Here is a 56811-nt window from a genome sequence, read left to right as displayed (position 1 = left end):
CGATCTGGAATCGGTGCGGGGCAAGTCGGTCGTCGTGGTCGGCTACGGCAGGTCCGCCTGCGACATCGCCACCGCCGTGAGCGAGGTCGCGGCGTCCACCTCGGTGGTGGCCCGGCGGCTGTTGTGGAAGATGCCGCGGAAGTTGGCCCGGGTGATCGACTACGAACGGCTGATGCTGACCCGCTTCGGCGAGGCGCACTTCCACTACCTGCGGCCGGGCTGGATGGACCGGTTCCTGGACGGGCCGGGCGAATCGGTGCGGATCAGCAACTTCGACCTGATCCAGGAACTGGCCACCAAGCGCCTGCGGCTGCGCGAACTCGGCCTGGTGCCCAGCGGCCGGTTCGAGGAGCTCGCCGAGAGCACCATCAGCCTCGCCAGCGAGGGTTTCTTCGAGCAGGTCGCGGGCGGTCGCATCGTGGTGCACCGCGACACGACGATCACCGAGCTGGGTGGCGGCCCCAAGGCCGCGCCCGCGGTGCGGCTGTCGACCGGTGAGGTGCTGCGAGCCGATGTCGTCGTGTGCGCCACCGGCTTCCATCAGCGCGTCCCGTTCCTCACGCCGTACGTGCAGCGCCGGTTGACCGACGAGCACGGCAACTTCCGCCTGCACCGGCAGATCCTGCCGCTGGAGGTCCCGAATCTCACCTTTGCCGGCTACAACTCGTCGGTTGTCAGCACGGTCGGCGCCGAAGTCGCGGCGCACTGGACCGCCGCGCTGCTCACCGGCAGGCTGAACCTGCCACCGGCCGAGACGATGAACGAGCAGATCGACGCCCGCCTGCGCTGGATGGAGGACCGCACGCACGGCCATCACGCGCACGGCACCTCGGTTGTCCCGTTCTCCATCCAGAACATCGATGAGATGCTCGCCGACCTGAGGTTCCGCCTGCCACTGCGCACCCGCGCCAGCCAGTGGCTGCGCCGGATCAAGCCGGAGTCCTACCGCGGATTGGCGACCCGGCGCAAGCCCGGCGCCGCGCCCACGATGCCTCCGGCAGCCCCGATCGCCGCGGAACCGCTTCCGCGCGAGGCCGACAGCGGCCGGGTCAGCCACCAGGCGACCGACCTCAGAGGTTAGGCGCGCGGCCCGCGGTGCCTGTCCGCCGGGTGCGGTGGAGCTGCCGCCGCGGCCAGCCGGGTGCCTCCCGCGTCGGAATGTCGTTCGGCGATGGTGATCTCGCGACCATTCGTGCATACAGTGCAGGAATGGTGTGACGTTTGCAGCCCGCAAGTCGCGCACGGCCGGTGTCCGGCCAACCAGACACCGACGACGGACATCGGGGGCGTCCTCGATGACCGGCGGTTGCCCCGCCGGGCAATGTCAGGGATCGGTCCTTGCCTTGGCGATAATCCAGGGGTGGAAGCGCTGGACATGAACCTGCTCGTCGCCCTCGACGCGCTGCTGGACACCAACAGCGTCACGCTCGCCGCACAGCGCCTACACACCTCGCCGCCCGCGATGAGCCGGACACTGGCCCGGCTGCGCGTCGTGCTCGATGATCCCTTGCTCGTGCGGTCGGGCCGCACGCTGGTGCCGACACCACGTGCGCTGGAATTGCGCTACGAAGTCAGCACTCTGGTCGAGCAGGGACGCGCGCTGCTCGCCCCGCGCGACGACCTCGATCCGGCGGCGCTGCGCCGGACCTTCGCGATACAGGCGGGCGATCTGGTGGTCACCGAACTCGCCGCGCCGCTGCTGGCCGCGGCGCGGGCACAGGCTCCGGGCGTGACGCTGCGCTTCGTGCCAGAAACTCTCGACGGCACCGCCGCACTGCGCGACGGACGCGTCGATCTCGAAGTCGGCGTCATCGACAACACCGACCCGGAGACCACGGTGCGCCGAGTGCTCGCCGACCGCGTGATCGGCGTGGCCGCCGCGGACCATCCCCTGGTCACCGATCGCGTCACCGTCGCCGCGTACGCGGCCGCGCGGCATCTGAGCATTTCGCGCGACGGACGCGCGCACGGCCCGATCGACGATCGGCTCGCCTTGCACGGCCGCACCCGGCGGGTCGTGGCTACCGTCCCTACGCTGACCAGCGCGCTGTTCGCGGTGCGCGGCAGCGATCTGGTCTGCTCGGCGCCCGCCTTGCTGAGCGCGGCCACCCTGCCCGCGATCGGATTGGGCGCGTTCGAGATTCCGCTGCCGCTGCCGGAGATCGCCATCGGGCTGGCCTGGCATCCGCGCAACACCCCCGACCGGGGGCACCGTTGGCTTCGCGATCTCGTCCAGGAAATCCTGCTGCGCTCGGCGGCCGCGGCGCATCCGCCGAAACGGCGCAGCCAGGTCGCTCAGGAGGTCGGAGGCGGACTGGAGAGCCGGTAGTCGCCGGTCCTGCGCTGCGCGTCGCCGCGCTACTGATATCCGTTCGTGGTCGGCTCGCCCGCCGGCGGACCGAAGATGTCGGAACGGCCGAGCGGAGCCGCCGCCGTGCGCTTGAGTTCGTCCAGCATGGCCTGGAGCTTGTCGACGTGGGTGTTCTCCACCGGCGTGCGGTCTTCCTCGGTGGCGTGGCGGGCGCCGGTGAGACCCGCGACGGGGGCATCGGGAGCCGTGCCGTTGCGGGAACCGCTGCGGTCCGCGCCCCGATCGGCGCTGGTGGAGGACGCGATAATGCTTTCGTACGCGGCGTTTTCCTGCTGCGAGTACGAGGCCGATGATCCGATGGGCCGCGCGCTCGGCGCGGTGAAGGAGGCGGGTTCACGCGTCGCCGGTGTGGTGAAGCGCGAGACGGGCTCCTGCGCAGGGGGAGCGGTGAAGGTCGACGGTTGCTCGCGCGGCGCGGGCGGGGTGAAGTGCTGCCCGGACGTGTCCTTCGGTTCCCGCGTGGTCATGGCGGGTTCACGGGGCGGGGTGAAACCCGACTGCGCGGAGGAGTACGGCTCCGGGGCGGCGTGCACCGGTTCTCGGGGTATCTCCAGTGGTCGCGCGCCGTTTCGGGAAGCGGCGGGTTCCGGGGAATCGCTCTTCCGCGCAGCGGGTGCGGGTTCCGCGGTCGCACGCTCCGGTTGGCCTGCGTTCGGCCGCGCCGCGCCTCGGGGTAACCGGGTCGAGCGGTCGGCCGCGCCCGGGGCGTTCGGTGCCGGGGACCCGCTGGACTCCAGGCGTTCCACCCGGGCGTCGATGCCGGAGATATCGCGTCCGGCCTGCGCAACCCATGCCTCCAGTTTGGCCAACCGAGCCTCGATGGTCTGCTCGCCGGGCACGGCCGAGGTGCCGTCGATCCGGGCGGCTACCGCGTCCAGCTTCTCGCTGACCTCGCGGAGAGTCGACGCGATACTCGACAACATCGCGCCGATCGACTCGCCGGTCTGCTGACCGTGCTCCATGCAGTACCCACTTCCCCGTATCGGCCCAGCTCGCACTCGGCCGGACGATTCTATCCGCCCAGTTGGACATCCGCGGCTCGCGAAGAATCGGCGCTAGGCCGATCCGTTGACCTGATCGAATCAGCGTAGGCCCACGGGTTTACGTCCACGCACGCGGAGTGCGCGCCGATCCGGTTTGTCCGGAAGCGCACCGACCGGCGCGAACGGACCTGCCGCGGATGGCGGCAACTATCAATCACCGATCCCGGAGTGGCCGAAGAGGCCGCGTGGCATGATGAAAGCCCTTGTGCCGCAGAGTCCGACGCCGATCCCATCCATGACCCCAGGTGTGGCGCACCCGAGCGCGGGGTACACGGGACTGGCAAGGTAGGCAAGTCTGACGCACTCTTGATCTATGGCGTGGGTCGCCAGGCCTGCGGTGGTTCGTGCAGGGGAGTGGTCGCGTGAGAACGAAGCAGCGGGCGGAGATCGCCTGCGGGCGCCGAGCGCTTCTCGCCGAGTTGGGTATCGGGGACGGCTCCGGCCGGGCGCGCGGGTCGTCGAAGGGCTACGCCTGCGAGTGTCCGGACTGCGCCGCCGCGCAATGGGATATGCAGCGGTTGAAGTACTGGCTGCGCGGCAGGCTGCTGGACTACGGGGCCGACGAGGCGGAAGTGGATCGGCGCATCGGAACACTGCCCGTGGACGTCTATTGGCGTAAGGGCGATCGGGTGTACGCGATCGAGGTCCGCAGCGGGCCGTTGGAGCGCGGACTCGCTCAGGAGCACACCGCACGGTTGCGCGCCGCGGGCTGCACGGACGTGCTCTGGCTGTGCCCGCCCGGTTACTGGGTGCCGTATCTGCACGCGCTGGGCATCGCGGATTTCGCGCCCCCCACCTGCGATTACCGCGCCGTCACCGGTGTGCTGGACACCGAGCACGCGATGGCGGCGCCCCGGCGTGAGCCGGTGGAGCTGCGCGAGTTCATCGCGGGCTGGGTGCGCGGCGAGTTCGTCTGGGGCTATCGGGACGAGAGGACAGGAGGCTGGGCCACCGTGACCGATTGGGAACACCACACGAGGACGCAGGCAACGGTGATCGCCCGGCAGCGCCAAGAGCTGGTCAATCAGCGCACCACGCTGGCCATGGCCCGGAAGACGTTGCGGGACAAGCAGAAGCACGTGGTGAAGCTGACCACGCGACTGGAACGCGCGGAGCTGGCGGTGCAGGAGCAGGCCGACGCGTTGGCCTCCGCCCAGCGCACGATCGCCGACCATGACCGGCTGGACAAGGCGCTGCGCGGCACCATCGCCAACCTGGAGCAGTCCATCGAGCGCTGGCAGTTGATCACGGTCTGCGCGATGCTGCTGATCGTCACGTTCCTGGCGGCGGCGATGGTGGTGCGCTGAGCCGGAAGGGCGCTCGGTCCCACCGCCATTCGTTGCGCAGCACCAGCGCGAGGAAGTCCACCAGGTCGAGGCCGGTCTTCGCGCGCACATCGCGCAGCCCGGCCCAGTGCACCGGTCCGCGCTCGACCAGCTCGCGCAACATCCGTTCGCTCGCTGCCGCGACCGGCCGGGCACGCAGGTCGGGGACGCCGATGCGGCTGCCCGTCCAGACCAGCCAGCCCCAGCCGTTGGCGTGCGCGTACGCGCGGCTCGCGGCCGCCTTCACCCGGTTGACGTGGAATCCGAGGTGGCCGAGCGGCTCGACGTCGATGAGGATCATCCGGCCGTCGGTCAGCCGGGCGACGATGCTCGGGTGGTGCGACCGCTCGGCGCCGTCGAGCTCGTAGGTGACCGCCGCCGGATGCTCCTGGAACGTCTCGACCAGGTCGCTGGCGTTGAGGATCCACAGCAACCTGGCCTCCAGGCCGGAGTCGAACGGCACGTCGCGGCCGACCTTGTCCAAGTAGAAGCGCCCGCGGCCGTCGTCGTCGCTGTCCACTGTGCGCGCGGAGGCGGTAGGAAGCGCGGCCGCGGCGCCCGGACCGGGCCATTCGACCTGATCCAACCAGGGATTCAGTTGACTGATCCCCCGTGGCTGCGCGTCCTGCAGCTTGGCCAAGCGCCGGTTGGTCTTCTTCTGCCAGGCCGCGATGCGCTGGGTGACGAATCCGGCGATCCGCTTCGCGTCCTCGGCCGCGTGCCCGGCCAGCCGCAGTTTCACGTACGACAGTTCGGTGGCGGCGATGTCGGTGTCGGTCGCGTACGTCTCCACCAGCAGCGCGCGCACCAGCTGCCGGTCGCGCGCGCCGAGTGGATATCGCGCGCCGAGCACCGCCGCGGCGCGGTGCCCGGATTGCTGGGCCATCCGGATCAGCTGGCCCACCGCCTTGGTGTGCAGTTGTCGCACGCGGTCGCGGGACAGGTCGTAGCGGGCGCCGATCCGCGCCAGCGTTTCGGGCCGTTCGCCGCTGATCCCCAACCGAGCCGTGAGCAGTTCGCCGTCCTTGGCCTTGCGATCGGCCCGCATCGCGATCAGCTCGGCGAGCACCTCGTTGACCTCTTCGAGCTCGAAGGAGATGTCGTCGCGCAGGTCGAGCAGCTCGGGGTCAGCGTCGTCATCCGGCGCGGCCTCCACGCTGATCGTCACGCGACAACCCCCTGACTCGGCTCCGGCACTGTGCGCCACAGCGTATCCCCACCCACCGACAGCCGACCTTCCCCGCGGCCGGGACTCGATGTACGTCCGGTACATCGTCAGGGTGAAGCCGGAGCAGGCGCAGCCCGCTCCGGCGAGTCGGGCGGGCGCTGGATCGCGACGGGCACGTCAGGGATGCGGGAACAAGAAAGCCCCGGTGGAAACCGGGGCTGACCTGCTATTTCGATGGTGCGCGATACTGGGATTGAACCAGTGACCTCTTCCGTGTCAGGGAAGCGCTCTCCCGCTGAGCTAATCGCGCGAGGTGGAGACGGGAATCGAACCCGTGTGCACGGCTTTGCAGGCCGTTGCCTCACCACTCGGCCACTCCACCGCGCAAAGGCGGGAAGGCGTAATGCTGCCTGGCCCTACCTCTCGAGCGGATGACGGGATTCGAACCCGCGACCCTCACCTTGGCAAGGTGATGCGCTACCAGCTGCGCTACATCCGCATTTTCGCATCTCGGCGGCTCGTTTCCGGCCTCCGTGGTGCGAGACAGAACATTAGCGGACGCCAGGTGAAAGGTACAAATCCGCTGGTAGAACGCGGGAAATCGAGAACCTTGCGCACTGTGACGCCGGTGGCCGGTGTGGTTGGTGGGGGAAGGGGTGCTTCTGTGTCGGGTCGTCGGTCCGGTTTGGTGCCCCTTGCCTCCGGCGCGGGACTGCCTTCGGTGGGGCTGGGGCGTCTTGCGACTGCTGGCCCCGCGCGCACGAGCCGCCTCTGTCCCGGTGGCGATTTGGTGAACCGCCGGTGGCGCGTGCTAATGTTTCGTCTCGTCCGGAGGGCATCCCCGCACCACCGGGCGCAGGTCAGGTCTCATAGCTCAGCGGGAGAGCGTCCGCCTCACACGCGGAAGGTCGCTGGTTCGATCCCAGCTGGGACCACTCGATTGGCGAGACCGGTGCAGTGTATGCCCGGTCTTCTCTTTTCTCTGGGCCTCCAGACGGCGCGAACGCCGAGGCCGAGTAGTAGGCAGTTGTCGTCCCCGAGCCCAGCTTCCAGTGTGACCTGGATCACATTTTGGTAGCGGTTGCGATCAGTTCGACCCGAAACCTTTCCAGGTGCTTTGCGAAGTCTTTACTATCAATGCGAGCTCTGCGTCACGGGTCGCGCCTCCTGGACCGAGGAACGTCCCGGCTTCGCCCGCTGCTCGATTTCGATGCCAAGAACATGTTTGACCGATGAACCGGGTGTGGACCCGGCGAAGGAGAAAATATGTCCACCGACACCGATCCCGCACCACGGACGTCGCCGCACGCAGGCACGGTCGATCGACCGGTTGCAAACGGCTGTGTCGATCCATCCGTTTTCGTCGCGATTCCTCGTGTGGCCCCGCCTGTTTCGCTCGTCCCTGTCGGTGCCACGCGTCGCCGTCGTGGTCCGCATGGCCGCCGAACTGCTCGATGGCTACGTCATCCAGGTCGGCGCAGCACGTCGTTCGAGCGCTACCGTGGTCGCCGCCGAGAGGCGCGCCTCGCTTCTCCTGAGCCGCAACCTGTTTCACTGTCCGCGCGCAGGACGCCTCCACCGTGCGCAAGGCCGTCGGCAGCGGCAGGTCACGAAATCCGTTCCTCCTCAGCGGCAGTCGGTGGCTGTCGCCGAATCGTGGGCAGCGGATCGGGTGGGCATGGTCGGCGCCGAGTGCCGCTGGAGACATCGCGGGCGCATCCGGCCGTGGGTCGGGGAATTCGGCAGGACGCGGGCCGTCGATCTCCCGGCGGCACGCGTGATCGGCGACATCGTCGCCGGAATCGCCCAGGCCACAGTGGTTGTTCGGCCATGAGCCATGTCACGTGCTGTGCGGTGGATCACGGTCATGACAACCAGCGGGCAGTGGGGAACAACACACAATCTGCCCACTTTCTCAGCCTTTGCTAAGTCTTTACTAATACACTTGTCGGCGTTTACATCTCGACTCATCGCTGTGTCGGGACTGCTTCACCGCGAGATGCCGGTTCGCGGTCTTGTGCCCTGCTGGACATGTTGATCGTCAACCGACCTCGGCGAAACAGCCGAGTCGGCGAAGGAGAGTCATGGCTATCGACCAGGATTTGGCCCCGCCACTGTCACCGCCCGCAGTTACGGGCCCGGACCCCAAGTCCGGACTGTTACCCGACCGCGTCACGGACATCCTCCGCCACGATGTGCCCGCCTCCATCGTGGTCTTCCTTGTCGCGCTACCGCTTTCGCTCGGCATCGCGGTGGCCTCCGGAGCGCCGGTCGCCGCCGGACTGATCGCCGCCGTGATCGGCGGCATCGTCGCCGGGACGCTCGGTGGCTCGGTACTGCAGGTGAGCGGCCCCGCCGCGGGCCTCACCGTGGTGGTAGCCGAGACGATCAACCAATTCGGCTGGCGAACAACCTGTTTCATCGTCTGCGCCGCCGGTGTGCTGCAGATCCTGTTCGGGCTCAGTCGCGTTGCCAGGGCCGCACTGGCAGTGGCGCCGGTGGTGGTGCACGCGATGCTCGCCGGTATCGGCATCACCATCGCGCTCCAGCAGATCCATGTGCTGCTCGGTGGTTCCTCGCACAGCTCCGCCTGGCGCAACATCGTCGAGCTGCCCGGGCAGCTGACCTCGCTGCACGGCGGCGGCGCGTTCATCGGCGCGGTCGTGATCGCGATCATGGTCGGCTGGAAGTACGTGCCCGCCAAAGTCCGCTTGGTCCCGGGTCCACTGGTCGCGGTCCTCGCGGGCACCGTGCTCTCGCTGGCACTGCCGACCGGCGCCGAGCGCCTCGTGCTGAACGGCTCGCTGTTCGACGCGATCGGCCTGCCCGCGCTGCCCAGTGGTGACTGGTCGGCCCTGGCGCTGGCGATCCTCACCATCGCGCTGATCGCCAGCGTGGAGAGCCTGTTGTCCGCGGTGGCCGTGGACAAGATGCACACGCGCAAGCGCACGAACTTCGACCGCGAGCTGATCGGTCAGGGCTCGGCCAACGTGCTCTCCGGCCTGCTCGGCGGCCTGCCGGTCACCGGCGTGATCGTGCGCAGCTCGGCGAACGTGGCTGCGGGTGCGCACAGCCGGGCGTCCGCGGTGCTGCACGGCGTCTGGGTTCTGGTGTTCTCGGTGGCGCTGGTCTCCGTGGTGGAGCAGGTTCCGAAGGCCGCGCTGGCCGGTCTGCTCATCGTGATCGGCACCCAGCTGGTCAAGCTGGCCCATATCAAGCTGGCCCGGCGCACCGGTGACCTGCTGGTGTACGCGGTGACCGTGCTCGGCGTGGTGTTCCTGAACCTGCTCGAGGGCGTGCTGATCGGCCTCGGACTGGCGTTCGGCCTGCTGCTGTGGCGGGTGGTCCGGGTGGCGATCAAGGCCGAGCCGGTCCCCGGCACGGGACGCTGGCTGGTCACCATCGACGGCTCGGCCACCTTCCTCGCGCTGCCGAAGTTGTCGGCGCAGTTCGCGAAGATCCCCGCGGGAGCCGACGTCACGGTGGAGATGACGGTCGATTTCCTCGATCACGCCGCTTTCGAAGCCATCGAGGAGTTCGCACGCCACCAGGAGAACCAGGGCGGCAGCGTGGAGTTCGTGGAGATCGGCGGCGCCAGGATGGCGCATGCCACGGCGAAGCCACCCGCGCGGAGCTTCGCCCGATCGGTCTGGGATGAGGTCCTCGGTCCATGGCGCCACGGCAAGGAGCACGAGAACCCGGTCGCGGCGGGCGTCGCGGCCTACCACCGCAGTCACGCGCATGTCGTCCGGCCGCACCTGGACGAGCTGCGCGATAAGCAGGACCCGGATTCGTTCTTCCTGACCTGCGCGGACTCGCGGATCGTGCCGAACATCATCACCAACAGCGGGCCCGGCGACCTCTTCACCGTCCGCAACGTGGGCAACCTGGTGCCCGTCGAGGGTGACGCGTCGGTCGAGGCCGCGCTCGTGTTCGCGCTGGAGAATCTGAACGTCCGATCGGTCGTGGTGTGCGGGCACTCGTCGTGTGGAGCCATGGCGGCGCTGCACTCCGGGGCCGAGGTCCCCGGTGTGGACGCCTGGCTCACGCACGCCCGGCCGAGCCTGGAGCGGTTCCGCGCGGGCCATCCGGTGGCGGTCGCGGCGCGGGAGGCCGGGTTCGGCGAGGTCGACCAGCTCGCCATGGTGAATGTCGCGGTGCAGTTGGAGACGCTGCGGCGGCACCCCGCGGTCCGCAAGGCGATCGACGAGCGCGGCCTCACGGTGTCGGGCCTGTTCTTCGACATCGCCAGCGCGCGGGTCGTCGAGGTGACGGTGAACGGGATCGCGCACATCGATGACGCGGGACGCCAGCCCGCGGCCGAACTCGTGTGATCGACCGGACGAGTGATCCCGCCCGGGGCCGCCGCCCGGGCGGGATCGTCGTATCCGGTCAGGTGGGAGCGGAATTCCGGGCGCCGATTGCTCGTACCCTGGGGACGTGACCGCAGATCTGGAAACGAGCTCGACCGATCGGCCGACCGGCTGGCGTGCCTTCCGTGCCGGGCTCGCGCGACGACCTACGCTGTATCTCGCCTACCGGATCGGGGTCGCGGTGGTCGGTGTCGCCGTGCTCGCGGTCGGCATCCTCGCGATTCCGTATCCCGGACCCGGCTGGGCGATCGTGTTCGCCGGGCTCGGCATCCTCGCCACCGAATTCGCTTGGGCGCGTAGAGCATTGGGGTGGTTGCGGGACCGGTACCGGCAGGGCATGGCGTGGTATTCCGCCCGGGGTCCGGCCATGCGGGTGTTCGCCGCGGCCGCCACCGTCGCGCTGGTCGTCGCGACGCTGTGGGTATTGGGAACGTTCGGGATCGTGGGTAGTTGGATCGGAGTCGAATGGGAATGGCTGCGCAGCCCCCTGCAATGGTGACCACCGTCCCGGGACGGACGCTCACCCAGCCGGAGTGGCTGGCCGCGCGTATCGCGGAAATGGGTCACTCGTGGGGCACCACGTCGCCGCGCATCGCGGGCACGCTGTGGTGGTGCATGGTCGCCTCCGCGTTGGTGGAGCAGATCGCGCGGGCGTACGCGCACGACGAACCGGCCCCGGAGGCCGCACTCGACCGGCTGGATTGTGCGGTGCGCCCGGACGGCGGCATCGAACGGGTGCGCATCCGCGCGGACGACGGCGTGCCGGTCGGCTGCGCGGCGGCCCTGCGCGACACGTTCACCGCCGTGATCCCGCCGGTCGCCGCGGTGTCCGGGGCGGGAATCCCCGCACTATGGGCGATCGCCGCCGACGCGATCGGCAACCGCGCGCTGGACGCCGGTTCGCCGGACGCGGGCGCACGGCTGGCCGCCGAGATCGGCGGCAGACTTCCGGCGCCGCGATTCGTCGAGATCGGCGGACGCACGTTCGTCCGGCGCATCTCCTGCTGCCTGGTCTTCGAGGTCCCGGGCTGCCAGATGTGCACCAGCTGCCCGAAACGACCAGCCGCCGAACGAAACGCACTTCTCGCGGACCTCGCCGCCGGGAGCTGAAGGCGGTGGAGCAGCGCGCAGCCGTGGGCCAGTAGCATGGTCGCGCCGGAGCGAACACGCGATCGGCCACCATTCCGCGGGGAGCCGCCCGCACACGAGAACGCCAAGGAGAGCGCAGCCGTGACCACTTCAGCGCCCATCAGCCCAGTCGCCCTCGTCCGGGTGCCGGCCGGGACGACGGCGGGCGCCGCGGTGCGCGAAGCGGGTCTGCCGACCAAGGGACCGGACACCATCGTCGTCGTCCGCGTGGACGGCGAGTTGAAGGACCTGTCCTGGACCCCGGACGCCGATGTCGAGGTGGAGCCGGTGGCCGCGAACACCGACGACGGCCGCAACGTCATCCGGCACTCCACCGCGCACGTCTTGGCCCAGGCCGTGCAGCAGGAGTTTCCCGAGGCCAAGCTGGGCATCGGCCCCTACATCAAGGACGGCTTCTACTACGACTTCCGGGTCGACCGGCCGTTCACCCCGGAGGATCTGGCCAAGCTGGAATCCCGGATGAAGAAGATCGTCAAAGGCGCGCAGCGGTTCTCGCGCCGGGTGGTCGAGGTGGAGGACGCCAGGGCCGAGCTGGCCGCGGAGCCGTTCAAACTGGAGCTGATCGGCGACAAATCCGGCATCGATGACCCGGAGGTCATGGAGGTCGGCGGCAAAGAGCTGACCATCTACGACAACCTCGACCCGCGCACCGGCGAGAAGATCTGGGGGGATCTGTGCCGCGGCCCGCACATCCCGACCACCAAGTTCATCCCGGCCTTCAAGCTGACCCGCAGCTCCGCGGCGTACTGGCGCGGCGATCAGAACCGCGAGGATCTGCAGCGCATCTACGGCACCGCGTGGGAGTCCCAGGAGGCGCTCGACGAGCACCTGCACCTGCTCGCCGAGGCCGAGCGCCGTGACCACCGCAAACTCGGCCTGGAACTGGACCTGTTCAGCTTCCCCGACGAGCTCGGTTCCGGCCTTCCGGTGTTCCACCCCAAGGGCGGCATCATCCGCAAGGAGCTGGAGGACTACTCGCGCCGGCGGCACGTGGACGCGGGCTACGAGTTCGTCAACACCCCGCACATCACCAAGGGCCACCTGTTCGAGGTCTCCAAGCACCTGGACTGGTACGCCGACGGCATGTTCCCGCCCATGCACCTGGACGCGGAGTACAACGAGGACGGCAGCGTCCGCAAACCCGGCCAGGACTACTACGTCAAGCCGATGAACTGCCCGATGCACAACCTGATCTTCCGGTCCCGCGGCCGGTCGTACCGGGAACTGCCGCTGCGGCTGTTCGAATTCGGCTCGGTCTACCGGTATGAGAAGTCCGGCGTGGTGCACGGCCTGACCCGGGTGCGCGGCATGACCCAGGACGACGCGCACATCTACTGCACCCAGGAGCAGGTGACCGAGGAGCTCACCAGCATCCTCCAATTCGTGTTGAACCTGCTGAAGGATTACGGCCTGGACGACTTCTACCTCGAGCTGTCCACCAAGGACCCGAAGAAGTACGTCGGCTCGGACGAGGTCTGGGAGGAGGCCACCGCGACCCTGGCGCGGGTCGCCGAGGCCTCCGGTTTGCAGCTGGTGCCGGATCCGGGCGGGGCCGCCTTCTACGGTCCGAAGATCTCGGTGCAGGCCAAGGACGCGCTGGGCCGCAACTGGCAAATGTCCACCATTCAGCTCGACTTCTTCGAGCCGGAGCTGTTCGAGCTGGAGTACACCGCCTCCGACGGCACCAAGAAGCGGCCGGTGATGATCCACCGGGCACTGTTCGGTTCGATCGAGCGCTTCTTCGGCGTGCTCACCGAGCACTACGCGGGCGCCTTCCCGGCATGGCTCTCGCCGGTCCAGGTCGTCGGCATCCCGGTGGCGGATACTTTTGTGCCGCATCTGGATCGGGTGATCGAGCGACTGCGCGACGAGGGCGTCCGCGCGCAGGTGGATCGCAGCGACGACCGGATGCAGAAGAAGATCTTCAACAACACCGCGCAGAAGGTGCCGTTCATGCTGCTCGCCGGTGAGCGCGACGTGAACGCGAACGCCGTCAGCTTCCGGTTCCGCGACGGCACCCAGGTCAACGGGGTGCCGGTGGAGGACGCGGTGGCCACCATCGTCGCGTGGATCGCCCGCCGAGAGAACGCGTCGCCGACGGCCGAGGGTTTCGAGATCCGGTCCGCGAACAAGGGTGGGGCATGAACGGTCAGGCCCGGAGGAGACAGCGGAGCGTCACCACGCAGGGCCCCGCTCATGCCCGGAAGGACAGGGCATGACCGAGCGTACGGTGCCGGACGGGCTCGCGGATCTGGACCAGACCGCGACCTCGGCCGAAGAGGGCGCCATCGTGGACGCCGGCGCGGGGGAACCGGATCGGCTGTTGCGCCTGTGGACGCCCTACCGCATGTCCTACATCGCGGAGGCGGCCACGGGGCCCAAGGATTCGACGGGACATCCGTTCACCGATATTCCCAAGATGTCCGACGAGGACGGATTGGTGATCGCCCGGGGTGAGCTGGTGTACGCGGTGCTCAACCTGTACCCGTACAACCCCGGGCACATGATGGTGGTGCCGTACCGCAAGGTGGCCAACCTGGAGGACCTCACCGAGGCCGAGAGCGCCGAACTGATGGCCTTCACCCAGCAGGCGATCCGGGTGATGAAGAAGGTGTCCCGGCCGCACGGCTTCAACGTCGGGTTGAATCTCGGCGGGGTGGCCGGCGGCTCGCTGGCCGACCACCTGCACCAGCACATCGTGCCGCGCTGGGGCGGTGACGCGAACTTCATCACCGTGATCGGCGGGGTGAAGGTGATGCCGCAATTGCTGCGGGAGACCAGGGCGCTGCTCGCGGCGGCCTGGAAGGAGGCGTAGATGAGCGACCGGGCGGATCGGCCGTGCTGAGTTTCTTCGGCCGGGAGGCGTTCGCCAAGGCGACGGCGCCGCTGGGCCGGGCGCTGGTCGGCACCGGCCTCACCCCCGATGCCATGACGCTGATCGGCACCACCGCTTCCATCGCCGCCGCGGTCACGCTGTTCCCGACCGGACACCTGTTCTGGGGAACCATGGTGATCTGGTTGTTCGTCATGTTCGACATGCTCGACGGGGCGATGGCCAGGGCGCGCGGCGGCGGCACGAAATACGGCGCCGTGCTGGACGCCACCTGTGACCGTCTCGCCGACGGCGCTATCTTCGGTGGCCTCGCGTGGTGGGCGGTGTACCACGAGCAGCACAAACCGCTGTTCGTCGCGACGCTCGTCGTCCTGGTGACCTCGCAGGTGATCTCCTACGCCAAGGCGCGCGCCGAAGCCAGCGGGCTGTCCGCGGACGGCGGCCTCATCGAACGGCCGGACCGCCTGATCATCGTGCTGGTCGGCGCCGGTTTCACGGGCATCGGCGGGTACTGGGACATCGAATGGCTCACCTACGCCGTCCACGTGGCCATGTGGATTCTCGCGGTGCTCAGCATCGTCACCGTCGTCCAGCGGGTGCTGGCCGTGCGGAATTCGCCGGGGGCGCGCACTGTGATACCGGCCGCGCCGCTGCGGAATTCGGGCACCGGAACCGCCGACGCCACGGGGCTCCCGTCGTGACCTCACCTGGTGCCGGGCGCCGACCTGTCGACGGTGGCGTCCGGACATTTGTGCCGATGGATTGCGTGACCATGGCGGGCTCCGCTCCCGCGCGAGAGGACACAGCATGAGCGTCGGGGAGCAGCTCAGTGCCGCCGGATACGCGGCGGGCTGGCGGCTGGTGCGTGCGCTGCCGGAGTCGACTGCCCGGCGTTTGTTCGACTGGGGCGGCGACCGGGTGGCCCGGCGCGCCAATCAGGAGTTCCACGCGGGCGGTGCGCCGAATCAATTGCGCCGCAACCTGGCCCGCGTGCTGGGGGTGCTTCCCGCGGACGTGCCGGACGAGCTGATTCGCGCCAGCATGCGGTCCTACGCCCGGTACTGGCGCGAGGCGTTCCGGCTCCCGGCGATGGACCATTCCGCGATCGACTATTTCGTCGACGGTCTGCCGTTCGTCGACGCCGCGCTCGCCGAGGGGCGCGGCGTGATCTTCGTGCTGCCGCACTCCGGCAACTGGGACATGGCCGGTGTCTGGCTGGTACAGCACTACGGCAATCTCACCACCGTGGCCGAGCGGCTGAAGCCGGAATCGCTGTTCGAGCGGTTCGTCGCCTACCGCGAGAGCCTCGGCTTCGAAGTGTTCCCGCTGACCGGCGGCGAGCAGCCGCCGTTTCGGCAGCTGGCGGCCCGCCTGCGACAGAACAGGATCGTGTGCCTGATGGGCGAACGCGACCTCACCGGCAAAGGCGTTCCGGTTCAGTTCTTCGGTGAACGCACCTGGATGCCCGCGGGCGCGGCGAAGCTGGCCATCGAGACCGGCGCGGCGCTGCTGCCGGTGCACGCGTGGTTCGAGGTCGACGCCGAAGGGCGTGAGGGCTGGGGCCTGAAAACCGAGGCGCCGCTGGACGTTTCCGGTGGCGTCGCCGCGGCTACCCAGCGACTGGCGGACCGTTTCGCGGCGAATATCGCCGAGCATCCCGCGGATTGGCACATGCTGCAACCGTTGTGGGAGAGCGACCTGTCGCCGCAGCGGCGCGCCATGATCGCCGCCGCGCAGGCGAGCATCCGGGCCGAGCAGGGGGACGTAGCGACATGAAGATCGGCATGGTCTGCCCCTATTCGTTCGACGTCCCGGGTGGAGTGCAGGCGCATGTCGTCGAGTTGGCGCGGGTGTTCATCGAACGCGGGCACAAGGTGAGCGTGCTGGCGCCCGCATCGGACGGCACGCCGCTGCCGGAGTTCGTGGTATCGGCGGGACGCGCGGTCGCCATCCCCTACAACGGGTCGGTGGCGCGATTGTCGTTCGGGCCGATGGCCTACACCAGGATTCGCCGATGGATCGACGGCAACGATTTCGACGTGCTGCACATCCACGAGCCCAACGCGCCGAGTCTGTCGATGCTGGCGCTGAAGATCGCCGAGGGGCCGATCGTCGCGACCTTCCACACCTCGACGACGAAATCGTTGGTGCTGAGCACTTTTCAGGGCGTGTTGCGGCCGTATCACGAGAAGATCGCCGGCCGCATCGCGGTATCCGAGCTGGCGCGGCGCTGGCAGGTGGAGGCGTTGGGCTCGGACGCGGTGGAGATCCCCAACGGCGTCGATGTGCCCGCGTTCGCCAGGGCGCCGATGCTGCCGGGCTATCCCCGCGCCGGGGGGACGGTGCTGTTCCTGGGCCGTTACGACGAGCCGCGCAAGGGGATGGAGGTCTTGCTCGGCGCGCTGCCCGATCTGGTGCGCGGCCACCCCGACGTCGAGATCCTCATCGTGGGCCGCGGGGACGAAGACCGGCTGCGCCGTGAGGCGGGTGCGCTGTCCGGGCACCTGCGCTTCCTCGGTCAGGTGTCCGACGAGGACAAGGCTTCGGCGATGCGCAGCGCGGACGTCTACGTCGCGCCCAACCTGGGCGGTGAGAGCTTCGGCATCATCCTGATCGAGGCGATGGCCGCGGGCACCCCCGTGGTGGCGAGTGAACTGGACGCGTTCCGCCGGGTCCTGCGCGACGGCACGGCGGGCATGCTCGTCCCGGTCGGTGATTCGGCGGCTCTGGCCGCCGCCCTGCACACCGTGCTCACCGACGAGGTGCGCAGGGAGGCGCTGGTGCACACCGCGACGCAGGTGGTGGGCGAGTACGACTGGCCGGTGGTGGCCGAACAGATCCTGCGCGTGTACGAGACGGTGACCGTGGGCGACACCAGGGTGCGGGCCGCCGGATGATCACCTTCTCCGCGACGACCGTCCTGGTCCTCGCGCTGATCGCCGCGGTGGTCATCGCGATCGGGCTGTGGGCGTACTCGACCGCCAATCGCCTCGACCGGCTGCACGTGCGCTCCGATTTGTCCTGGCAGGCCCTCGACTCGGCGTTGGCGCGACGGGCGGTGGTGGCCAGGTCGGTCGCCATGGCCATCGCGGGCCCGGTGTCGGATCCGAAGCTGGCCGAGCAGGCCCGGCGGCTGTCGGCGCTGGCGGACCGCGCCGAGCGGGCCGGTCGCGCCGACCGGGAGACGGTGGAGAACCAGTTGTCCTCGGCGCTGTCGGCGGTCGACATCGACATGCTCCGTCCGCAACTGGTCGCCGAGCTGGCCGATGCCGAGGCCAGGGTGCTCATCGCGCGCCGCTTCCACAACGACGCCGTGCGCGACACACTCGCGCTGCGCACCCGCCGCCCGGTCCGCATCCTGCACCTGGGCGGCACCGCCCCGCTGCCGACCTATTTCGAGATCACCGAGCGCGCCACGCCCGCCGCGTCCACCGGCCTCGCGGTCGACACCATCCGCACCACCGCCCGCGTCGTGCTGTTCGACGAGCACGACCGGACCCTGCTGATGCGCGGCAACGACCCCAAGACGCCGGAGGTGTCGTTCTGGTTCACCGTGGGCGGCGGGGTGGAGCCGGGGGAGAGCCTGCGCGACGCGGCGGTGCGGGAGCTCTACGAGGAAACCGGATACCGCGCCGACCCGGCCGCCCTGCGCGGCCCGATCTGGCGGCGGGTGGCGGTATTCCCCTTCAACGGTGAGCTGATCCGGTCGGAAGAGTTGTTCTTCGCCCTGCGAGCGCACGGTTTCGAACCGCACGCCGCGAACCGGACCGTGATCGAACGCCGCTCCATCACCGGCCACAAATGGTGCACGGCCGCCGACATCGTCGCGCTGGACCGCGGCGGTGAAACCGTGTACCCGTATCACCTCGACGAGCTGCTCGCCGAAGCCGCAGAGGCCGCGTCGGGCACGATCGACCCCGAGGTCCGCTCCATCCGCTGAGGCGGATGTGTCATGTTTCACGATCGTGCTACCGTCGCGATGAATCAGGGCGCCGGAGGGTAGTGCTGTCCTCGGACGCGGAGGAATCCGGCGTCGTGGTCCCGGCAAGCGGGGCCGTTCCTGCTCGGTTGTGGAGGTAGTTGGTTCATGTCGTACCTGCTGTTCGATTTCCTGTTGCCGCTGCTCGGCCCCGCCGCCGCGCAGTACTGGGCGCAGTTGCTGGTGGTCGGCCCGCTGTGAGAAACGCCGCGCCGGGACGGCACGCTCGCCGAGCCCTCCCGGCGTAGGGCGCCGTCTGGCTGGGTCACACCAGTCCAGTGCACTCCGACTGGCTATCAAGTGGCCTTTTGTGGCCGCCTAGAATCGTGGCGTTCGAATCCGAGCAACCAATTGGCTCACCTGCCTGGAGGAGTTTGCCGTGACCACGCCCGAGACCACCCAGACCGTCGGCACCGCCCGCGTCAAGCGCGGCATGGCCGAGATGCTCAAGGGCGGGGTGATCATGGATGTCGTCACGCCCGAGCAGGCCAAGATCGCCGAAGACGCCGGCGCCGTCGCGGTGATGGCGCTGGAGCGCGTTCCGGCCGACATCCGTGCGCAGGGCGGCGTGTCCCGGATGAGCGATCCGGACATGATCGAGGGCATCATCTCCGCCGTCTCCATCCCGGTCATGGCGAAGGCCCGCATCGGTCACTTCGTGGAGGCGCAGATCCTGCAGAGCCTCGGCGTCGACTACATCGACGAGTCCGAGGTGCTCACCCCGGCCGACTACGCCAACCACATCGACAAGTGGAACTTCACCGTGCCGTTCGTCTGCGGCGCGACGAATCTGGGTGAGGCGCTGCGCCGAATCACCGAGGGCGCGGCCATGATTCGCTCGAAGGGCGAGGCGGGCACCGGCGACGTGTCCAACGCGACCACGCATATGCGCAAGATCCGTCAGGAGATCCGCAAGCTGTCGTCGCTGCCCGAGGACGAGCTGTTCGTCGCGGCCAAGGAACTGCAGGCGCCGTACGAGCTGGTGCGCGAGATCGCCGAAACCGGCAAGCTGCCGGTCGTGCTGTTCACCGCGGGCGGCATCGCGACCCCGGCCGACGCCGCGATGATGATGCAGCTCGGTGCCGAGGGCGTGTTCGTGGGATCGGGCATCTTCAAGTCCGGCAACCCGGCCCAGCGCGCCGCCGCGATCGTCAAGGCCACCACGTTCTACGACGACCCGGACGTGCTGGCGAAGGTGTCGCGCGGTCTGGGCGAGGCCATGGTCGGCATCAACGTCGAGGAGATCGCGCAGCCGCACCGGTTGGCCGAGCGCGGGTGGTGAGCGCGGGCCGGTAGCGTCTGCCGCGTGGAATTGCGGCAGCTGCGTTACTTCGTGGTGCTGGCGGAGGAGTTGCATTTCCGTCGGGCCGCGGAGCGATTGTTCATTTCGACGCCCACACTCAGTCAGCAGATCAAGGTGCTCGAGCGGGAGCTCGGCGGCCCGCTGCTGGTCCGGGAACCGCGGGTCGCGCTGACGCCCGCCGGTGCGGTGTTGCTGCGCACCGGCACGACCGTGTTGCGCGCGATGGACGAGGCGGTCGGGGAGACCAGGCGCGCGGCTGCCGCCGGTGCGCCGGTGTTCCGGCTCGGGCTGCTGAACGGCGTCCCACCGGGGCTGCCCGCGCGCATCGATACCCTGCTCGCCGCCCAGCTGCCGGGTGTCCGCATGGTGCTCACCGGCGGAACCACCGCCGATCAGGTTCGCCTGCTCGACGACGGCGAGGTCGATCTTGCGCTGGTTCGCACGCCGGTGGAGTTGCCCGACCGTTTCGCGCAGCGTGCGGTCGCCCGCGAGGAACTGGGCGTCCTCATGTCGGCGCGGCATCCGCTCGCGCGCGTGCCGCTGCTCGCCCCAGCCGACCTCGACGGCCAGGAGCTGATCTTGTTCGCGCGCGAATCCGCTGCGGGGCTGCATGATTCGCTGCTGCGCACGCTGGCCGACCAGGGCGCCCGAGTACGGCTCAGCGACAGCGCGATGGGACATGCGCAGATGCTGGCGGTACTGCCGTTCCGGCCCGACGTGATCGGGCTCGGTTCGGCGCGGGCGGCCGAGCTGCCCGGCCTGGTCTGGCGCCCGTTGCGTGGCTCGCCGCTCGTGGTGACCTACGCGGTGGCCTGGCGCGTGGCCGCGCGCCATCCCGCGGTCCCCGGCCTGGTCTCCGCGCTGGCGTCGGACCTGTCTCCGGCGTAGCGCGACCCGCGTGTCGGCGCCGCCGTCCAACTCTCACGGCGGCCAGAAAGTAGTCTCAGGGTTCCCACAAACACGCTCAGTAGCTTCGCCATTCGATTGCCCATGGCCGTTTCGTGTCCTCGCACCGCCGGGGATCCTCCGAACGCAAAGGACGAACAGTTGAAGCTTCGCAAGACCGGACGCATCGCCGTCGCGGGCCTGGCCATAGCGGCCGCCCTCAGCGTGGCCGCCTGCGGCGACGACGAAAAAAGCGACTCGACGCCGACCCGCACCACGACCGGTGCCGCGGCGACCGCCACCACACCCGCCCCGCCCACCGTCGACGAACTCAATGCCCAACTGCAGCGCGCGCTGGATCCCGCGATCCCGAACGAGCAAAAACTCGACTCCGTCCAGGGCATCGAGGCCGACCCCGGACTGCCGAACCGCTTGGCGGAGGCGTTCCGGCAGTCCAACGCCGCGGTGGTGGTCACCGGAGTCACCGCCTTCGGCGACAGCGTCACCGCACAGGCCAAGTTCACCATCAACGGCCAAGAGAACCTGGTCGACGTGCCCTTCGTGTTGGACGGCGGCAAATGGAAGGTCCAAAAGGCATGGGCCTGCCAGGCGCTGGCCAACCTGAACCAGCAGTCCCCGGCCTGCACCGCCTGATCGTTCTCGGCACCGGTGCGCAGTGCGCTGCGCTCGACCGTTTCGGCCCGGCAACCCTCCGCGATCGCCGGGCCGAAACGTTGTGCGGCCTGCGGTGTTAGCCCCGAGCTAAGGCGTGTTCGGCAGCGCGACATGGACACTCGGCGCGACTGCTGGTCGGCTGGAACCATGACAGCAGACAACACGGCACCCGAACGCGTCGTCATCGTGGGCGGCAGCTCCGGCATGGGACTCGCGCTGGCCTCCGCGCTGGTCGCCGAGGGCACGCAGGTCACCATCGCGGGCCGCGACGCCGAACGCCTCGCCGCGGCCGAACGGTCCCTGCCGGACGGGCCGGGTACGGTGCGCGCGGTCGTCGCCGACATCACCCGCGAAGCCGACATCCAGCGCCTGTTCCGCGAACTCGGCCCGGTCGATCACGTCGTCACCACCGCGGTCGACGTCACCGGCATCTATCAGCCGCTCGCCGATCTCGACGTCGCGGCAGCCGGCAACGTCATCGCCACCAAGCTGCTCGGCCCAGCCTTGCTCGCCAAGCACGCGCGGATCGTCCCCGGCGGTTCGCTCACCTTCACCTCCGGGATCGCCGCCTACCGCCCGGCACCGGGTTCGGCCATCGTGGCGGCCGTCAACGGCGCCCTCGCCTCGCTCGCCTACGCGCTGGCCGTCGAACTCGGTCCGGTCCGCGTGAACGCGGTCTCCCCGGGCTGGGTCGACACGCCGGTCTGGGACGCCATCGCCGGCGCCGCGAAGACCGAACGCCATCAGCAGCTCGCCGCGCGGTTGCCCGTCGGGCGCATCGGCCGCCCCTCCGACATCGCCCAGGCCATGGTCGGTCTCATGCGCAATCCCTTCATCACCGGCACCGTGCTGCACGTGGACGGCGGTCATCGCCTGGTCTGACGTGGTAGGGCGGTGCGGCCCTCGATGACATGTCGATACGTAGTCATGCGCATCCAACCATCGGTTGGTCCGTGGCGAGAACAGCCGACGATGAGCGAGAGCTGGCACGGACGGGAAAGAATCTACGTCGCGTTGCCGTCGTCGACTCGGAGCGCGGGGCGATCGGGGTGATCCCATCGAACGAAGAGCGTTGGCGGCTCAGGGTTTTCGGCATCGTGGCGCAGCAATGCCGGAATGGTCCACTGCGCGTCCGCCGGAGTGGTGCGGCGGAGGGCGGCCTCGGACAGGTCCAGGCGTACCGTCACGTCGGCGTCGAGGCCGCGGCCGGAGAGCATCGGTCCCGCGACGACGATCGTGGTCGCCGGTGGCGCCGTGCGGATCGCCGCCCGCGCCGAGCGGTCGGCGGCTTCGTCCCAGAGGGCGGGCAGCCACCGGCCGTGGTCGCGCAGGGCGCCGACCACCTCGCGGCGCACTGCCGCGTAGTCGAACCACGCTGTGCGATAGGACATCTCGTCGGTGCGGCCGAACTCCATGCGCAGCGAAGCCGGACGCACGTAGTCGTGCAGCGAGACCACGTCGGCGCCGCGGCCCGCGTCGCGCAACGCGGCGGCGATCCGCGCGGCGAACGCGACGGGCTGCGCGGCGTCCGCGCCGTCCACGGCGATCACCGTGTGCGAGCGTGCGGTCAGGACCGGGCGGATCACCAGCTCGACGAGGCTGTCGACGGTGATCGGCAGGAAACGGGGCACCCGTCCATCTCAGCAAACCGTCCCGTGCCGCGGGTCGGCGAGCCGCTGCTGTTGCCGGGCGTTCACCGATGGCCGCGGCGCGCGCCGGTCGGCGGCCGGGTTAGTCTCACCGCATGGCGACAATCGAAGAGGCGCTGGAGATAGAGCGGCTCGAGCGGGACATCTTCCGTGGCGCGTCCACCAAGACCCAGCTCCCGCGCACGTTCGGCGGACAGGTTGCCGGCCAGGCGCTGGTCTCCGCGGTCCGGACGGTGGAACCGCGATTCCAGGTGCACTCGCTGCACGGATACTTCCTGCGCCCGGGCAATCCGGAGGAACCCACCGTCTATCAGGTCGAGCGCATCCGGGACGGCCGCTCGTTCTGCACCCGCCGGGTGACCGGCATCCAGGACGGCGCGGCCATCTTCACCATGTCGGCCTCCTTCCACGTCGGCGATCAGGGGCCCGAGCACCAGGACGTGATGCCGGAGGTGCAAGCGCCGGAAGAGCTGCCCGACGCGAAGACCGCCATGGACCCCGAACGACTGTGGGCGATGCGCGAGTGGGAGCACTGGGATATTCGCATGGTGCCGCAGGAGAACGTGTCCCGTCGCGACGGTGTGGTCTCCCAGCAGCAGGTGTGGTTCCGCTACCGGCACCCACTGCCCGACGATCCGCTGGTGCACGTGTGCACCCTGGCCTACATGAGCGATATGACGCTGCTGGGTTCCTCGAAGGTCACCCACCCCGACGAGCCGACCCAGAACGCCTCGCTCGATCACGCCATGTGGTTTCTGCGCCCCTTCCGCGCCGACGAGTGGCTGCTGTACGACCAGTCCTCACCGTCAGCCGGTTTCGGCCGGGCCTTGACCGGCGGCAAGATCTTCACCCGCGACGGCACGCTGGTCGCCGCCGTGGTTCAGGAAGGGCTCATCCGCACCCTGCGCGAGAGCTGAATGCCGCGCGTCTCGCCGGATGCCGCGCCGACCGTCGGTTCGCGCGTGTAGCCCGCGTCGCCGGAGCCGGGACGGCAACCGTGAGCGGGCCCACATCGGCACGGCTCGTAAACTTTCCGGCGTGAACGCTACCTCGGTCGCCGCACCCGCCGCCGACACCGGACCGGCGCGGTCCGTTCCCACCATCGGTGTGCTCGCGTTGCAGGGCGACGTCCGGGAACACGTCGCGGCTCTGGAACGGTGCGGTGCGCGGCCCGTGCTGGTCCGTCGCGAATCCGAACTCGCCGCGGTGGACGCCCTGGTACTGCCCGGCGGCGAGTCCACCGCGATCAGCAAGCTGCTGGAGGCTTTCGAACTGCTGGAGCCGCTGCGCGCGCGGCTGCGCCACGGGATGCCCGCCTTCGGCTCCTGCGCGGGCATGATCCTGCTCGCTTCGGAGGTGCTCGACACCCGTCCGGACGCGAAGCACCTGTCCGGGATCGATATGACGGTGCGCCGCAACGCGTTCGGACGCCAGGTCGACTCGTTCGAGACCGATCTGCCCTTCGCCGGACTGACCGGCGGTCCGGTGCGGGCGGTGTTCATCCGCGCACCGTGGGTCGAGCGGGTGGGCGAGGGCGTCGACGTGCTCGCCACCGTGCCGGCCGGTCCGGCGGCGGGGCGGATTGTGGCGGTGCGGCAGGGCAATGTCCTGGCGACGTCGTTCCATCCCGAGGTGACCGGCGACCTGCGGGTGCACCGGATGTTCGTCGACCTGGTCCGGGCCGCCTGAGCGGAGGCCGCTTTGCGCGGTCGTAGCGGACGCCCGAGTAGGCTGGGGAAGTTGTCCGCCCGGCCGTGCCGGTACGGTACACACCACCAGACGTGCCATCGACCTGAAGGAAGTAGGGAATGAGCGGCCACTCCAAATGGGCCACCACCAAGCACAAGAAGGCTGCGATCGACGCGAAGCGCGGCAAGCTGTTCGCGAAGCTGATCAAGAACATCGAGGTGGCGGCCCGGACCGGTGGTGGTGACCCGGATGGCAACCCGACGCTGTACGACGCCATCCAGAAGGCGAAGAAGTCGTCGGTCCCCAACGACAACATCGAGCGCGCCCGCAAGCGCGGCGGCGGCGAGGAGGCCGGCGGCGCCGACTGGCAGACGATCATGTACGAGGGCTACGGCCCCAACGGTGTCGCCGTGCTGATCGAGTGCCTCACCGACAACCGCAACCGTGCCGCGGGCGAGGTCCGGGTCGCGATGACCCGCAACGGCGGCAACATGGCCGACCCGGGCTCGGTGGCCTACCTGTTCCACCGCAAGGGCATCGTCACCTTGGAGAAGAACGGCCTGTCCGAGGACGACGTGCTGCTGGCGGTGCTCGACGCGGGTGCGGAAGAGGTCAACGACCTCGGCGAGTCGTTCGAGATCATCAGCGAGCCCGGCGATCTGATCGCCGTGCGCACCGCGTTGCAGAGCGCCGGGATCGACTACGACTCCGCCGAGTCCGGTTTCCAGCCCTCGGTGTCGGTCGCGGTGGACGCCGACGGCGCCCGCAAGGTGATCAAACTGGTCGACGCCCTCGAAGACAGCGATGACGTGCAGAACGTCTACACCAACGTCGACATCCCGGACGAGGTGCTCGCCGAGCTCGACGACTAGTCGACCAGCCGCGCGCAGTACTCCGCATGGCGGGGTGGTGCGCGTCGAAGGCGGGGCGGTCGGTCTGCGCACGGACCGCCCCGAGCACGCGTCCCGGCCGCCGGAGCGACGCTCGCGCCTGGTCCGGTAGACCTCGCCCCGCATGCGACCAGCGCTTCACCGCCGGTCGGCGCGGCACGCCGCCGGCGGGGAAGGGTCATGGTCTACTCCGCGATCTCGGTGCGCTCCCACCACTCGTAGACGGGCAGTTCCCCTTCGGGCGTGGCCAGGTGCCGCGGGGTGACCTTGAAATGTTCGTATCCGCCCCGGTACGGGACCTTCAGCTCGACCCCCGGTGGGGTGATCGGCACGATGCGCTGGGGCAAGCCTTCCGGCCCACCCTCGAGGAAAGCCTTGACCGCATTGCTCATCCTCGGATGGTAGAAGCGCGACGGCCCGGATCGTGGCAGATTCACGGCACGGTGAGTACCAATTTGCCCACGGTCCGCCCCGTATCGCCCAAAGCGTGCGCCTTGGCCGCCTCCGTCAGCGGAAACGTTCCGGCGATCGTCGGGCGGAGGGCTCCGGACTCGACGAGTCCGGCGAGCGCGAGCATGCCCGCGTGATCGTGTTCCACCAGCATCCGGACCGCGCGGACGCCGAGCGCGTCCGCCTCGGACGCGAGGTCGCGCGGGCCCATGGCGCGCAACGTCACCAGCAGCCCGCCGGGACGCAGGGTCCGCAGCGAGCGGACGCTGTTGTCGTCATCGATCGCGTCCAGCACGACGTCGACAGCACTGACCGCCTCGGCGATGTCGGTGCTGCGGTAGTCGATGACTTCGTCGGCGCCGATGCCGCGCAGGAACGCGTGGTTGGGCGCGCTGGCGGTGCCGATGACGTACGCGCCGCGCGCCTTGGCGATCTGCACCGCGAAGTGGCCGACGCCGCCCGCGGCCGCGTGGATCAGCACGCGCTGCCCCGCGCTCAGCGCGGCGGTGTCGACCAACGCCTGCCATGCGGTGAGCGCGGCGAGCGGGATGGCCGCGGCCTGAACGTGATCGAGCACGGCCGGTTTGGGTGCGAAAGCGCGGGCTGGGCCGACCGTGTACTCAGCGCAGGCGCCGTGGCCGCCCGGGTAGGGGAGCATGCCGAAGACCTCGTCGCCGGGGCGGAACAGGGTGACGCCGATGCCGACGGCGGCGACCTCGCCGGAGACGTCCCAGCCGAGGACGAACGGCGGCTGCGGCAGGAACAGGCCCGCGGTGGCCCGGTGGCGCCAATCGGTCGGATTGAGTCCGGCCGCGCGCACCCGGACCAGGATCTGGCCCGGACCTGGGACCGGTTGCGGCAGTTGTACTTCGGTGAGCACCTCGGGGCCGCCGAGGACGTGCTGGCTGATCGCGCGCATGGTCGCGGTGCTGTCGATATCGGTCATGGCTGCCAGCCTGCCGGGCGTGATCGGCGAAGAAAATGGCACGATTGCCATTATTCGATATGATCGTGCCATGACGGCGGACGAAGCCGCGCCACATCGCGTGGCGGTGCTGGCATTGGACGGGGTGTATCCCTTCGAGCTCGGCATCCCGAATCGGGTATTCGGCAGTGCCGCAGGCAGATACGAGGTGACCACCTGCTCACTCGACGGAGGCTCGGTGCGCAGTGCCGCGGATTTCGCGATCGCCGTGGCGCACGACAGCCGCGCGCTGGAGGCCGCCGAGACGGTCGTGCTGCCCGCCTGCGATATCTCGATGAGCTTGTCCGGCACGCTGCCGCAGCCGGTGCTCGACGCGTTCGCGCGGATCCGACCCGGCACGAGAGTCGTCGCGATCTGCACCGGCGCTTTCATCGCCGCCGCCGCGGGGCTGCTCGACGGCCGCCCGGCCACCACGCATTGGAATCAGGCGCAACTATTCCGCCGCACCTTCCCCAGGGTTCGCCTCGACCCCGACGTGCTGTACGTCGACGACGGTGACGTCCTCACCTCGGCGGGCGCCGCGGCGGGGCTCGACGTGTGTTTGCACCTGGTGCGCCGCGATCACGGCAGCGCCGTCGCGAACGCGGTCGCGCGCCGCTGCGTCGTGCCGCCGTGGCGCGACGGCGGCCAGGCGCAGTACATCGAGCAGCCGGTTCCGCCCGCGACGTCGGCCGGGACCGCGGCGGCCAGGCAGTGGGCACTGGAGAACCTGCGCTCCCCGCTGACCGTCGAGGAGCTGGCCGTCCGGGCCCGGATGAGCAAGCGAACCTTCGCCCGGCGCTTCCGCGACGAGGTCGGTATGAGCCCGGGACGCTGGCTGATCCAGCAGCGCGTCTTCCGCGCCAGGCATCTGCTGGAGACGACCGATCTGACCGTCGATCGCATCGCGGGCGAGGTCGGCTTCGCCACCGGGACCTCGCTGCGACAGCATCTGGTCGAGGCGATCGGCGTCTCACCGCAGGCTTATCGGCGCACGTTCCGTACGGGAGCCGCGGTGGTGGCGAGCTGAGTATCGGCACATCCGGCTGGCGTGGGCGCGAGCACGGCGACCGCGGCGAGACTGTTGCCGAGCTCAGCCGGGTCCGGCAGGCAAGCCGACGCGACCGGCGATCCACGGTAAGGACGCGGTGAACGCGGCCGACGCGAACTGCCAGGTGTGGCCGCCCTCGGTGGTGCGCCGCGGCGGCCGCGATTATCGGAGGCCAACCCTTCGTCGGCCACGTACCACTCGGCGGCCAGCGCCGCCGCGCCGCCGACCGCCACGCAGACCGGCAGCTGGATCAGCCACCAGCGTCTGGTTCGCCGGGCGACGGCGATGACCAGCACTGCCGCGGCGAGCAGTTCGATGGTCGTCGGCAGCCAGCCGTGCAGCAGGGAGATCCCGTGGTGGAACAGGTGCTGCTGGTTCGGCTCCGGGCTCGCCGGAGGCATCCGCGGTGGCGCAGGAGCGGGATCGGCGAGTACTGGCACGTTCGGCATTGTCGAGGGCATTTCTCGAGGCAGGCTGTGAATCGGCTTCAGCCCTCCTGGGTGCTCGGCCGTCGGCTACCCGTCGGCGTCGCCGCGCCGTCGACCGCGCGCGAGGCAGAATGCGAGCATGGTGGAACTGGTGCTGGTGCGCGGCGACATCACCGAACAGGAGGTCGACGCGGTGGTCAACGCGGCGAACTCGTCGCTGCTCGGCGGCGGCGGAGTCGACGGGGCGATCCATCGGCGCGGCGGCCCGGAGATCCTGGTGGAGTGCCGCCGGTTGCGCGCGTCCCGGTACGGTGCGGGACTGCCGACCGGGGCGGCCGTGGCCACCACGGCGGGTCGCCTGCCTGCGCGGTGGGTGATCCACACCGTCGGGCCGGTGTGGTCGGCCGCCGAGGACCGCTCCGCGCTGCTGGCTTCCTGTTATCGCGAATCCTTGCGGGTGGCGGACGAATTGGGAGCGCGAACGGTCGCGTTCCCGGTGATTTCCACCGGCATTTACGGCTGGCCCATGGACGACGGCGCGCGGATCGCCGTCGACACGGTTCGGACGAGCGAGACCGCCGTGGCGGAGGCCCGGTTCGTCCTGTTCGACGAACACGCTCATGCCGCGTTCGCGCGGCAGGTCGCCGGAAACGCCGAATCCTGAAGGTCGGTCAGGCGTGGCGAGCGGGCCGCGCCACCGGCGGATCGAATCTCCGCTCTGGGCACCGCGATAACCGGCGTGGTCGGCAGCCGCGTATGCGTGCGCCGGTGCGGCGAACTTGTCGGTGCCCGCTGGCATAGTCGGGCCCGTGTCGTTCAGTACCCGTATCGAAGTCCGCGTGACCGATCTGGATCCGCAATTGCACGTCACCGGCGCGGCCTACCATCAGTTCGCCGACCATGCGCGTTTCGCGTGTGTTCAGGCGGCGGGCGTCTCGGTCGACGAGCTGATCGCGGCGGGGCTCGGGCCGGTCAACCTGGAGACCGTGCTTCGGTTCCAGCGCGAATTACGCGGCGGCGACGCCGTGGACGTGTCCTGTACCTGGCAGTGGGGCGAGGGCAAGACCTACCGGGTCGAGCACGTTCTCACGCGCGGCGACGGGGTTGTCGCCGCGACGGTGACCAACGTCAGCGGCCTGCTCGACTTGACCGCGCGGCGCCTGGTCACCGATCCCGCGCGGCAGTGGGCGACACGGGCGAGCCGTCCCGAATTGCTCGGGTTGCCGAGCGCGCCGCGGGAGGCCGCGGCGCTCGGCGGGTAGCAGGTCGTGTCGCTGGTCGGCGAAAGATCAAGCCTGGGCTAGACTCTCGAACAATTGTTCGTGTCGGTGAGAGGGGTTGTCGTGCGGGTGATGGGCGTCGACCCCGGCCTCACCCGGTGCGGCCTCAGCATTGTCGAGGGTGGGTCGGGGCGGCAGGTCACCGCCCTGGATGTGGGTGTGGTCCGCACCCCCGGCGACATGGATCTGGCTCAGCGCCTGCTCGCGGTCGCCGATGCCGCCGAACGCTGGATGGACGTCCACGAGCCAGGGGCCGTGGCGATCGAACGTGTCTTCGCCCAGCACAATGTCCGTACCGCCATGGGCACCGCACAGGCGGGGGGAGTGATCGCGCTGGCCGCGGCGCGACGCGGGATCCCGGTCGCGTTCCACACCCCGAGTGAGGTGAAGGCGGCGGTCACCGGTAACGGCACCGCCGACAAGAAGCAGGTGACCGCCATGGTCACCCGCATTCTCGGCTTGCCGGCCGCCCCCACGCCGGCGGACGCGGCGGATGCGCTCGCGCTGGCCATCTGCCATTGTTGGCGGGCGCCGCTGCTGGAGCGGATGGCGCAGGCCGAGGCGAAGGCGGCCGAGGCGCAGCGACGATACCGGGAACGGCTGGCCGAACAACGAAAGGCGGTGCGCAGGTGATCGCGTCGGTTCGCGGTGAGGTGCTCGAGATCGCCCTCGACCACGTGGTGATCGAGGCGGCGGGGGTCGGCTACCGGCTCAACGCCACCCCGGCCACGCTGGCCGGGCTCACCCGTGGCGCCGAAACCAGGCTGTACACCGCGATGATCGTGCGCGAGGACTCGATGACGCTCTACGGTTTCGCCGACACCGAGGCCCGCGACCTGTTCGGCTTGCTGCAAACGGTCTCCGGCGTCGGCCCGCGTCTCGCGATGGCGGTGTTGGCGGTGCTCGAGCCCGAGGCGCTGCGCAAGGCGCTCGCCGAGGGCAACGTGGCGGCGCTGACCCGGGTGCCCGGCATCGGCAAGCGCGGCGCCGAGCGCATGGTGGTCGAACTGCGCGACAAGGTGAATCTCGTTCCGGTGCCGTCCGGTGCGCCCGGATCGGCACCGGCCGCGGTGCTCACGCCGGTGCGCGATCAGGTCGTGGAGGCGCTCGTCGGCCTCGGCTTCGCCGCCAAGCAGGCCGAGCAGGCGGTCGACGCGGTGCTGGCCGACCAGCCCGCCGCCGATACTTCCGCCGCCCTGCGGGCCGCGCTCGGTCTGCTGGGCAAGAACCGATAAGGCGTCATGGACTATCCAGAGGAACCCACCGAATCCCAGGTCAGCGCGCGCTATCTGACGTCCGACGGGGAGATCGAGGCGAGCCTGCGCCCGAAGTCGCTGGACGACTTCATCGGCCAGCCCCGGGTTCGCGAACAGCTCACGCTGGTGTTGCGTGGCGCCAAACAGCGCGGCGGCACGCCGGACCACGTCCTGCTGTCCGGCCCTCCGGGACTCGGTAAGACCAGCATGGCGATGATCATCGCCGCGGAACTCGGCACCGCTCTGCGGATCACCTCGGGGCCGGCGCTGGAACGGGCCGGCGACCTCGCGGCCATGCTGAGCAACCTCGTCGAAGGCGACGTGTTGTTCATCGACGAGATCCACCGCATGGCCCGGCCCGCCGAAGAGATGCTGTATCTGGCGATGGAGGACTTCCGGGTGGACGTGGTCGTCGGCAAAGGTCCGGGCGCGACCTCGATTCCCTTGGACATCGCGCCGTTCACCCTGGTCGGCGCCACCACACGGTCAGGAGCGCTCACCGGCCCGCTGCGCGACCGCTTCGGTTTCACCGGCCACATGGATTTCTACGAGCCCGGCGAGCTGCTGCGCATCCTGCAGCGTTCGGCGCACATCCTCGGCGTCGGCATCGAGGAGGACGCGGCCGCCGAGATCGCGGGCCGCTCGCGCGGGACGCCACGCATCGCCAACCGCCTGCTGCGCCGGGTGCGCGACTATGCGGAGGTCCGCGCCGACGGCCGGATCACCCGTCCCATCGCGCAGGCAGCACTGGAGGTCTACGACGTGGACGTACTCGGCTTGGACCGACTCGACCGCGCGGTGCTCGGCGCGCTGGTCCGCAGTTTCGGCGGCGGTCCCGTGGGCGTGTCCACCCTGGCGGTCGCGGTCGGCGAGGAGGCCGCCACCGTCGAGGAAGTATGCGAACCTTTCCTGGTGCGCGCGGGCATGATCGCGCGCACCCCGCGCGGCCGCGTCGCCACAGCCTCGGCCTGGGAGCACCTCGGCCTGGTTCCTCCCCCCGACCTGGTTTTCGGCTCGATCGAAGTGCGCGGCCGCGAGCCGCACCCCACCCTCGACCTCTTCGAATGACTCCGGGCCGCGCTGTCGGCCGTCCGACGCGCGTGGTCAGCGGCGGTTGCGGAGGGCGGCGGCGACCAGATCGAGGAACGCGTCGACTTCGTCGCGCTGGTAACCGCGGGTGCCGAGGCGGGCCTCGGTGAAGCGGACGGCGCGGACGTCATCGATGGTGAGGCTGCCCGGCCCGCCGTGCGCGAGAGTCGCGGCGACCAAGTCGAGGAACGCGCCGACCTCTTCCTCGTTGTAGCCGCGCCGGCCGACGGGGGCGTGGCTGAATCGCATCCGGTGTACGTCGTCGGGGGTGAGCAGACTGTGTCCGTTGCCCATGGCCGCAGGCACCGGCCGGACGCCGCGCTGCCGGAACTCGAGCTCGACCCGGACCTGGTCGAGGTACTCGTCCACCTGGTCGGCGCGGTAGCCGCGTTCGCCGAGCCGCGGCGCGTCGAAGCTGATGTGCCGCAGGTCGTCCGCGGTGAGTGCGCCACGTCCGGCCAGGGTCGCGGCGAGCAGTTCGAGGAAGGCGTCCACCTCGGTCGCGCGGTAGCCGCGATGCCCGGGTGGCGGGGTCGCGAAACGGGTTCGGCGCACATCCGCGGGGGTCACGGGCGACATTCTGTCAGGCGGGGTGCGCTGCGCCGCTGGAAAGCGAAACTTCGGACTCGCCTGGCCTTTTGCGAACAAGGGCCGTACCTCTGGTGGAACGTCGGATCAGTGCGCCCCACCCTAGCGCCAGTGGCCCGGTCAGGGGGATTGGCACGCTGTTCAATCCTTGCGGACGCCGTCGACGAGTAGGCGGCGAATCGCTTCGTTCAGCCGGGCGATCGATGCTTCGTCGGGTTCGCGCAGCGAGTAGACGATGCCGGCGATCAGCATGCCGGTGACCGCTCGTGCGGTATTGACGGTGTCCAGGTCCGCACGCAGGTAGCCGAGTTCCACGCCGTGGTCGAGATACCCCGCCGTCAGCGCGTCGGCGGTGTCCAGCAGGCCGTACAAGCGCTGGGTGAGCTCGTCGTCGATGCCGGTGGCATGGAACAGCAGCAGCTGGGCCACCCGGCGATCGGCGAGCAGGATCTCGGTGAGGGCGACCCCGATCCGGTCGATCTGGGCGCGGTATTCGTCCAGCGTGCTGGCCGCGTCCGGGGCGTTCTCGGTGCCGAGGGCGGCGATGATGCGCGCGGACAGATCGTCGATGACGTGGTCGATGATGTCGCGCTTATTGCTGAAGTAGCGATAGAAGGTGCCGTGCCCGATGCCCAGCTGGCCTGCGATGTCGGCGATGCCGGTGGCGTGATAGCCCTTCTCCGCGAAACAGACGAAGGCCGTGTCGATGATCTCCTGGCGCAGTTCGGCCTTGCGTCGCTCGGCACGCGTGGGTGGCTTCGTCACCAGGCCGATGATACAGTGTTCCGAAACGGAATGATATGTCATTCCGTGATAAGCGGTTCAGTAAGCAGGAGGTTCGGCGTGGCGCCTCAATACGACGCGGTCGTGGTCGGTGCGGGGTTCGGGGGAATGGGGGCGGGCATTCAGCTCGACCGGCTCGGTTTGAGCAATTACGTCATCCTCGAACGCGAGGACGATCTCGGCGGCACCTGGCACGTCAACCACTACCCCGGTCTCGCGGTCGACATCGCCTCGGTCACCTACTCCTACTCCTTCGAGCCGAATCCGCATTGGTCGCGGCTGTTCGCACCCGGCGCCGAGCTGAAGAAATACGCCGAGCACGTCGCCGACAAGTACGGTCTGCGCCGCCGGATGCGCTTCCGCACCGTCGTCGACGGCGCGCGCTGGGACGACGAACACGAGCAGTGGGTGGTCTCGATCGCGGGCGGGGAAACCGTCACCGGCCGATACCTGCTCACCGCGACCGGGTTCCTCTCCCAGCCCTACACACCGCCGTTCCCCGGCATCGACTCGTTCTCGGGCAAGATCATCCACACCACCGCGTGGGAGGACGACTTCGACCTCACCGGCCGCAAGGCCGCGATCATCGGCACCGGCGCCACCGCCGTGCAGCTGGTGCCCGAGGTGGCCAAGAAGGCCGAGGAGCTCAATGTCTTCCAGCGCACCCCGATCTGGGTGGTCCCGAAGATCGACACCGCGATCCCCGCGCCGGTGCGGAAGCTGTTCGAGCGGGTGCCCGCGACGCAGAAGGCCGCGCGACTGATCAACACCAGCCTGCTCGAGGCGCTGATGGTGGTGGGCGTGCTGCACTTCAAGCAGGCGAAACTGATGAACAAGGGCGCTGGAGTGCTGGCCAAAGCGCATCTGCGGGCGTCGGTGCGGGACAAGGAGACGCGCAGGCGGCTCATGCCGGACTACGACTTCGGATGCAAGCGGCCCACCTTCTCCAACCACTACTTCACCACGTTCAATCAGCCGCACGTGCGGCTGGAGACGAACTCCATCGACCACATCGAGCCCGACGGCATCGTCACCGCCGACGGGCACAAGACCGAGATCGACACGCTGATCCTGGCCACCGGCTTCAACCTGTGGGATGTGAACTTCCCGGCCATCGAGATCATCGGCCGCGACGGGGTGAACCTCGGAAAGTTCTGGCGGGACAACCGTTTCCAGGCCTACGAGGGCATCACGGTGCCGAAGTTCCCCAACTTCCTCAGCCTCAACAGCCCGTACTCCTACAGCGGCCTGTCCTACTTCACCACCATCGAGGCGCAGATGAAGCACATGGGCAGGCTGTTCGGCGAGCTGCGCCGCCGCGGCGAGACCACCTTCGAGGTCACCGAGCGGGCCAACGCCGAATTCCTGGACCGGGTCACCGCCAAGCTCGGTTCCTCGGTGTTCTACGGCGGCGACTGCGCCACCGCGCGCAGCTACTACTTCAACCCGCACGGCGAGGCCGCCCTGCTGCGTCCGACCAGCACGCTCAACGCGCACCGCGAGGCGGTGAGCTTCCCGCTGGACGATTACGTCTACGGCAAGACCGCCTGAGCCGGGTCCCGTGCTGTTGTAGCTGCCCAGCGGGTGTGCGGGTGTGGCACCCGCGCAGCGAACTGGCAGACTGTGTGGGTACCTGTCCATCCCACCCACGACACTAGGGACTGACTTCGACGATGGAACTGCTGTTTCCGCTGCTACTGGTAGCCCTGCTCGTGCCGATGTTCCTCGGTGTCCGCCGTCAGAAGCGGGAAGCCGAGAAGGTCGCGAGCATGCAGGACAACCTGAAGATCGGCGATCAGGTCGTCACCACGTCGGGTCTGTACGGGACCGTGGTCGAACTCGACGACACCACGGTCGACCTCGAGATCGCCGAGGACGTGGTCACCACGTGGCTGCGCCAGGCCATCCGTGAGGTGCGCGCCGACGACACGGTGAGCACCGAGGAGACCGGCTCGGACGCCACCGGCTCCGAGGGCTCGGACACGGCCGACGCCATCGAGGAATCCACCGAGCAGACCGAGACCCGGCTGACCAAGGACTGATTCTTCCGGTCCTGCCGCACCTCGCCGGATGTCGCCGCGGCTCGCCGTCCGCGCACCCGGCGTCGCTGGGGCATGCCCGCTTGTTCCATCCTCGACTTCCTGCCTAGGAGATGACCTACTGTGCCACCTTCCCAGGGATCGGCGCACCCGCTCCGGCTGCTCGGCGCCTATGCCGCGCTGCTGGCCGTGGTTTATGCGCTGGTGTTCTTCACCGGTGACAAGTCCCCGACACCGAAGCTCGGCATCGACCTGCAGGGTGGTACCCGGGTCACGCTGTCCGCGCGCACGCCGGACGGCAGCAAACCGAGCCAGGACAGCCTGAAGAAGGCGCAGGACATCATCGAGAACCGGGTCAACGGGCTCGGCGTCTCCGGGTCCGAGGTCGTCATCGACGGCGACAACATCGTCATCACCGTGCCCGGCGACGACGGACAGCAGGCGCGCGCGCTGGCGACGACGGCCAAGCTGTACATCCGTCCGGTGCTGCAGGCCGTACCCGCGGCGGGACGCGGCGCGACACCGCAGACCGCGCCCGGTACCCAAGCGCCGCCCGCGGCCCAGCCCACCACGCCGGAGGCGCCGGCCGCGCAGGAGACCACCCCGGTTCCGCAGCAGCGGGTATTCCCCGCGCAAGCGCCGACCCAGCCGCCGGCCGATCCGAACCTGACGCCCACCGAAGCGGCCACCAAGGAGATCCAGGCGGCGAAGGCGCTGCGGCAGAGCACCGACCCGTCCGTGCAGCAGGCCGCGCTGGCCGCGCTGGACTGCTCGAAGGCCGATCCGCTCGCGGGCAACGACGACCCGGCGCTTCCGCTGGTGACCTGCGCGACCGATGGCACCGAGGTCTTCCTGCTGGACAAGAGCCGCATCGATGGCCAGGAGATCAAGGACGCCACGTCGGGGCTCAACCAGCAGCAGGCCAGGCACGAGGTCTACCTGGACTTCAAGTCCGGCGGCAGCGACGCGTGGGCCGCGCTCACCGGCGAGTACGTCTACAAGCGGGTCGCTTTCGTGCTCGACTCCAAGGTGGTCAGCGCGCCGGTCGTGCAGCAGGGACCGCAGCAGGGCGGCCGCACCCAGATCTCGGGCAACTTCACCGCGACGACGGCCAAGGAGCTGGCCAACACGCTGAAGTACGGCTCGCTGCCGCTGTCGTTCCAGACCTCCGAGGCCGAGACGGTGTCGGCGACACTCGGCTTGTCGTCGCTGAAGGCGGGCCTGCTCGCCGGTGCGATCGGCTTGGCGGTGGTCTTGCTCTACTGCCTCGCCTACTACCGCATGCTGGGGCTGCTCACCGGCCTGTCGCTGATGGCGTCCGGTTTCGCCGTCTACGGCATCATGGTGCTGCTCGGCCGCTGGATCGGCTTCACACTCGACCTCGCCGGTATCGCCGGTCTGATCATCGGCATCGGCATGACCGCCGACTCCTTCGTGGTGTTCTTCGAGCGCATCAAGGACGAGATGCGTGAGGGCCGCAGCTTCCGTTCCGCCGCGCCGCGCGGCTGGCAGCGCGCCCGCCGGACCATCCTGTCCGGCAACGCGGTCAGCTTCCTCGCCGCGGCCGTGCTCTACGTCCTGGCCGTCGGACAGGTGAAGGGCTTCGCGTTCACCCTCGGCCTCACCACCATCCTCGACGTGGTGGTGGTGTTCCTGATGACCTCGCCGCTGGTGCTGCTCGCCTCGCGGACGGCGTTCTGGTCCAAACCGTCGGTGAACGGCCTCGGCGCGATCCAGCAGATCGCCCGCGAGCGGAAGGCGGCCGAGGCCGCCCTCGGGAAGGCGTGAGGACGCGATGACCAACAGTCACACCACCCGGTCGCTCGACAAGGCGAACGCGGCCGAGACCACCGACGTCTTCGAGGCGGTCACCGAGCCGCGGCCGCCCGAGCACGGCTTCTTCAACCGCCTCTACACCGGCACCGGCGCCATCGACGTCATCGGCAAGCGGCGGAAGTGGTACCTCATCACCGCCGTCATCGTGCTGATCTCGCTGGGCAGCATCATCTTTCGCGGCTTCAACTTCGGCATCGACTTCGAGGGCGGTTCGCGCATCCAGTTCCCGGCGGGGAACGCGAGCACCAGCGAGGTCGAGGACGTCTACCGCGGCGCGATCGGCACCGACCCGGTGTCGGTGCAGACCGTGGGCACCGGCGGCTCGGCCACCATGCTGATCCGTTCCGAGGCGTTGAACCAGCAGCAAGTGGAGGCGCTGAACAACGCGCTGTTCACCAAATTCCAGCCGAAGGACTCCAGCGGCAAGCCGAGCCTGGCCGCGATCAGCACCTCCGACGTCAGCGAAACCTGGGGCAGCCAGATCACCCGGAAGGCGCTCATCGCGCTGGCGGTGTTCCTCGTGCTCGTCGCGGTCTACATCGCGGTCCGCTTCGAACCGCACATGGCCATCGCCGCGCTGGCCGCGCTGGCCTTCGACGTCAGCGTCACCGCGGGCGTGTACTCGCTCGTCGGACTCGAGGTCAGCCCGGCGACGGTGATCGGCATCCTGACCATTCTCGGCTTCTCGCTCTACGACTCGGTGGTCGTGTTCGACAAAGTCGAGGAGAACACGCGCGGCATCCTGCACCTGACCAGGCGCACCTACGGCGAGCAAGCCAATCTCGCGGTGAATCAGACGCTGATGCGCTCGATCAACACCGCGCTGATCGGTATTCTGCCGATCGTCGGCCTGATGGTGATCGCGGTCTGGATGCTCGGCGTCGGTACGCTCAAGGACTTGGCGCTGGTGCAGCTGGTCGGCCTGCTGGTCGGCACGTACTCCTCGATCTTCTTCGCCACACCGCTGCTGGTGTCGATCAAGGAGCGCCGTGGACCGGTCTCGGCGCACACGAAGAAGGTCTTGGCCAAGCGCGCCGGAGCGGCCAGCGCCCGCGCGGGCGCCGCGGCCGAGCGCAGGGCGAGCATGGCGGCGGGCCGGAATTTCGAGGACACGCCGCGCAGACAGCGTCCGGCCGGGCAGACGCCGCGGCCGGGTGCGCGACCGAGCGGAAAACGGCACAAGAGGCGGCACTGACCACCACGAGGCAGGGGGTTTCATGCGACAGCCACGCACGGCGGTACGACTGATCGGGGCACTCGCCGCGGGCACGCTGGCCGCCGGGCTGGCGGCGGGCTGCTCCAGCACGAGCCAGGTGCCGTCGATCGGCTACGCCACCGACGCCACCATCGCCAGCTACAACGGCGGCAGCACCCTCGGCGCGAGTTCCGGCTCCACCGCGGTGTTCTCGCGGGTGCTCACCGGGTTCTTCTACACCGGTCCGGACGGTCAGCAGGTCGCCGATACCGACCTGGGCACCGCCAAGGAGGTGCCCGGCGAGTCGCAGACCATCCAGTACCGCCTGAACCCCGACGGGGTGTACTCCGACGGCGTGCCGACCTCGTGCGACGACTTGGTGCTGGCCTGGGCCGCTCGCAGCGGGCGGTTCACCAAACCCGGTGACCGAGGGCCGGTTCCGCTCTTCGACGCCGCGAGCACCACCGGTTACGACGCCATCGAGCGGGTCGAGTGCCAGCCCGGCTCGCGCGATGCCACCGTGGTCTTCCGGCCCGGCAAGCATTACCTGCCGTGGCGCACGCTGTTCGCGGCGGGCGAGTTGATGCCCGCGCACGTCGCGGCCAAGGCGGCGAATGTGCCGAACGTGGTGTCGGCGTTGCAGACCGGTGATCCGAACGCCGTCGGCAGGATCGCGGAGTTCTGGAACACCGGCTGGACCATCCCGGCCGACGGCCGGCTCGATCCGGCCCGATTCCCGTCGTCGGGGCCCTACCGCATCGCATCCTTCAGCAGGGATGAGGGTTTGGTGCTGGTCGCCAACGAGCGCTGGTGGGGCAACAAGCCGGCGACCGGACGTATCGTGGTGTGGCCGAAGAACGTCGACCTGAAGCAGAAGATCGGCCAGAACGCCGTCGGCGTGGTCGACATCGGCACCGGTTCGGTCAAAGACCTGAACCTGGGCGGCTTCTCGGTGCACACGGTGCCCGGGCGCGGCGCCGAGCAGTTGGTGCTGTCGACCGGTGGCGTGTTCTCCTCGGTGCAGGCGCGCCGGGCGTTCGCGCTGTGCCTGCCGCGGCAGGCTCTGTTCGACAAACTCGGCAAGGTCCCGGACGCACCGAAGTCGGGGCTCGGCTCCGGCCCGCTGAACGCGCATATCGTCCAGCAGGATTCGCTGTTGTACCCGGCGGTCATCGGTGCGGCGGACAAGTACTCCGGCGGCGACGTGGCGAACGCGACCAAGGCGGTCGCCGCATCCGGTGCGCCGAACCCGACCGTCCGCATCGGCTACCTGGGTCCGGACGACCGCCGCGCGCAGACCGTCACGATGATCGCCGACGCCTGCAAACCGGCGGGCATCACCGTGGTGGACGCCGGTGCGCCCGATTTCACCCCGTCGCGGCTCACCGAGGGCAAGGTCGACGCGGTCCTCGGCGGCACCGCCGCGGTGCCCGGTCCGGCCGGCTCGCTGGAAGGAAAGGCCGCGACCAGCGCGTTGCGCACCGGTAGCGGGCTCAATGTCGGACGGTTCGGCAACGGCCGTTACGATGCGATCACCGAGCAGCTTGCGGCCGACCCCAACTCGGCCGCACAGCTGAATCTGCTCACCGAGGCCGAGAACCTGCTGTGGGCGGAGGTGCCGAGCATCCCGTTGTTCGCCACCCCGCGCACGATCGCCTTCGGCAAGGGGCTGCGCAACGGAATCGCCGCCCCCACCCAGGCCGGATCGGGCTGGAACATGGACCGGTGGGTGCTCGAGCGGTGACAGACGGTGTGTGGGTGATGTGAGTATGGAGAGGTGTCGATGAGCAAGCACGCGGCGATCGAGTCCGAAGACGTAGCCGCCGAACGGATCACCAAAGCCGCCGGGGTGGTCGAGCGTTTGACCCGCTGGCACGACGACTTCCCCACGGCCGGTGTGCGTTTCGCGGATCTGACGCCGGTGTTCGCCGACGCCGAGGGCTTCCGCGCTGTGATCGACTGCCTGGCCGCGTGCGCACCCGACGCCGATCTCGTGGCCGGTGTCGACGCCCGCGGTTTCCTGCTGGGAGCCGGTGTCGCGGCGAGTCTCGGCACCGGGGTGCTCGCGGTCCGCAAGGCGGGCAAGTTGCCGCCGCCGGTGATCAGCCGGGAATTCACCCTCGAATACGGCACGGCCGCGTTGGAGATCCCCGCGAACGGCGTCGACCTGCGGGGCCGCCGCGTTCTACTGCTCGACGACGTTCTCGCCACCGGTGGCACCCTCGCCGCGGCGGCCGAGCTGTTCAAGCAGGCGGGGGCCGAGGTCGTCGCCGCGGCGGTGGTACTGGAACTCACCTTCCTCGGCGGCCGCGAACGGCAGGGCGACTACTCGCTGACCTCCATCGTGCAGGTCTAGCGCGCGCATCGGTCGGACAGCCAGTGTGATCGGAAAATCACTGGCGCGTCCGCCGACACTGTGTTTAACCTAGGCAGGTCCTGTTCCCGTTGATCGGAGTCATGCCCTTGCTCATCTGAGGTAGCCACTCGGGCGGTCCGCATTCGCGCACCGCGTATCCGTCGCAACCTCTGGGAGTTGGCATGGCCAATCTGTCGTTTTCCGATCTCACGTTCTCCTGGCCCGACGGCACCCCCGTCTTCGACGGGCTGGACGCCGTCCTCGGTCCCGGCCACATCGGCCTGGTCGGCGGAAACGGTGCGGGCAAGTCCACTCTGCTGCGGTTGATCGCCGGTCAGCTGAAGCCCGCGCGTGGGTCCGTCACGGTGACCGGGCATCTCGGGTATCTGCGCCAAGACCTCGGACTGGCCGCCGGGCAGCGAGTGGACACCGTGCTCGGCATCGCGGAGATTCGGCAAGCGTTGCACCGCATCGAATCCGGCGTCGGCAGCGAAACCGACTTCGACGTGGTCGGCAATCTCTGGGACGTGGAGGAACGGGCGCTGGCCCTCCTGGCCAGGCTCGGCCTGCACTACGTCGCCGAGTCGGCGCAGCAGCTCGATCGCACGCTCGACACCCTGTCCGGTGGCGAGACCGTGCTGCTCGGGCTGGTCGCCGAGCTGCTCGCCGAGCCCGACGTCCTGCTGCTGGACGAACCGACGAACAACCTCGACCAGGTGGCCCGCGCACGGCTCTACGAGGTGGTCGGGCAGTTCTCCGGGACGGTGCTCACCGTCAGCCACGATCGTGAACTGCTGGAACGGATGTCGGCCATCGCCGAGCTGCGCGACGGCGAATTGCGGTTGTTCGGCGGCAATTTCAGCGAGTACGAGCGCATCATCGCCGCGGAGCAGGAAGCCGCCCGCGCGGCGATCCGGGACGCGCGCAGCGACGTGCGCAAGCAGGCGCGAGAGCTGGTGGAGGCGCGCATCAAACTCGATCGCAGGCTGCGCTACGGGCAGAAGATGTGGGACCAGAAGCGGGAGCCGAAAATCGTGATGAACGAACGCAAACGGCAGGCGCAGGTGTCGGCGGGCAAGTTGCGCAACAACCACCTCGACAAGCTGGATACCGCCAAGGAGCAGCTCGAGCAGGCCAAGGAGTTGTTGCGGGACGACCGGGAGATCCGGGTCGACCTGCCGGACACGCGCCTGTATCCGGGCCAGGAGGTGATCGAACTGGATCGGGTGGAGCTGGCCTGCGGTCCGACGGTGTCGTTGCGGGTGTCCGGTCCGGAACGGATCGCGCTGACCGGCCGCAATGGGGTCGGCAAGACCACGCTGCTGCGCCGCATCGCGCAGCAGGGCCCGAAAGTCCCGTGGCGCATGCTGCCGCAGCGGCTGGACGTGTTCGACGAGCGGCGATCGGTGTTCGAGAACGTCGCGTCGACGGCGCCGCACGCGTCCGCGGAACGGATCCGGGCCCAGCTGGCCCGCTTCCTGTTCCGCGGCGCGGACGCGGATGTCGCCGCCGCGGCGCTGTCCGGCGGTGAACGGTTGCGCGCCGCGCTGGCCATGCTGCTGCTGGCCGACCCGGCGCCGAAACTGCTGCTGCTGGACGAGCCGACCAACAACCTCGACCTGCCCAGTCTGGAGCACCTCACCCAGGCGCTGGCGGGCTTCGAGGGCGCGCTGATCGTGGTCAGTCACGATCCGCGCTTCCTCGACGACATCGGGGTGACCCGGCGGCTGGAGCTCACCGCCGACGGCCTGACCGAGACGCTCGTGACCTAGGGCGGCGCCGGATGCACCGGATGATCGAGCCCGGGTCGCCGTGGCGGTCTTCGAAGTCGCTGGTGGGGGCCTACGCGGCGCGGGAGGCCCGCCGCAAGATTCCGGGATGCCTGAACAAGCCGGGCGCCAGGCGCACCGCGAGGTAGGTGAGCGTGAGCCACGGCCGCAGGTGCGGCTGCATGGTGCGGATGCGACCCTCGTCGTCCAAGCCGAGCACCAGCGCCTCGGTCAACCGGAACGGTCCGATCGCGGCGCTGGCCAGCAGGACCCGGCGTGCGCCTTCGCCGATCTGCTCGGTCCAGCGCAAGCCGGTGAGACTGCCGTAGGCGGCCGACAGCAGGACCCGCAGGTCCTCCCTGCCGCGGAACACCAATCGGCCCGACAGCGGCGAAACCAGTTCGGCATCGGGCGCCAATAGCCGCATGAGCGTGTCGATATCGCCGGTCTCCGTCGCCGTGCGGAACTCGGCAATCGCGTCGGACATGTCCGTCATCCCTTCGTTCGTCGACTGGGTTCGAACCTAGGGCAAGTCACTTGCAAAAAGCAACGGACTATCCTGATCGAGTGCCCAAGGCTGCTTTCTCCGACATCGTCTGTTCCATCGCGCGCACGGTCGACGCGATCGGCGAGCGCTGGACGCCGCTGATCCTGCGTGACCTGTTCGTCGGGCTGACCCGCTTCGAGGACATCCGCCGCGACCTCGGCATCGCCTCCAACGTGCTCGCCGCCCGGCTGGATGCGCTCCAGGCACACGGAATCGTGGAACGACATGCCTACCAAGACAATCCGGTGCGCTACGAGTACCGGCTCACCGAACGCGGCCGCGATCTGTATCCGGTGCTCACCATGCTGATCACCTGGGGTGACAAATGGCTCGCGGGCGCCGAAGGACCGCCTGCCGTCGTGGTCCACCGCGACTGCGGCCGCCGGACCTGCGGAGTGGTGGTGTGCCAGGAGTGCGGAGAGCCGCTGACCGCGGACAATGTGCGGTGGCTGTCCGGTCCGGGTGGACATCGGGGACCCGGGACGATGCTCATCGGCGAGCGGCTCGAAGACGAGAGCGCGTCCTGAACGCCCCTCGCGACGCCGCGGCGAGGAGCCAGCTGCGCGGCTCACACTGGTCGCGACATGCGCGCGGAACGAGATCGACCGAGAACTTGGTGTCGACGCATCGACTCCATACCGAGTCACCGCACGCACGCGAGAGGGACTCGCCGCCGGTGCATCCGCGCGGGCACGCTTCTGGCGAATCGCGAGCGGGGTCCGGGTGGTGTGCGGGTCGTCGGGCAGGATGGGTCGGCGTGGAGCAATCCGTGGTGTCGGTGGATGTCGTGGCGGTGCGGTTCTGGGACGAGGACGGCGCGGTGCGGATCGGGATCGCGCCTCGTCCGATGGAGCCGTACGCGGGGGAGTTGGCGTTGCCGGGCGTGCTGCTCGCCCGAGGGGAGCGGCTGGCGGCCGCGGCGCGGCGGGCGGTGTGCGTGAAGCTGGGCGTCCCGGAGGCCGCGATCGGTGCGGTCGGGCAGTTGGTCACCTTCGACGAGCCGAACCGCGACCCGCGCGGGCCGACGCTCTCGATCGCGATGTGGGCGGTGGTCGGTCCGCACGAGGGACCGGCGCGGTGGGTCGAGTTCGACGAGGTACCGGAATTGGCGTTCGACCACAACCGCATCGTCGAGGTGGCCCGCCGTCAACTGACCCGGTTGCTGTGGAAAGACCTGACCTTCACCCGGGCACTGCTCGGCGACAAGTTCCCCGCGACCAGGGCGGTCGAGGCCGCCACGGCACTGTCGGGCGCGCGGCCCGACGCCGCCAACCTCAACCGCACCCTGGCGGCGATCACGGGTCTGGCGCGCACCGCTGAACGGCGTCGCGTCAAAGCGACCGGGCGCCCGGCCGCGGTCTGGGCATTCGGCGCGGAGGAGCGAACAGCTGGGCCGCCATCCCCACCGTCGGCCTGCCGACGGGGCAGCGACGCGGTCAGCGGCGAGGACGGACCAGCCCTGCCACATCACCCAGGCGTCACCGATCTCGGCCAGCGCGGCGAGGGCGAGCAACAGCAGTGAGGTGAGCGGGCGACTGCCGTGGCGGGTGCGGTACCTACCCGGCGCCCGTTGGACGGGGCGCGCCGGGGGCGGCGTGGTAGACGGCGTAGGTCCGGCCGAGCACCGGGTAGGAGACGTTGCGGACCGGCACACCGCCGGGAGTGCGGCCGAATTCCGTTCCGCCGTGGGCATGCCCGTGCACCGCGAGCAGTGCTCCGCCCGCGTCGACGGCCTCGGCCAGGGCGTGGCAGCCCAATCCGGGGTAGATCTTGGGCGGCTCACCGACCAGGGTGTCGACGACCGGCGCGAAATGGGTGAGAGCGATTCGGATTTCGCAGTCGAGCGCGTCCAAGGCCTGGCGCAGGCGAAGCGCGTCGAGTGGGCCGCGGCGCATGCGGGCGCGGTGCTCGGCGGTGCCCTCCTCGGGGTTGCCCGGATGGTCCGGGAAACCGCCGCTGCCACCCATCACTCCGGCGATGCCGAGCCGTATGCCGTTGAGCTCCAGCGTGATCGCGCTGCCGTCGAGCACGTGGACGCCCAGCGCGGTCAGTTCGGCGGCGATCAGATAGCCGAGCCTGCGATCGTGGTCGTGGTTGCCGAGCACCGCCACCACCGGCACCGGAAGCGCGTCGAGCTCGGCGCGGAGCAGGTCGGCCTCCTGGCGGGTGCCGCCATCGGTGAGATCGCCTGCCAGCAGCAGGACGTCGGCATGTGCGGCGAGGCGCAGGAAATCCGGGCGGAAACGTCCGGCGACGGCCGGGCGCATGTGCAGGTCGGCGACGGCGGCGACGCGAACGCCTGGCCCCGGATGCGCTGCGGTCATGGCGATAGCCAGCCATATGGCTCCGGGGGTGTCAAGGCAAAACCTGCCGTCGGGAGGCTCTCACGGGTTCGGTAGCCGAGCCGGTCGCGTGTCGGAAATCCGGCATTCACGGGTGCGACACTCGGCAGCTCGGCCAGCGCGTCCGCGCGCCATACTGCGCCCACGACGCGTCTCGGCACCAACAGCGCGTCCCCGGCGCTGGCCGCCCTCGACGCCCGGACCGGGACATGCGCGGCGACTGCTGACCTACCGGGGTTCACAACGTCGAAACGTCCGGTTCGTGCAGTGGAGCGGGTGGCTGACCAGCCGGGTACACAGTGCGCACGCCGGGAGGGAGGCCCGGGCGTGTCCCGTTACGTGACGGCTGCGGATGCGGCCGGACCTGCACAGAGACCGTGTCCGCCGCCGGTCCCGAGGCCGCCACGGGCACCCCCCGTCAGCTGTGCGGCACGTTCGCGCTTCCGCCGGACTAAAGTTGGTGGTCCGGGAGGTTGCACCGGTCGGATAGGGTGTTCCGATCGAGGCGCGGAGAGGTGGTGGCATGACTCAGCATCTGGGCGAGGCGAAGGTCGAGCAATCGGCATCGGGCCCGCAGTCGAACGGTGCAACGGCCGCCTCCGACGCCGCGCAGCCCGCGAAGCAACCGGCGGCCGCGACCGCGTCGCCCCCGCGTCAGCCCGGAACCACCGCCGCCGTCCCGAGCTCGGCTTCGCGCCGGGTACGTGCGCGCCTGGCCCGCCGGATGACCGGTCAGCGCGGTATCGCGGCGGTCAAACCGGTGCTGGAACCGCTGGCCACCGTGCACCGCGAGCTCTACCCGAAGGCCAACCTCACGCTGCTGCAGCGCGCGTTCGACGTGGCCGACGAGCGGCACAAGCATCAGTTCCGCAAATCCGGCGACCCCTACATCACCCACCCGCTCGCGGTGGCCAACATCCTGGCCGAGCTCGGCATGGACACCACCACGCTGGTGGCCGCGCTGCTGCACGACACCGTGGAGGACACCGGCTACAGCCTGGAGCAGCTCACCCAGGATTTCGGCTCCGAGGTCGCACACCTGGTCGACGGCGTCACCAAACTGGACAAGGTCAACCTGGGCGCGGCCGCCGAGGCGGAGACCATCCGCAAGATGATCATCGCGATGGCGCGCGACCCGCGCGTGCTGGTGATCAAGGTGGCCGACCGCCTGCACAACATGCGCACCATGCGTTTCCTGCCGCCGGAGAAGCAGGCGAAGAAGGCCAAGGAGACCCTGGAGGTCATCGCGCCACTCGCCCACCGCCTCGGCATGGCGACGGTGAAGTGGGAGCTGGAGGACCTCGCCTTCGCGATCCTGCATCCGAAGAAGTACGACGAGATCGTCCGGCTGGTCGCCGACCGCGCGCCCTCGCGCGACACCTACCTGGCGAAAGTGCGCGCCGAGATCGTCAACACGCTGGCCGCCTCCCGGATCAACGCGATCGTCGAGGGCCGCCCGAAGCACTACTGGTCGATCTACCAGAAGATGATCGTCAAGGGGAAGGACTTCGACGACATCCACGACCTGGTCGGCATCCGCATCCTCTGCGACGAGGTGCGCGATTGCTACGCGGCCGTCGGCGTCGTGCACTCGCTGTGGCAGCCGATGGCGGGCCGGTTCAAGGATTACATCGCCCAGCCGCGCTACGGCGTCTACCAGTCCCTGCACACCACGGTGGTCGGGCCGGACGGCAAGCCGCTGGAAGTGCAGATTCGCACCCAGGACATGCACCGCACCGCGGAGTTCGGCATCGCCGCGCACTGGCGCTACAAGGAGACCCGCGGCAAACACTCCAATGACACCGCCGAGGTCGACGACATGGCCTGGATGCGTCAGTTGCTGGACTGGCAGCGGGAGGCCGCCGACCCGGCCGAGTTCCTGGAGTCGCTGCGCTTCGACCTGAAGTCGCCGGAGATCTTCGTCTTCACCCCGAAGGGCGACGTGATCACGCTGCCGCAGAAGTCGACGCCGGTCGACTTCGCCTACGCCGTGCACACCGAGGTCGGGCACCGCTGCATCGGCGCCCGGGTGAACGGGCGCCTGGTCGCGCTGGAGCGTCAGCTGGAGAACGGCGAGGTCGTCGAGGTCTTCACCTCCAAGGCGCAGAACGCGGGACCCAGTCGCGACTGGCAGAACTTCGTGGTGTCCCCACGCGCCAAGGCGAAGATTCGCCAATGGTTCGCCAAGGAGCGGCGCGAGGAGGCCCTGGAAAGCGGCAAGGAGCAGATCTCCAAGGAGGTCCGCCGCGTCGGGCTGCCGCTGCAGCGGTTGATGAGCGTCGACGCGATGACCGCGGTGGCCCACGAGCTGCACTACAGCGACATTTCCACGCTCTACACCGCGGTCGGCGAGCACCAGGTCTCCGCGCACCACGTGGTGCAGCGGCTGATGGCCCAGCTCGGCGGCATCGGCGATGTCGAGAACGAGCTGGCCGAGCGCTCCACGCCGTCGACGACACCGAGCAGGCAGCGGGTCACCGGCGACGCCGGCGTACTGATCCCCGGCGCGCCCGGCACGGTCGCCAAGCTGGCGAAATGCTGCACGCCGGTGCCCGGTGACGAGATCATGGGCTTCGTGACCCGCGGCGGCGCGGTGAGCGTGCACCGCACCGACTGCACCAACGCCGGATCGCTGCGTGAGCAGGCCGAGCGCATCATCGAGGTGTCCTGGGCGCCGTCACCGTCCTCGGTGTTCCTGGTCGCCATCCAGATCGAGGCGCTGGATCGCACCCGCCTGCTGTCGGATGTGACGAAGGTGCTGGCCGACGAGAAGGTGAACATTCTGTCCGCATCGGTGGCCACACACGGCGACCGGGTGGCGATCAGCAAGTTCACCTTCGAGATGGGCGATCCGAAACACCTGGGGCACTTGCTGAACGTGGTGCGCAACGTCGAGGGTGTCTACGACGTCTATCGCGTCACGTCCGCGGCCTGACCGCCCGGGTTCTCCCGAGTGTTGCCATCAATTAGCTAGCATCCCAAGCTGTTTCGAGCGGCGGTGGTCGGCCGCGTCCGGAAGCTGTTCTACGCTGGGAGTCGTCGGAAACTTACCGGGTTGTCTCCGGGGACGCGCCACGGCGTGTCGCGTACAGATCGGCGTTTCGCGGAAGATTTCCGACGATGCGGCGGTAATAGCCGTAATCTGTTACGGTCTATGGCGTTTCATGGCGTTGAGGGTAGTTGCGGCTAACGACTTGATTGCGGATCGCTATGACTGGATACACGGCACGAGTCTCGGGGATGCTGGTCGCATTCGCCGTTACTGTGGCGACCGCCGGAGTCGCCGCGGCGCAGCCGCCGAATCCCGCGGGCCCCTCCACGAATGTCTCGATCGCCACCTGTCCTGCCTTGTACGCCTTGGGAATTCAAGGCACCGGTGAGTCATCGCCGGACGCGGCGCCCAGCACCGACACCGGCATGCTCTCGACGGTCTTCCGGCCGATGCTGGCCAAAGCTCCCGACGCCGGTCTGGTCGACCGCGCCTACGTGCCATACGAATCCGGCTTCGGCGGTGCGACAGCCGGTGGCGCCGCGCCGTACTCGGAGTCGGTGGCGGGCGGCCTCGCCCGTGTGCGGGCCATGGCCGCGACCGTCGCCGACACCTGCCCGAACACCCGTTTCGCGATCGTCGGCTACTCCCAGGGCGCCCATGTCGCCTCGGTCTTCGCGCAGGAGATCGGCCACGGCCAGGGCGTGCTGCCCGCCGGGAAGGTCGCCGCGGTGGCCTTGTTCGGCGACCCGACCCGCAACCCGGGCGCGCCACTGTTCCCCGGCGCACCGGGCAAAGCGACGCCGGACGCCGCGCCGGGAACCTCGGGCGATCGGCTCGCGTCCCTCGCGGCGCTTCCGCTGGCGCCCGCCAGCGGCGGAGGCATCGGACCGGAACGGGACAAAGCCGCCAACTTCGGCGCGCTCACCGGTCGTGTGGCGAGCTTCTGCGCGGCGGGCGATCTCGCCTGCGACGCCCCGGAGGGCGCCCCCGTCCTGAAGGCGGTCGCCAACCTCGTCGGCCAATCCAAGCTCAGCGGCGGCGACCCGATCGCTTCGCTGGTGTCGATCGGGCAGGCGCTGGCGTTCAGCTCCATCAAGACCGCTACCGAAGTGGTCAACGAGGACGTACAGGGCAATTCACTGGCTACCCTGTCGATCTCGCCGAAGAAGTCGATCTCCCAGCGCCTGGCCGACGCCTCGGATCCGCGCACCCCGCTGGATCTGCCCGGCGCGCTGCAGGCCATGCTGAAGATCGGCATGATCGGGTTGAACGCCGTGGTCACGGTGGTCAGGACGATCATCAACCCGGCGGCCATCTCGGAACTGGCCACCGCGGGCCTGTCCAACCCGCCCGTCGCGCTGCTGTCGCTCGGCGCGAAGCTGCTCGGCGCCATCCCGCAGCTCGTTCCGCCGACGACCGGTGCCAGGTTGGTCACGCAGGCGTTCGACGCGGTGGTGCAGAACATCACCGACAACAGCGAGCTGCTGAACACCACCACCTGGGTGCGCTACTGGGACACCGTCCAGCGACACACCGCCTACAACAGCGCGACCGTCTCGGCGAACGGCGCCGCTCCCACCCACTTCGTCGCCGAGTGGTTCGCGGCCGTTGCCCGCGACCTCGCCGACGCTTTCGGCAGCAATGCCGCGCCGCGAGCGGCGCTGGACAAGCAGCCGACCGGATTCTTCGGCGACAGCTCCGGCGCGTCGCCCACGCCGAGTTCGTCCGGTACGGGACAATTTCCGTTCGGGACAGGAGCCGATGGCGCCTCATCCGGCGGCGTGACATCGATTCCGCCCACCGACCGACCCGGCACACCCAACACCTACCCGTTCTCCACGAACTGATCGCCGAGAGGGTCCGACGATGCGATACTGCGTGCCCTGCTCTGCGGGAATGGGGGAATGTTGAAGTCGTACAAACAGCTTTCCCGCTGGTACGGCGCATTGGAGCCGGAAGCCGGTGCCACGGAGGCAGAAGGCCGGAGCGAGGCGAACACCATCCTCCCCGCGGAGGACGACGAACCCGCGCGCTCCCGGCACCACATCCACGACGACGAGGGCGAACCGTGGCAGCGCAAGCCCGATGACGTCCCGGCCGACCTGCCCGCGCAGCGCAGCGAATTCACCGGCGGCTGGTCGGATTGGGTGGTCAGCGGCCGGGCGCCCGGTCCCGACGACGACTACGTCCCGCCGCGGCAAGCCGATCCAGCACGTATCCCGTGGGCCGGAGACGAAACCGAGCAGGTCGACCGACCGCGCCCACTCGTGTCGCGTGCCCTGCGCCAAGCCGCCCGTGACCACCCCGCCATGCGCAGGGCCCGCATCCTGATCCTCGTGATCGCCGCGGTGCTGGTGCTGGCCGTGGCCGCCGTGTGCGTGCTGGTCGTGCTGCGCACGGCCGCCGATCGCGCCGGGGCGCCACGAGACCCGCGCGGGTCCGGGTCGGTGCAGCTCACCGTCGGCAGTGCGCAGGCGGCCGGCGCGGGCGCGTGCCCGACCGAACGCAGCGAAGCGATCGTGCGCAGCGCGGAGGCGGGCGGGACGACCTCCGGACCGGACGCGGTGCTGTTGTTCCAATACGCGTACTACGTCGAGCGCTCCGGGGAGCGCGCCAGGACGGCGGTCGCGCCGGACGCCGCCGTCCAGCCCGCATGGGTGATCCAACGGGGCATCGATACCGTCCCGGCGGGCACCACGCATTGCGTGCGGATCGTGACGATCGGTGACAACCGGTACTCGGTGGAGGTCACCGAATACCGGCCCGGCGGTGTACCCGCCACGTACAACAGGCAGATGGTCACCACCGCGGTGATCGACGGCCGCACCCTCATCACGGGTATCGCGGCCGGATAAAGGAGAGCAGAGGCGATGGGAGAGGACTGGAGCCGCTGGCTCGACGAGGCGCCCGGGGATGGCGAACCGTCGGGTCGGCCGGTGCGCTCCAAGGCTCCGGTGGTGCGGTTGCGGCGCGGCAGGGATGAGGGATCCGGCGGGGATCATCCCGCGCCGCGGTCGATTCTGGTGGTCGGCGGGTGCGGTGGCGCGGGTACCACCACGACGGCATTGGGTCTGGCGGGTGAGCTCGGCACCGGCGGCACGCCGACGGTCGCGGTGGACGCGACCTCGGCGGGCAGCGATCTCGCCCTGCGCGGCGCGGACGAACATCTGCACCCGATCAGCCTGCAGTCCTGGTTGTACGGTCGCGGTGACGACGAGCCCGCGCCGTTGAAGGAATGCCTGTCGCGCGCCACATCGGGCATCGGACTGCTCTGGCGCGATGCCGCGCCGCTGCGCAGGCGTGCGACTTATCTCACGGTCGCCCGGGCGGTGCGCGACGCGGGATACACCGCGGTCTACGACGGGGGACATCCGATTGCCGCCAGGCAACTGCTGCCTTTGCTCGACGACGCGGATGTGGCTCTGGTCCTGACGATTCCGGCGCGCAACGACGCGGCCAACCGGTTGCGGGTCGCGCTGGAATGGCTCGACGACCAGTTCGGCGACACCGGCGAGGGGCATGGCGGCGGCGTCGTCGGTGACACGACCATCGTCGTGTCGCACCAGTATCCGGACGGGGACTCGCGAGTAGCGGATCATTTGCGCGAGCACCTCTCCGGGTGGGTCCGCGGTATCAGGGAGATTCCGTACGATCCGCACCTGGCCCGTGGTGAACTCGTGCGGCACGCCTCGCTGGCCGCCGAGACGCGCCGGGCATATGGGCGCCTGCTCGCCGGGGTGGCATCATGACCGCCGCCATGATTTTTCCGCGTCAGCCCGACCCCGATCCCGCACGCGCCGGTGTGATCGCACCGCCGGAGGCGCGTCGTGCCGCCATCTGGGACCGCCCGGTGCCCGGTATCGGCCGCGCGCCGCTGGTCTGGCTGCTGGGTGTGCACGGCGGAGCCGGAGCCAGTACCCTCGCGCATGTGCTTGCGCCCGCGGCGGATTCGGGCCGCCGCTGGCCCGGCGTCTTCGACCGCGAGAGTCCGTTCGTCGTCCTCGTCGCGAGGGAGACCATCGGTGGTCTGTCCCGCGCGCACGACCTTCTGCGCCAACATCTTTCGGGTTTCGCGGGCCCTTCCGAGGTGCTCGGCCTGATCACGGTCGCCGCGCGCCCGGGCCGGATGGCTCCCGAGATCCGGCGCTACCGCGATGTGGTCGGTTCACTGGCCGGACAGCTGTGGCAGGTGCCGTGGTACGAGGAATGGACGCTGGTCGAACCGGAGCAGCTGCCGGTGTGGTCGCCCGGTGATCCGCTGCCACCGAAGAAGCGCAAGCTCGATCTGCTGGAGGAAGTCCCGCTCGATGTCCGGGAGCTCGGCGCCGACATCGTCGCGGCCGCCCGGGCGGCACTGGAGGAGGCCACCTTCGATCGCTCGGGTCCGGATCTCAGGAAGCCGCCCGATCAGTGAACGTACGCATCGAATCGGCGACAACACACCACTATTCGAGAAAGGCACCCGATGAGCATGATCCTCCTCGCCGTGCAGGACACGTACGGCACCGTCCTCGCGCAAGTCGGTAATCCGACGCCCGAGGCGCCTCCCGGCTCGGAGAAGATCCTGCAGCTGGTGCGGTATCTCACCTGGTTCGTGCTGCTGTCGGGCATCTGCGGCATCACCTACGCGGGCGGGAAGTTCGCGTGGGAGAAGTGGACCGGCGGCGGTCTCGAGTCGCCGAAGATGGTGGCCGGAGCGATGATCGGCGGCGTGGTCGCCACCAGCGCTGGCACCATCATGAACGCCGTGATCGGCACCTGAGAGGTCCGTGATGAATACCGTGCGCATACCGGCCGCCGACGTGCTGGCCTACAAACGGATGCCCGCCGAAGTCCTCGCACCGCTGATGCAGCTGTTGAACTGGCTGTTGTGGTTCGTGCTGCTGGTGTGCCTGGCCTGGATGATCGTGTCGGCGGGGAAGCTGTGGCTGACCTTCCGCAGCGATCTGGCCATGAACGACGCCTCGCACGGTGTGCTGATGAGCCTGCTGGGTGCTGTGGTCGCGAGCACGGCGTCGGGGATCGCCCTGGCGTTCCTGCCCGCGTGAGCCGGCGCGGGATGGGGACGACGCGGGAATGACTTCCACGGTGATGCGGCCGACGGACGGCGCGGGATGGCGGTGTGAGTTGCGCCTGCCCGCGGCGGGATTCGTCGGTGCCGCGCTGCTGGCGGCGGCGATCGGCTGCGGCGGCGGCGACGATGCGGCGGGCCCGGATCTGGCTGCGGCCCCGACCAACGTGCGCTGGCAGCCGTTCCAAGGCGTGCCGCTGCCCGTCACCGACCAGGGGCCGACGTCGATCGCCGACGGCGCGGCAACGGGTTTCGAGCATTCGCCGCGTGGCGCGGGCGTCGCCGCGGTCACCCATTCCGTGCGGCTGGCGGTGGCCGCCGACACCCAGTGGGCGAAAGTGGCCGCGCGGGAAGTGGTTCCGGGCCCGGCCAAGGACGAGTGGGCGATCAATCGGGTGCAGCTGTCGATCACCGGCCCGGCGAGCACCGAGTTCGCGCCAAGGCTGCTCGGCTACAAGATCACCGGATACACCGAAGCGAGCTCCACCGTCGACGTGTACACCGAGTACTCCGACCGGTCCACGGCGGTGCACCACACCGCCGTCGAATGGTTCGGTGAGGACTGGAGATTACGACTGCCCGATCCCGGCTCTACCGTACGACCCATCGACTCGATCGACGCATTACCCACTGACATCGTGAAATTGGAGGCCAAGTCGTGAGCGACAGAGAGTCGTACGCGCGCGATCGGGTCTCCTTCGGTGTCGTCGCGTCCGCCGCCGTGCTGGCGCTCATCGTGGTCGTCGGCATCTTCGTCTTCGTCGGCCGCGACGACCAAGGCGTGGACGGCGCTCCCGCGGTCACGGAGGGCTCCGGCGGCACCGGGTTCGCCAGCCCGGAAGTGGACATCCTCGGCAGGCGCGTCGACGTTCCGAACAACGCTGCCGGACAACCCCTTCCGCAGGACCCGTCGCGGCAGCGCAAGCCGAGCGACCCCGACTGGCTGACGGCGGCGCCGGAAGGCACCACCGAGCCACATGGCTGGCAGCGGGTGTACGGCGCCTCGGTGCCCTTCTCCACCTCCGACGGGCCCACCCGCATCGAGGACGACTTGGCCGTCGGGTACTCGCACACCCCGCAGGGCGCGGTGCTGGCGGCGGCGCAGATCACCTACCGGCTCAACGCTCGGCCCGCCCACCGTGACCTGTATGTGCGCCAGGTCCGGGTCTCGGCGCAGCAGATCGCCGCCTACGACAAGGCGCTGGCCGACGACCGCCTGCCCGAGCAGCAGCCGGAGAAGGTCACCCGCTACTTCGTCGCCTCCGACGCGTTCAAAGTCGACGACTACGCCGACGACCTCGCCATCGTCCGCCTGGCCACCCGGGGACCGGTGGTGGACGGCAAACAGCTGTGGGCGGCGACCCGCCTGGTCATGGTGTGGGACGCGGGTGACTGGCGCTTGAAGCCTTCGACGTCCAACAACGCGCAGACGGAGTATCTCGAGTCGCTGGCGGGGTGGACCAAATGGTGACCACGCGAGGTTCCGGTCGTCCGCCACTGGCGTTGCTGGGTGCGGGCGCGGTGTTCAGCGTTGCGATCGCCGCCGTAGTCACGGTGGTCACGGTGGGGGACAACGCATCCGGTGACGACCACGCCTCGACGCCCGACACGACGTCGGCGAGCGCTGCGGCTCTGGCGTCCGCCGTCCCCGGCGGCACCGCCGCGGTATTCGGCAACCCGGAGAGCGACATGTTCGGCCGCCGCGTCGATGTCCCGGTCGCCGCCGCAGGCGTTGCCCTGCAAGAGAATCCGAGCCAGCGGCAGCAACCCGGCACGCCGGGATGGACCGCCGCCGCGCCGGCGCCGTCGAGCGGCGAAGGGGTGTGGCAGCGGATATTCGGCGGTCCCGTCGTGCGCTTCTCGACATCCGACGGGCCGTCCAGGATCGAGGGTTCCGCCGCGGTGGGATTCGCGCATACACCGCAGGGCGCCGCGCTGGCCGCCGAGCAGATCTACTGGCGGACCAACGCCAATCCCAAAAACCGTGACTTGCTGGTCCGTCTGGTCGACGTGACGCCGGGATATCTGGCCGAGTACGACCGGCTGGTCGCCGAGGGCAAGGTGTCCGATCGTCTGCCCGACAAGCTCCGCCCCCTGTTGTTCGCTTCGGACGCGTTCCGGATCGAAAGCTATGCAGATGATTTCGCGAAAGTGCAGTTTGCGAGAAAGGCTCGAGAAACAGTTGATGGCCAACCAACATGGGTGGGCATGCGCCTGGCGGTCAGGTGGCGAGACGGAGATTGGAAGCTCACCGCGGTGACCGGCGAGGAGCGAGTGCAGATCGAGTCCCTGCGGAGCATCGAGGGGTGGACACAATGGTGAGGCGGATAGTCACGATATTCGCGGTCATCTTCACGGTGATGATCGCGACGCCGACCGTGGCCTACGGACAGACCTACGGTTTCGACGAGACGTGCAACGAAATCCACGACACACTCGACAATGTCGGCCTGCCCGGCATCTCCCTCGGTGACGCCGCCTCCGCCGCGTGCAAGGCGGGCAACGCCGCCTCGCATCCGGGTCAGGCGGCCACGGCGGTCAAGGACAAGGCCTGGGACTCGACGTTCGGCAAGGTGGTCGACTCGCTGATGAACGGTCTCGGCGAGGCCATCATCCTGGCGTTGACCTTCTGGATGAAGGTGCCCAACGAGGCGGTCAGCGATTCGGGCTCGCTGTTCACGAAGATCAACGACTACACCTATCAGGCGCAGATCCTGCTGCTGATCGCGTCGGTGATCATCTCCGGCGCGCGACTGGCCGAAGCGAGACGCGGAGCCGTCATGAACGAGGCGGCCGAGTCGTTCCGGATGTTCACCCGCGTGGTGTTCAGCTCCTGGATGCTGGGCGCGGTGATCGTGGCGGGCACGCAGGCCTCGGATCGGTTCGCGGAGTGGATCATCAGCGACTCGACCAACGGCAACGCCAAGGACCTCGCCGAGCTGATGGTGAAAACCAGCAAGCTGCAAGCCTTCTCGCCCGGACTGGTGCTGATCATCGCGATCGTCGGCCTGCTCGGCGCGCTGGCGCAGATCGTGCTCGCCATCGTCCGCCAAGGGCTGCTGGTGATCGCGGCCGGGGTGCTGCCGCTGGCGGCGGCGGCTTCCGGCATGAACGTGGGCAAGCAGTCGTATCAGAAGCTGATCGGCTGGATCATCGCCTTCATGCTGTGGAAACCGGTGGCGGCGATCGTCTACATGATCGCCTTCACCACCGCGGGCCACGTCGACTCGCTCACCCCCACCGGTGGCCTGCCCGACGGCGAGCAGGCCCAGCGCATGCTGGTCGCGATCGTGCTGCTGTGCAGCGTGGCGTTCGTGCTGCCCGCGCTCATGCGGCTGGTCACCCCGGCCGTCGCGATCGTCGGCAGCGGTGGTTCCGGTCTCACCGCGACCGGCGGCACCCTGCTCGCGGTGGCGGGCCTGGGCGCCATGGGTACCAAGGCC

At 69.3% G+C, this 56811-nt stretch carries 55 protein-coding genes, 4 tRNA genes and 1 pseudogene (1 of these 60 only partly in view); 47 read left to right on the top strand and 13 right to left on the bottom strand.

Annotated features, from left to right (window positions below):
* On the top strand, positions 1-1081 hold the 3' portion of the coding sequence (locus ON34_RS16340) for a flavin-containing monooxygenase (RefSeq protein WP_083889487.1). The gene continues 500 nt to the left of window position 1, outside the view; 1081 of the gene's 1581 nt are visible here — the last part of the coding sequence; its start codon lies beyond the left edge, outside the window; the stop codon is at positions 1079-1081.
* Positions 1082-1360: 279 nt separating this feature from the next.
* Positions 1361-2329, top strand: coding sequence for a LysR family transcriptional regulator (locus ON34_RS16335; RefSeq protein ID WP_085997081.1), 969 nt, complete (start codon positions 1361-1363; stop codon positions 2327-2329).
* Between the two features lie 29 nt (positions 2330-2358).
* Here the strand turns inward: ON34_RS16335 and ON34_RS16330 are convergent, their stop codons facing one another.
* On the bottom strand, positions 2359-3333 hold the full coding sequence (locus tag ON34_RS16330; protein WP_040780194.1) for a hypothetical protein: 975 nt from the start codon (positions 3331-3333) through the stop codon (positions 2359-2361).
* A 443-nt stretch (positions 3334-3776) separates the two neighbouring features.
* Between ON34_RS16330 and ON34_RS16325 the strand changes: the two genes are divergently transcribed.
* Complete coding sequence (locus tag ON34_RS16325) at positions 3777-4721, top strand: hypothetical protein (RefSeq protein WP_245548063.1); 945 nt, start codon at positions 3777-3779, stop codon at positions 4719-4721.
* Here the strand turns inward: ON34_RS16325 and ON34_RS16320 are convergent.
* From ON34_RS16320 to ON34_RS16305, 4 genes are all read right to left on the bottom strand, one after another.
* Positions 4687-5907 (bottom strand): sigma factor-like helix-turn-helix DNA-binding protein, encoded by a 1221-nt coding sequence (locus tag ON34_RS16320; protein ID WP_245548062.1) that lies wholly within the window; start codon positions 5905-5907, stop codon positions 4687-4689. The two genes, ON34_RS16325 and ON34_RS16320, sit on opposite strands and share 35 nt — an antisense overlap.
* A gap of 235 nt (positions 5908-6142) precedes the next feature.
* A tRNA-Val gene (locus tag ON34_RS16315) sits at positions 6143-6217 on the bottom strand.
* 1 nt (position 6218) lies between these two features.
* A tRNA-Cys gene (locus ON34_RS16310) sits at positions 6219-6289 on the bottom strand.
* Positions 6290-6333: 44 nt separating this feature from the next.
* Positions 6334-6406 (bottom strand) — tRNA-Gly (locus tag ON34_RS16305).
* 364 nt (positions 6407-6770) lie between these two features.
* Here ON34_RS16305 and ON34_RS16300 point away from each other — a divergent pair.
* The 15 genes from ON34_RS16300 to ON34_RS16230 all read left to right on the top strand — a co-directional run bounded on the left by ON34_RS16300 (position 6771) and on the right by ON34_RS16230 (position 21986).
* Positions 6771-6842: transfer RNA gene (locus ON34_RS16300), tRNA-Val, on the top strand.
* Positions 6843-7342: 500 nt separating this feature from the next.
* The gene (locus tag ON34_RS16295; protein WP_157172317.1) at positions 7343-7741 is read left to right on the top strand and encodes a hypothetical protein; all 399 of its coding nucleotides are present in this window, start codon (positions 7343-7345) and stop codon (positions 7739-7741) included.
* Between the two features lie 250 nt (positions 7742-7991).
* Positions 7992-10241 carry a SulP family inorganic anion transporter gene (locus tag ON34_RS16290; protein ID WP_040780192.1) on the top strand — a complete coding sequence of 750 codons (2250 nt, stop codon included), beginning with the start codon at positions 7992-7994 and terminating at the stop codon, positions 10239-10241.
* A gap of 106 nt (positions 10242-10347) precedes the next feature.
* Positions 10348-10779, top strand: coding sequence for a TIGR02611 family protein (locus ON34_RS16285; RefSeq protein WP_051022741.1), 432 nt, complete (start codon positions 10348-10350; stop codon positions 10777-10779).
* On the top strand, positions 10773-11390 hold the full coding sequence (locus ON34_RS16280; protein ID WP_040780190.1) for a (2Fe-2S)-binding protein: 618 nt from the start codon (positions 10773-10775) through the stop codon (positions 11388-11390). Before ON34_RS16285 ends, ON34_RS16280 begins: the two co-directional genes overlap by 7 nt.
* Before the next feature lie 120 nt (positions 11391-11510).
* A complete protein-coding gene (thrS, locus tag ON34_RS16275; protein WP_040780220.1) occupies positions 11511-13574 on the top strand; it encodes a threonine--tRNA ligase in 2064 nt (687 codons plus the stop codon).
* Positions 13575-13644: 70 nt separating this feature from the next.
* The gene (locus tag ON34_RS16270; protein ID WP_051022739.1) at positions 13645-14244 is read left to right on the top strand and encodes an ATP adenylyltransferase; all 600 of its coding nucleotides are present in this window, start codon (positions 13645-13647) and stop codon (positions 14242-14244) included.
* Positions 14245-14267: 23 nt separating this feature from the next.
* Complete coding sequence (gene pgsA / locus ON34_RS16265; RefSeq protein WP_040780188.1) at positions 14268-14963, top strand: phosphatidylinositol phosphate synthase; 696 nt, start codon at positions 14268-14270, stop codon at positions 14961-14963.
* Between the two features lie 106 nt (positions 14964-15069).
* On the top strand, positions 15070-16038 hold the full coding sequence (locus tag ON34_RS16260) for a phosphatidylinositol mannoside acyltransferase (protein WP_040780187.1): 969 nt from the start codon (positions 15070-15072) through the stop codon (positions 16036-16038).
* On the top strand, positions 16035-17159 hold the full coding sequence (locus ON34_RS16255) for a glycosyltransferase family 4 protein (RefSeq protein WP_040780186.1): 1125 nt from the start codon (positions 16035-16037) through the stop codon (positions 17157-17159). Before ON34_RS16260 ends, ON34_RS16255 begins: the two co-directional genes overlap by 4 nt.
* Entirely contained in the window at positions 17159-18202 is a 1044-nt protein-coding gene (locus ON34_RS16250) for an NUDIX hydrolase (protein WP_040780217.1), read from the top strand. Before ON34_RS16255 ends, ON34_RS16250 begins: the two co-directional genes overlap by 1 nt.
* A 418-nt stretch (positions 18203-18620) precedes the next feature.
* Positions 18621-19523, top strand: a complete 903-nt coding sequence (gene pdxS, locus ON34_RS16245; protein WP_040780185.1) for a pyridoxal 5'-phosphate synthase lyase subunit PdxS — start codon at positions 18621-18623, stop codon at positions 19521-19523.
* 24 nt (positions 19524-19547) lie between these two features.
* Positions 19548-20432: a LysR family transcriptional regulator gene (locus ON34_RS16240; RefSeq protein WP_051022737.1), complete on the top strand. Its 885-nt coding sequence runs from the start codon at positions 19548-19550 to the stop codon at positions 20430-20432.
* Between the two features lie 159 nt (positions 20433-20591).
* Positions 20592-21083, top strand: coding sequence for a WKL family lipoprotein (locus ON34_RS16235; RefSeq protein ID WP_040780214.1), 492 nt, complete (start codon positions 20592-20594; stop codon positions 21081-21083).
* A 168-nt stretch (positions 21084-21251) separates the two neighbouring features.
* Entirely contained in the window at positions 21252-21986 is a 735-nt protein-coding gene (locus tag ON34_RS16230; protein ID WP_040780183.1) for an SDR family oxidoreductase, read from the top strand.
* Positions 21987-22108: 122 nt separating this feature from the next.
* On the opposite strand, the gene ON34_RS16225 is transcribed toward ON34_RS16230, so the two are convergent.
* Positions 22109-22735, bottom strand: coding sequence for a hypothetical protein (locus tag ON34_RS16225; protein ID WP_040780182.1), 627 nt, complete (start codon positions 22733-22735; stop codon positions 22109-22111).
* Positions 22736-22848: 113 nt separating this feature from the next.
* Between ON34_RS16225 and ON34_RS16220 the strand changes: the two genes are divergently transcribed.
* The 3 genes from ON34_RS16220 to ON34_RS16210 all read left to right on the top strand — a co-directional run bounded on the left by ON34_RS16220 (position 22849) and on the right by ON34_RS16210 (position 25314).
* Entirely contained in the window at positions 22849-23670 is an 822-nt protein-coding gene (locus tag ON34_RS16220; protein ID WP_040780181.1) for an acyl-CoA thioesterase, read from the top strand.
* Positions 23671-23791: 121 nt separating this feature from the next.
* The gene (gene pdxT / locus ON34_RS16215; protein ID WP_051022732.1) at positions 23792-24442 is read left to right on the top strand and encodes a pyridoxal 5'-phosphate synthase glutaminase subunit PdxT; all 651 of its coding nucleotides are present in this window, start codon (positions 23792-23794) and stop codon (positions 24440-24442) included.
* Positions 24443-24561: 119 nt separating this feature from the next.
* Positions 24562-25314 carry a YebC/PmpR family DNA-binding transcriptional regulator gene (locus ON34_RS16210; RefSeq protein ID WP_040780180.1) on the top strand — a complete coding sequence of 251 codons (753 nt, stop codon included), beginning with the start codon at positions 24562-24564 and terminating at the stop codon, positions 25312-25314.
* A 203-nt stretch (positions 25315-25517) separates the two neighbouring features.
* On the opposite strand, the gene ON34_RS16205 is transcribed toward ON34_RS16210, so the two are convergent.
* Positions 25518-25724 (bottom strand): DUF5988 family protein, encoded by a 207-nt coding sequence (locus tag ON34_RS16205; protein WP_040780179.1) that lies wholly within the window; start codon positions 25722-25724, stop codon positions 25518-25520.
* 41 nt (positions 25725-25765) lie between these two features.
* A complete protein-coding gene (locus ON34_RS16200; RefSeq protein WP_218003898.1) occupies positions 25766-26701 on the bottom strand; it encodes an NADP-dependent oxidoreductase in 936 nt (311 codons plus the stop codon).
* A 97-nt stretch (positions 26702-26798) separates the two neighbouring features.
* On the opposite strand from ON34_RS16200, the gene ON34_RS16195 reads away from it, so the two are divergent.
* Complete coding sequence (locus ON34_RS16195; protein WP_040780177.1) at positions 26799-27776, top strand: GlxA family transcriptional regulator; 978 nt, start codon at positions 26799-26801, stop codon at positions 27774-27776.
* Here ON34_RS16195 and ON34_RS16190 read toward each other — a convergent pair.
* The gene (locus tag ON34_RS16190) at positions 27731-28237 is read right to left on the bottom strand and encodes a hypothetical protein (protein ID WP_157172316.1); all 507 of its coding nucleotides are present in this window, start codon (positions 28235-28237) and stop codon (positions 27731-27733) included. The two genes, ON34_RS16195 and ON34_RS16190, sit on opposite strands and share 46 nt — an antisense overlap.
* Before the next feature lie 127 nt (positions 28238-28364).
* Between ON34_RS16190 and ON34_RS16185 the strand changes: the two genes are divergently transcribed.
* The 5 genes from ON34_RS16185 (at position 28365) to ruvB (ending at position 31829) form a co-directional block, all read left to right on the top strand.
* Positions 28365-28889, top strand: a complete 525-nt coding sequence (locus tag ON34_RS16185) for an O-acetyl-ADP-ribose deacetylase (RefSeq protein ID WP_040780175.1) — start codon at positions 28365-28367, stop codon at positions 28887-28889.
* Between the two features lie 145 nt (positions 28890-29034).
* Positions 29035-29487, top strand: a complete 453-nt coding sequence (locus tag ON34_RS16180) for an acyl-CoA thioesterase (RefSeq protein ID WP_040780174.1) — start codon at positions 29035-29037, stop codon at positions 29485-29487.
* Between the two features lie 81 nt (positions 29488-29568).
* Positions 29569-30138, top strand: a complete 570-nt coding sequence (gene ruvC / locus ON34_RS16175) for a crossover junction endodeoxyribonuclease RuvC (RefSeq protein WP_040780173.1) — start codon at positions 29569-29571, stop codon at positions 30136-30138.
* The gene (gene ruvA / locus ON34_RS16170) at positions 30135-30740 is read left to right on the top strand and encodes a Holliday junction branch migration protein RuvA (protein WP_040780171.1); all 606 of its coding nucleotides are present in this window, start codon (positions 30135-30137) and stop codon (positions 30738-30740) included. Before ruvC ends, ruvA begins: the two co-directional genes overlap by 4 nt.
* Before the next feature lie 6 nt (positions 30741-30746).
* Positions 30747-31829 carry a Holliday junction branch migration DNA helicase RuvB gene (ruvB, locus tag ON34_RS16165; RefSeq protein WP_040780170.1) on the top strand — a complete coding sequence of 361 codons (1083 nt, stop codon included), beginning with the start codon at positions 30747-30749 and terminating at the stop codon, positions 31827-31829.
* Positions 31830-31865: 36 nt separating this feature from the next.
* Here the strand turns inward: ruvB and ON34_RS38110 are convergent, their stop codons facing one another.
* Both ON34_RS38110 and ON34_RS16155 read right to left on the bottom strand, forming a co-directional pair.
* The gene (locus ON34_RS38110) at positions 31866-32429 is read right to left on the bottom strand and encodes a DivIVA domain-containing protein (RefSeq protein ID WP_051022731.1); all 564 of its coding nucleotides are present in this window, start codon (positions 32427-32429) and stop codon (positions 31866-31868) included.
* A gap of 150 nt (positions 32430-32579) precedes the next feature.
* Complete coding sequence (locus tag ON34_RS16155; RefSeq protein ID WP_083889482.1) at positions 32580-33245, bottom strand: TetR/AcrR family transcriptional regulator; 666 nt, start codon at positions 33243-33245, stop codon at positions 32580-32582.
* A 36-nt stretch (positions 33246-33281) separates the two neighbouring features.
* Between ON34_RS16155 and ON34_RS16150 the strand changes: the two genes are divergently transcribed.
* From ON34_RS16150 to ON34_RS16120, 7 genes are all read left to right on the top strand, one after another.
* Positions 33282-34772, top strand: a complete 1491-nt coding sequence (locus tag ON34_RS16150; RefSeq protein ID WP_040780169.1) for a flavin-containing monooxygenase — start codon at positions 33282-33284, stop codon at positions 34770-34772.
* A gap of 122 nt (positions 34773-34894) precedes the next feature.
* Positions 34895-35263: a preprotein translocase subunit YajC gene (gene yajC, locus ON34_RS16145; protein WP_040780168.1), complete on the top strand. Its 369-nt coding sequence runs from the start codon at positions 34895-34897 to the stop codon at positions 35261-35263.
* A gap of 120 nt (positions 35264-35383) precedes the next feature.
* Positions 35384-37048 (top strand): protein translocase subunit SecD, encoded by a 1665-nt coding sequence (gene secD, locus ON34_RS16140; protein ID WP_040780167.1) that lies wholly within the window; start codon positions 35384-35386, stop codon positions 37046-37048.
* Positions 37049-37055: 7 nt separating this feature from the next.
* On the top strand, positions 37056-38291 hold the full coding sequence (secF, locus tag ON34_RS16135) for a protein translocase subunit SecF (protein WP_040780165.1): 1236 nt from the start codon (positions 37056-37058) through the stop codon (positions 38289-38291).
* Positions 38292-38313: 22 nt separating this feature from the next.
* On the top strand, positions 38314-40035 hold the full coding sequence (locus tag ON34_RS16130; protein WP_040780164.1) for an ABC transporter substrate-binding protein: 1722 nt from the start codon (positions 38314-38316) through the stop codon (positions 40033-40035).
* Between the two features lie 39 nt (positions 40036-40074).
* Positions 40075-40647, top strand: coding sequence for an adenine phosphoribosyltransferase (locus ON34_RS16125; RefSeq protein ID WP_083889481.1), 573 nt, complete (start codon positions 40075-40077; stop codon positions 40645-40647).
* Positions 40648-40829: 182 nt separating this feature from the next.
* Positions 40830-42419 carry an ATP-binding cassette domain-containing protein gene (locus ON34_RS16120; RefSeq protein ID WP_040780163.1) on the top strand — a complete coding sequence of 530 codons (1590 nt, stop codon included), beginning with the start codon at positions 40830-40832 and terminating at the stop codon, positions 42417-42419.
* 70 nt (positions 42420-42489) lie between these two features.
* Here the strand turns inward: ON34_RS16120 and ON34_RS16115 are convergent, their stop codons facing one another.
* Positions 42490-42903, bottom strand: coding sequence for a nuclear transport factor 2 family protein (locus ON34_RS16115; protein ID WP_245548060.1), 414 nt, complete (start codon positions 42901-42903; stop codon positions 42490-42492).
* 80 nt (positions 42904-42983) lie between these two features.
* Between ON34_RS16115 and ON34_RS16110 the strand changes: the two genes are divergently transcribed.
* Positions 42984-43490: a winged helix-turn-helix transcriptional regulator gene (locus ON34_RS16110; protein ID WP_040780162.1), complete on the top strand. Its 507-nt coding sequence runs from the start codon at positions 42984-42986 to the stop codon at positions 43488-43490.
* Between the two features lie 230 nt (positions 43491-43720).
* Positions 43721-44341, top strand: a pseudogene (locus ON34_RS16105) (NUDIX hydrolase); the annotation flags it as partial.
* 178 nt (positions 44342-44519) lie between these two features.
* Here ON34_RS16105 and ON34_RS16100 read toward each other — a convergent pair.
* On the bottom strand, positions 44520-45287 hold the full coding sequence (locus tag ON34_RS16100) for a metallophosphoesterase family protein (RefSeq protein WP_040780160.1): 768 nt from the start codon (positions 45285-45287) through the stop codon (positions 44520-44522).
* Positions 45288-45828: 541 nt separating this feature from the next.
* On the opposite strand from ON34_RS16100, the gene ON34_RS16095 reads away from it, so the two are divergent.
* The 11 genes from ON34_RS16095 to ON34_RS16045 all read left to right on the top strand — a co-directional run.
* Positions 45829-48240, top strand: a complete 2412-nt coding sequence (locus ON34_RS16095; protein ID WP_040780159.1) for a RelA/SpoT family protein — start codon at positions 45829-45831, stop codon at positions 48238-48240.
* Between the two features lie 275 nt (positions 48241-48515).
* Positions 48516-50144, top strand: a complete 1629-nt coding sequence (locus ON34_RS16090; RefSeq protein ID WP_051022728.1) for a cutinase family protein — start codon at positions 48516-48518, stop codon at positions 50142-50144.
* A gap of 57 nt (positions 50145-50201) precedes the next feature.
* The gene (locus tag ON34_RS16085; protein ID WP_040780157.1) at positions 50202-51152 is read left to right on the top strand and encodes a DUF8176 domain-containing protein; all 951 of its coding nucleotides are present in this window, start codon (positions 50202-50204) and stop codon (positions 51150-51152) included.
* Between the two features lie 15 nt (positions 51153-51167).
* Positions 51168-52046, top strand: coding sequence for a MinD/ParA family ATP-binding protein (locus ON34_RS16080; RefSeq protein WP_040780156.1), 879 nt, complete (start codon positions 51168-51170; stop codon positions 52044-52046).
* Complete coding sequence (locus ON34_RS16075) at positions 52043-52711, top strand: hypothetical protein (protein WP_040780154.1); 669 nt, start codon at positions 52043-52045, stop codon at positions 52709-52711. The genes ON34_RS16080 and ON34_RS16075 overlap by 4 nt, the downstream gene beginning before the upstream one ends.
* Positions 52712-52762: 51 nt before the next feature.
* The gene (locus tag ON34_RS16070; protein ID WP_040692318.1) at positions 52763-53059 is read left to right on the top strand and encodes a hypothetical protein; all 297 of its coding nucleotides are present in this window, start codon (positions 52763-52765) and stop codon (positions 53057-53059) included.
* Between the two features lie 10 nt (positions 53060-53069).
* Positions 53070-53345, top strand: coding sequence for a hypothetical protein (locus ON34_RS16065; RefSeq protein ID WP_040780152.1), 276 nt, complete (start codon positions 53070-53072; stop codon positions 53343-53345).
* Between the two features lie 28 nt (positions 53346-53373).
* On the top strand, positions 53374-54030 hold the full coding sequence (locus ON34_RS16060) for a DUF8175 domain-containg protein (RefSeq protein WP_245548059.1): 657 nt from the start codon (positions 53374-53376) through the stop codon (positions 54028-54030).
* A complete protein-coding gene (locus ON34_RS16055; RefSeq protein WP_040780151.1) occupies positions 54027-54839 on the top strand; it encodes a DUF8175 domain-containg protein in 813 nt (270 codons plus the stop codon). The genes ON34_RS16060 and ON34_RS16055 overlap by 4 nt, the downstream gene beginning before the upstream one ends.
* Positions 54833-55690: a DUF8175 domain-containg protein gene (locus ON34_RS16050; RefSeq protein ID WP_051022726.1), complete on the top strand. Its 858-nt coding sequence runs from the start codon at positions 54833-54835 to the stop codon at positions 55688-55690. Before ON34_RS16055 ends, ON34_RS16050 begins: the two co-directional genes overlap by 7 nt.
* On the top strand, positions 55684-56811 hold a 1128-nt coding region (locus tag ON34_RS16045), incomplete at its 3' end, for a hypothetical protein (protein ID WP_040780149.1). The genes ON34_RS16050 and ON34_RS16045, both read left to right, overlap by 7 nt.

Origin of the sequence: Nocardia pneumoniae NBRC 100136 (assembly GCF_000308755.1) — a bacterium.
Classification (GTDB): Bacteria; Actinomycetota; Actinomycetes; order Mycobacteriales; family Mycobacteriaceae; genus Nocardia; species Nocardia pneumoniae.
This window is presented reverse-complemented; position numbering and strand designations above follow the sequence as displayed.

Coding starts and splice junctions, on each gene's coding strand:
- ON34_RS16330 (WP_040780194.1), bottom strand. CDS start 3,333: ATGGAGCACGGTCAGCAGACCGGCGAGTCGATCGGCGCGATGTTGTCG.
- ON34_RS16295 (WP_157172317.1), top strand. CDS start 7,343: ATGGCCGCCGAACTGCTCGATGGCTACGTCATCCAGGTCGGCGCAGCA.
- ON34_RS16290 (WP_040780192.1), top strand. CDS start 7,992: ATGGCTATCGACCAGGATTTGGCCCCGCCACTGTCACCGCCCGCAGTT.
- ON34_RS16280 (WP_040780190.1), top strand. CDS start 10,773: ATGGTGACCACCGTCCCGGGACGGACGCTCACCCAGCCGGAGTGGCTG.
- ON34_RS16270 (WP_051022739.1), top strand. CDS start 13,645: ATGACCGAGCGTACGGTGCCGGACGGGCTCGCGGATCTGGACCAGACC.
- ON34_RS16260 (WP_040780187.1), top strand. CDS start 15,070: ATGAGCGTCGGGGAGCAGCTCAGTGCCGCCGGATACGCGGCGGGCTGG.
- ON34_RS16255 (WP_040780186.1), top strand. CDS start 16,035: ATGAAGATCGGCATGGTCTGCCCCTATTCGTTCGACGTCCCGGGTGGA.
- ON34_RS16230 (WP_040780183.1), top strand. CDS start 21,252: ATGACAGCAGACAACACGGCACCCGAACGCGTCGTCATCGTGGGCGGC.
- ON34_RS16220 (WP_040780181.1), top strand. CDS start 22,849: ATGGCGACAATCGAAGAGGCGCTGGAGATAGAGCGGCTCGAGCGGGAC.
- ON34_RS16210 (WP_040780180.1), top strand. CDS start 24,562: ATGAGCGGCCACTCCAAATGGGCCACCACCAAGCACAAGAAGGCTGCG.
- ON34_RS16205 (WP_040780179.1), bottom strand. CDS start 25,724: ATGAGCAATGCGGTCAAGGCTTTCCTCGAGGGTGGGCCGGAAGGCTTG.
- ON34_RS16200 (WP_218003898.1), bottom strand. CDS start 26,701: ATGCGCGCGATCAGCCAGCACGTCCTCGGCGGCCCCGAGGTGCTCACC.
- ON34_RS16195 (WP_040780177.1), top strand. CDS start 26,799: ATGACGGCGGACGAAGCCGCGCCACATCGCGTGGCGGTGCTGGCATTG.
- ON34_RS16185 (WP_040780175.1), top strand. CDS start 28,365: ATGGTGGAACTGGTGCTGGTGCGCGGCGACATCACCGAACAGGAGGTC.
- ruvB (WP_040780170.1), top strand. CDS start 30,747: ATGGACTATCCAGAGGAACCCACCGAATCCCAGGTCAGCGCGCGCTAT.
- ON34_RS38110 (WP_051022731.1), bottom strand. CDS start 32,429: ATGTCGCCCGTGACCCCCGCGGATGTGCGCCGAACCCGTTTCGCGACC.
- ON34_RS16155 (WP_083889482.1), bottom strand. CDS start 33,245: ATGACATATCATTCCGTTTCGGAACACTGTATCATCGGCCTGGTGACG.
- yajC (WP_040780168.1), top strand. CDS start 34,895: ATGGAACTGCTGTTTCCGCTGCTACTGGTAGCCCTGCTCGTGCCGATG.
- secF (WP_040780165.1), top strand. CDS start 37,056: ATGACCAACAGTCACACCACCCGGTCGCTCGACAAGGCGAACGCGGCC.
- ON34_RS16130 (WP_040780164.1), top strand. CDS start 38,314: ATGCGACAGCCACGCACGGCGGTACGACTGATCGGGGCACTCGCCGCG.
- ON34_RS16125 (WP_083889481.1), top strand. CDS start 40,075: ATGAGCAAGCACGCGGCGATCGAGTCCGAAGACGTAGCCGCCGAACGG.
- ON34_RS16120 (WP_040780163.1), top strand. CDS start 40,830: ATGGCCAATCTGTCGTTTTCCGATCTCACGTTCTCCTGGCCCGACGGC.
- ON34_RS16115 (WP_245548060.1), bottom strand. CDS start 42,903: ATGTCCGACGCGATTGCCGAGTTCCGCACGGCGACGGAGACCGGCGAT.
- ON34_RS16100 (WP_040780160.1), bottom strand. CDS start 45,287: ATGACCGCAGCGCATCCGGGGCCAGGCGTTCGCGTCGCCGCCGTCGCC.
- ON34_RS16095 (WP_040780159.1), top strand. CDS start 45,829: ATGACTCAGCATCTGGGCGAGGCGAAGGTCGAGCAATCGGCATCGGGC.
- ON34_RS16090 (WP_051022728.1), top strand. CDS start 48,516: ATGACTGGATACACGGCACGAGTCTCGGGGATGCTGGTCGCATTCGCC.
- ON34_RS16085 (WP_040780157.1), top strand. CDS start 50,202: ATGTTGAAGTCGTACAAACAGCTTTCCCGCTGGTACGGCGCATTGGAG.
- ON34_RS16080 (WP_040780156.1), top strand. CDS start 51,168: ATGGGAGAGGACTGGAGCCGCTGGCTCGACGAGGCGCCCGGGGATGGC.
- ON34_RS16075 (WP_040780154.1), top strand. CDS start 52,043: ATGACCGCCGCCATGATTTTTCCGCGTCAGCCCGACCCCGATCCCGCA.
- ON34_RS16070 (WP_040692318.1), top strand. CDS start 52,763: ATGAGCATGATCCTCCTCGCCGTGCAGGACACGTACGGCACCGTCCTC.
- ON34_RS16065 (WP_040780152.1), top strand. CDS start 53,070: ATGAATACCGTGCGCATACCGGCCGCCGACGTGCTGGCCTACAAACGG.
- ON34_RS16060 (WP_245548059.1), top strand. CDS start 53,374: ATGACTTCCACGGTGATGCGGCCGACGGACGGCGCGGGATGGCGGTGT.
- ON34_RS16050 (WP_051022726.1), top strand. CDS start 54,833: ATGGTGACCACGCGAGGTTCCGGTCGTCCGCCACTGGCGTTGCTGGGT.